Raw genomic sequence first — 57,671 nt, forward strand, 5'->3', positions numbered from 1 at the left:
CGGACGTCCCGATTCCGGCAGTCCGCCTGATCGTCGTAGGGCCGCGGGCCGTCGGCGGGTGCGGGTGCGTCGTGGCTGGTCGCGCAGTTCCCCGCGCCCCTGAGGGGCGCGGCCCGCACCCCGAGTCAGAGGAGGAGCCGTCATGCTCGATCACGTCATCAAAGGCGCGACCGTCGTCGACGGGACCGGCGCGCCCGCCTGCAACGCCGACGTCGGCATACGCGACGGCCGTATCGCCGTCATAGGAACCGTCACCGAGGGATCCCGTACCAGTGAGGACGGCACCGGGCTCGTCCTCGCTCCGGGGTTCGTCGATCCGCATACGCACTACGACGCCCAGCTGTTCTGGGACCCCTATGCCACCCCCTCTCTCAACCACGGGGTGACCACCGTGGCCGGTGGGAACTGCGGGTTCACGCTGGCGCCGTTGAATCCGGGTCGTCCCGGGGACGCCGATTACACGCGGCGGATGATGTCCAAGGTCGAGGGCATGTCGCTGGTGGCGCTCGAAGAAGGCGCGCCGTGGAGCTGGAACTCCTTCGGGGAGTATCTGGACGCCCTCGAAGGGCGGATCGCGGTCAACGCGGGCTTCATGGTGGGGCACTGTGCGCTGCGGCGGTACGTCATGGGAGCCGACGCGGTCGGCGGGCAGCCCAGTGAGGAGCAACTCGGCGAGATCGTGCGACTGTTGCACGACGCCATGGACGCCGGTGCCTGGGGGTTCTCCACCACCCAGTCGTCCACCCACTCCGACGGGGACGGGAAGCCGGTGGCCTCGCGGCACGCCGGGCCCGCCGAGCTGCTAGCGCTGGCGAAGGCCGTCGGGGAGCACGAGGGCACGCAGATCGAGGCGATCGTCGCCGGGTGTCTCGACCAGTTCAGCGACGCCGAGATCGAGCTGTTCGTGGAGATGAGCGCCGCCGCCGGACGGCCGCTGAACTGGAACGTGCTGACCATCGACTCGGCCGTGCCGGAGCGGGTGCCCCGGCAGCTGCTGGCCAGTGAGCGGGCACGCAAGGCCGGCGGCCGGGTCGTGGCGCTGACCATGCCGATCCTCACGCCGATGAACATGTCGCTCGGCACCTTCTGCGCGCTGAACCTGATCCCCGGGTGGGGGCCGGTCCTCGGGCTGCCCGTGCCCGAGCGGATCGCCCGGCTGCGCGAGCCGGAGGTGCGGGCGGAGCTGCTGCGGCACGCGTCGTCCAAGGAGGCCGGCGTCTTCCGGCGGCTGACCAACTTCGGGCGGTACGTCATCGGCGACACCTACAGCGACGCCAACCGCGGACTGAGCGGCCGGGTCGTGGAGGACATCGCCCGCGAACGCGGCCAGGAACCCTTCCAGTGCATGGTGGAGATCTGCGCCGCCGACGAGATGCGTACGGTCCTGTGGCCGATGCCCACCGACAACGACCCCGCGTCCTGGGCGCTGCGCGCCGAGGCATGGCAGCACGACGACGTCATGCTGGGCGGCTCCGACGCCGGGGCGCATCTGGACCGGATGTGCGGGGCGCCGTACACGACCCGGTTCCTCGGGGACTGTCTGCGCGGACGCAGGCTCACGAGCCTTGAGCAGGCCGTGAAGATGCTGACCGACGACCCCGCCCAGCTCTTCGGGCTGCGCGAACGCGGCCGGATCCAGGAGGGCTTCCATGCGGACCTGGTCCTCTTCGACCCGGAGCGGATCGACGCCGGCACGGCCACCCTGGTGCACGACCTGCCGGGCGACAGCCCGCGGCTGGACTCCAGGGCGATCGGGGTGCGGGCCGTGTGGGTCAATGGCGTCGAGGCGATCCGGGACGACGTGGTGAGCGGGGCCGTACCGGGGCGGGTGCTGCGCTCGGGGCGGGACACCAGGACGGTGGCCACCAGGTGAGCTTCGAAGGATCCGACCGGCAGCGGCTGTTCGTCGGGGGCTCGTGGGTGGAGCCGGACGGCGGTCACTATCCCGTGATCGATCCGGCGACGGAGGAGACCGTGGGCGGGGCTCCCGAGGCGTCCCGGGATCAGGTGCTCGCGGCCTGCGCCGCGGCCCGCGAGGCCTTCGGGCCGTGGTCGCGCACGGCGCCGGAGGAGCGGGCGGCCGTGCTGGCGCGGGCGGCGGACATCATCCACGGCCACCTCGGGCCGTACGCCGAACTCGCCCAGGCCGAGACCGGCGCGACCACGGGCACGGCCCGGGGGATGCAGGTCGGTGTCGGGGCTGCCCGGTTCCGGCGCTACGCGCGCGTGGAGCCCGCCGAGTGGGCCGTCGCGCCGCAGATCAACGACGCGGGGCCGATGGGGAAGGCCGGCGTGATGGGTGCGCTGGCCGTGCGGCAGCCCGTCGGGGTCGTCACCTGCGTCACCTCCTACAACAACCCGTGGGCCAACCCGGCCGGTAAGATCGCGCCCGCGCTCGCCATGGGCAACACCGTGGTCGTGAAACCGGCGCCGCAGGACCCGCTGTCCGTCTACCGGATGGCGGAGGCGCTGGAGGCGGCCGGGGTGCCGCCGGGGGTCGTGAACGTCGTCTCCGGCAGGTCGGTGGAGGTCGGCGAGGCGGCCGTGTCGTCCCCGGACGTCGACATGGTCAGCTTCACCGGCTCCACGGCCGTCGGCCGGCGCATCGCCGAGGCGTGCGGACGGGACATGAAACGGCAGCTGATGGAGCTCGGCGGGAAGGGCGCCGCCGTCGTATTCGACGACGCGGACATCGGCTCGGCGGTCGCCGGGATCGGGACGACGTTCTCCTTCTACAGCGGGCAGATCTGCACCGCGCCCACGCGGGTGCTGGCGCAGCGGGGCGTCTACGGCCGCCTCGTCGAGCAACTGGCCGCGTACGCCGGCCGGTTGAAGGTCGGCGATCCGCGCGAGGCGTCCACGGTCGTCGGGCCGGTGATCTCGGCCGAGCACCGCGACCGGGTGGAGTCGTACGTGGAGACGGGCCGCAAGGAAGGCGCCGTGGTCGTGGCCGGCGGTGAACGGCCGCCGTACGAGCGGGGCTTCTACGTGGCGCCGACGCTGCTCGCGGACTGCACGAACGACATGCGGGTCGCCCGGGAGGAGATCTTCGGGCCGGTCGTGTGCGTGATCCCCTTCGACGACGAGGAGGAGGGCATCGCCCTCGCCAACGACACGGAGTACGGACTGATCGACTACGTCTGGTCCGGCGACGTCGCCCGCGCCTTCCGGGTCGCGCGGCGGCTGCGGGCCGGCGGCGTCGGCGTCAACACCGTCGGCCGCAACATGGAGGCGCCCTTCGGCGGGTTCAAGCAGAGCGGAGTGGGACGCGACGTCGGCTCGTACGCCCTGCACGCCTACAGCGAGGTGCAGGCCATCGTGTGGCCGGGCTGAGCCCCGCCGATTGACCGGCCGGTGGCTGTCGCCGGGTCGGCAATGCGGGCAGGGTCTGCCGTATGGGACAACTGGTGCAGGTCAAGGGCGGCGAGGTCTGGGCGGACGACACCGGTGCGGACGGCGCCGGGCCGCCCGTGGTGCTGCTGCACTCGGGCGTCGGGGACTCCCGGATCTGGGATCCCGTCCTGCCCGGACTGGCCGCCGGGCATCACCGGGTGATCCGGTACGACGCCCGCGGCTTCGGGCGCTCCCCGGCACCCACGACCCCCTACGCCCAGGTGGACGACCTCCGTGGCGTCCTCGACCACTTCGACCTGCCCCGGGTGGTCCTGGCCGGCTCCAGCATGGGCGCCAGGACCGCCGTCGACCTGGCCCTGAGCGACCCCGGACGGGTGGCCGCCCTGGGCCTGTTCACGCCGGGCGTCGCCGGATACGAGGGCCTGGAGGTGCCCGAGGTCACCGAGGAGATCGGCCGGCTGGCCGGCGCCGGGGACCTCGACGGCCTGGTCGCGCTCGCGCTGCGGGTGTGGGGCGCGGCCGGCCCCGACCCCGACACGGAGGCCGAGGCCCGGCTGCGGGCGGCGATCCCGGCGTGGTTCACGACGTACGGCCATGAGATCGCGGGCGCCCCCGCCTTCGACCGGCTCGGTGAACTCGACCTGCCCTGCACGCTCCTCCTCGGCGAGCAGGACCAGCCCGAGGTGATCCGCTGCAACGAGGCGATGGCCGCCCGCATCCCCGGCTGCCGGCTGGTCCGGCACCCGGAGTGCGACCACTTCCCGACGCTGCGGGCGCCCTGGGACGTCGTCCGGCTGGTGATCGAGCTGTGCGAGCGGGTGCGGGCCGGCTGACCGGCGCCGCGCGTGTCAGCCGGTGAGGTCCACCCGGACCGTCAGCAGATTCGTCCCGAGGGCCCGCACGGCCGTGCTGTTGAAGCGGGGCAGGCGGCGCAGCCGGGCGACCGGGTCGTCGTCGGGGAGCAGATGGGCCGTTCCGGTGTGCCAGCGGCCCTTTATCCGCACCCGCACCTTCGGATCGGCCTTGATGTTGCGGATGTACTGGGACCGGTCACCGAACTCCGACACCAGCCAGAAGGAGTCACCGACCCGGCTGCCGCCCACCGGCGTCTGCCGGGGCAGGCCCGAGACACGGCCGGTGGTCTCCAGGACCGTCTGGAGGGGGAGTCGGCGCAGCACAGGGTTGCCGACATGGCGCTGGAACGCGGTGGCGGCGCGGAACCTGAGCTCGGTGAGGCGGGACATGCCTGTGGGTCTCCTGTCTTCTGCCGGGTACGGGGGCGCGGCGGTCGAACTGTTGCTTCAATGGTCGCCCACGCGGCGTGACGAGAGCGGGTGGCTTCCGATGCGGGTCGTGACCTGGAACCTGTGGTGGCGCTTCGGGCCCTGGGAGACACGGCAGAAGGCCATCCTGACCGAGCTGCGCGAGCTGCGCCCCGACGTCGTGGGCCTCCAGGAGGTGTGGGCGGCCGGCGGCGACAACCAGGCCGAGTGGCTGGCCGGCGAGCTCGGCATGCACTGGGTGTGGGCCCCCTCGCCCGCCCCCGAGCGCTGGCGCCGGCGCATCGGCGACCCCACGGTCGACATCGGCAACGCCGTGCTGAGCCGCTGGCCGGTGACCGACCGGCGCACGCTGCGGCTGCCCGCCCCCGCCGACGTCGACGACGGCCGCCTGGCCCTCTTCACCCGCCTCGCCGCCCCCTCGTACGACATCCGCTTCTTCACCACCCACCTCACGTCCGCCCCGGACGGCTCGGCCGTGCGCTGCGGCCAGGCCACCGCCCTCGCCGAGTTCATCGCCGAGAACGGGATCGACACCCCTTTTCCGACGATCGTCACCGGCGACTTCAACGCCTTGCCGGACTCCGACGAGATCCGGCTCTTCGGCGGCCACCGCGCCGCCCCGGCCGGGCCCGGGCAGGTCTTCGTCGACGCCTGGCGGTACGCCGGCCCGGCCGCCCCCGCTCTCACCTGGGACCGCGCCAACGCCCATGTCCCGGACGGCCCGGGGCCGGGCGGCCGGATCGACTACATACACGTCGGCCCGCCCGGTCCGGGCGGACTCGGCCGCGTACGCGCCGTGCGTCGCGCGGGAGACGGCCCGGTCGACGGCACCTGGCCGTCCGACCACGCGGCCGTGGTCGCCGACCTGGAGGACACCCCGACGGACCGAGGGCCGGGTCACCGCCCGGCACGGTGAGCCGGCCCGAGCGGTGACCCCCGCAGGCTACGAACGGCCCAGGAAGATCGGGTTGGTGAAGGCCGCGAGGGCTCCCGGCAGGGGGCCCACGGCCGCCTCGTGGCGCAGTTCGGCGCGGACATAGGCCGCGTACGAAGGGGTCGTACGCCACTCCACGACGCCCGAGCCGGTCACCGGCAGCGGATCGCTGGTGAACAGGACGCCCTGGTCCGTGACGAGGCGGACCGTGCAGCGGGGAGCGCCCGAGACCTCCAGACGGACCGTGACCGGGGTGTCCATGCCGACCTCCAACCGCTCGCCGATGCCCGCTTGTTCGGCGCGCCCGCCCGAGGCCGTGAAGGCGAGGGAGACGTTCTTGGACTCGGCGACGTAGGAGCGGCCCGCGCGGATGCCCTCCTGGATCGCCTCGCGGGTGAGGTCGTCGGCGAGGACCACCGTCTGCGGGGAGCCGACCGGGTCCGGGCTGCGGTGGGCGTCGCTGTTGCCCATCGCCGGGATCCAGCCGCGGCCCTTGTCGCGCACGGATGCCACCAGCGTGCCGTCCCAGTCCGCCAGCGCCACCTCGTCGTCCGGCGTCCACGGGCCGTTCCAGACCTCGACCGCGTCCGCCTCGTCGAAGCCGAACTTCCAGTTGCAGCCGACACAGGTGGCGTGCGGGTGGGCGGGCACGACCAGGCCGCCGGCGCGGCGGATCTGGCGGGCGAACCTGCCGAAGCGGTTGTCGCGCGCCCGGTAGCGCCAGTCGATGAACGTCCCCGGCTCGACGCCGAGCGCCAGCACATGGCCGTTGCGCGTCGTGACCTCCTCGCCCAGCATCACCAGCAGGTCGTCGCCGGCCTCGTCGGCCCAGTGCGGGTGCGCCGAGTGCGTGTTGTGGTCCGAGCTGTTGATGAAGTCCAGGCCCGCCTCGCGGGCCAGCGCGGCGATCTCCGCGGGGGTGCGGCGGCCGTCCGAGTACCAGGAGTGCAGATGGCAGTCGCCCCGGTACCAGGCGCGGCCCCGGCCCTTGGCCCGCTCCGGCGGGTAGGCCGGTTCCACGGCCTCGGCCTGCTCGCCGTACGTCAGGGTGATCGTGACCTCGTAGTCGAGGCCCTGCGGCGCCACCGTGTACGGGCCGAGCACGATGTGCCAGGTGCCCTCGCGCACCGGCCCCGGGATGTAGCCCGGCGTCGCGTCGTCGGCGCGGATGAAGAACTCCGTGCGGGCGCCGCCGGACCAGCCGCGGAAGCCCTTGCCGCCGAGCTCGGTGCCGCGGTGGTCGAAGATGCCGATGTCGAGGGCGTTGCCCGGGGTGCCGGCCGGCACGGACGGCTTGTCGTAGGTGTACGCGACCTTGATCTCCCGTATGCCGTCCGGGATCTCCAGGGGCAGATAGGCGAAATCGGGGCCGCCGGCGGGCAGCGTGCCGCGTACCGTCCGGGTCTCGGTGTTCTCGGCCGCTTCGGCGGGGCCGCGAGAGAAGCTCACGCTTCCCAACGTAAGCGCGGCCGCCGCACCCGTCACGAACAATGCGCGTCTTCCCAGGCCGCCGTGGTCGTCCTCGCACATGCTGCTGCTCCCCAGGTCGTCGTGAATGACAGGGCGTGGTGGTGCAGGGGTGGTACGTGCAACCCTCGTATTCAGCCGTGAACTGTCGGGCAAGGGAAGGGAATCGTCAGCCGATGGTCAGCTGACGAAGCTGCGGAGAGGCGATTTTAGGCCGACCGGTCGGTATGGACATTGCGACTTCGGCGCGGTACAGATGCACCCATGCGTATCTCCGCCACGATCTTCCTCACCGACGAGACCATCGCCCCCGTCCGGCTCGCCCGTGAGCTGGAGCAGCGGGGGTTCGCCGGGCTGTATCTGCCCGAGCACACCCACATCCCGGTCGACCGGACCACGCCGTACCCGGCGGGCGGCGAGCTGCCGCCCGAGTACGGCCGCACCCTCGACCCCTTCGTCGCGCTCGGCCAGGCCGCCGCGGTGACCGAACGGCTGGGCCTCGGCACCGGCATCACCCTGGTCGCCCAGCACGACCCGATCGACCTGGCCAAGCAGATCGCGACCCTGGACCACCTGTCGGGCGGGCGGTTCACCCTCGGCCTCGGCTTCGGCTGGAACGTGGAGGAGGCCGCCGACCACGGCGTCGAGTGGGCCACGCGCCGCGAACTCGTCCGTGACCGGATGGCCCTGATGCGGGCCCTGTGGGCCGACGAACCCGTCGCGTACGAGGGGGAGTTCGGGTCGGTGAGCGCCAGTTTCGCCTGCCCCAAACCCGTACAGAAGCCGCGCGCACCGAAGGTCAACGGCCCCCGCACGCTCATCGGCGGCGCGGCCGGGCCGAAGCTGTTCACGCACATCAGCGAGTACGCCGACGGATGGATGCCGATCGGCGGCCGCGGACTGTCCGAAACTCTCCCCCGGCTGCGCACCGTCTGGACCGACGCCGGCCGCGACCCCGACACGCTCCAGGTCGTGCCCTACGCCGTGTTCCCCAGCCCCGGCAAGCTCACCCACTACGCCGAGTTGGGCATCGAGGAGGTAGTCGTGCAGCTGCCGCCGGCAGGGGAGACGGAGGTTCTTCGGGTGCTGGACGAGTATGCCCAGTACCTCTAGGGGGGCGGGCGGGCAACGGCCCCAGGGGCGCGGGGAACTGCGCGACCAGCCACAACGCACCCGCACCCGGCAACGCACAGCACCATCCCGAACCCTCCCCGACCCCGCAAATCTCGAACGTATGCTCAAAGAATGACGACTCCCGCGACCCCTGGAACCGGCCCGACCGAGAACTCCCTGCGTCGCGCCCTCAAACGCGCCCGGGACGGCGTCGCGCTCGACGTCTCCGAGGCGGCCGTACTGCTCCAGGCCCGCGGCGAGGCCCTCGACGACCTCGCCGCGTCCGCCGCCCGGGTGCGTGACGCGGGCCTCGCGGCGGCCGGCCGCCCCGGCGTGATCACGTACTCCAAGAGCGTCTTCATCCCCCTCACCCGGCTGTGCCGGGACAAGTGCCACTACTGCACCTTCGTCACCGTCCCCGGCAAGCTCCGCCGCGCGGGCCACGGGATGTTCATGTCCCCCGACGAGGTCCTCGACATCGCCCGCAAGGGCGCGGCCCTCGGCTGCAAGGAAGCCCTCATCACCCTCGGCGACAAGCCGGAGGACCGCTGGCCCGAGGCCCGCGAGTGGCTGGACGCGCACGGCTACGACGACACCATCGCCTACGTCCGCGCCATCTCCATCCGCATCCTGGAGGAGACGGGCCTGCTCCCGCACCTCAACCCGGGCGTCATGACGTGGACCGACTTCCAGCGCCTCAAGCCCGTCGCCCCGTCGATGGGCATGATGCTGGAGACGACCGCCACCCGCCTGTGGTCCGAGCCCGGCGGCCCGCACCACGGCTCCCCGGACAAGGAACCCGCCGTCCGGCTGCGCGTCCTTCAGGACGCCGGCCGGTCCTCGGTCCCCTTCACCTCCGGGATCCTCATCGGCATCGGCGAGACGTACGAGGAGCGCGCCGAGTCCCTCTTCGCGCTGCGCCGGACCTCGCGGTCGTACCACGGCATCCAGGAACTGATCATCCAGAACTTCCGCGCCAAGCCGGACACCGCGATGCGCGGCATGCCGGACGCCGAGCTGGACGAACTGGTCGCGGCGGTCGCGGTGGCCCGGATCGTCATGGGCCCGGCCGGCAACATCCAGGCCCCGCCCAACCTCGTCGAGGGCGAGTACGCCCGCCTCATCGCGGCCGGCATCGACGACTGGGGCGGCGTCTCCCCGCTCACGATCGACCACGTCAACCCCGAACGCCCCTGGCCGCAGATCGAGGAGCTGACCCGGCAGTCGGCGGACGCCGGCTTCGAGCTGCGCGAACGGCTGTGCGTCTACCCCGAGTTCGTGCAGCGCGGCGAGCCCTGGATGGACCCCCGGCTGCTGCCGCACGTACGAGCGCTCGCCGACCCCGGGACCGGCCTCGCCCGCCCCGACGCCGTGGTCGAGGGCCATCCGTGGCAGGAGCCCGAGGAGGCGTTCGTCTCCTCCGGCCGCACCGACCTGCACACCACCATCGACACCGAGGGCCGCACGTCCGACCGCCGCGACGACTTCGACGAGGTGTACGGCGACTGGGGCGCCCTGCGCGAGGCCGCCGCACCCGGCATGGTCCCCGAGCGCATCGACACCGACGTCCGCCAGGCGCTGCGGGTCGCCGCCGACGACCCGACCCGGCTGACCGACGACGAGGCATTGGCGCTGCTGCACGCCGACGGCCCGGCGCTGGACGCGCTCACCCGGATCGCCGACGACGTCCGCAGGTCGGTCGTCGGCGACGACGTGACGTACATCGTCACGCGGAACATCAACTTCACCAACGTCTGCTACACCGGCTGCCGCTTCTGCGCCTTCGCACAGCGCAGGACGGACGCCGACGCCTACACCCTCTCCCTGGACCAGGTCGCCGACCGCGCCCAGCAGGCGTGGGAGGTGGGCGCGGTCGAGGTGTGCATGCAGGGCGGCATCCACCCGGACCTGCCCGGCACGGCGTACTTCGACATCGCCAGGGCGGTGAAGGAGCGGGTGCCCGGCATGCATGTGCACGCCTTCTCGCCGATGGAGGTCGTCAACGGCGCCACCCGCACCGGCATGTCCATCCGCGAGTGGCTCACCGCCGCCAAGGAGGCGGGCCTGGACTCCATCCCCGGCACCGCCGCCGAGATCCTCGACGACGAGGTCCGCTGGGTCCTCACCAAGGGCAAGCTGCCCACGGCGACCTGGATCGAGGTCGTCACGACGGCACACGAGCTCGGCATCCGCTCCAGCTCGACGATGATGTACGGCCATGTCGACCAGCCCCGGCACTGGCTCGGCCACCTGCGCACCCTGGCCGGCATCCAGCAGCGCACCGGCGGTTTCACGGAGTTCGTGACCCTGCCGTTCATCCACACCAACGCACCCGTGTACCTCGCCGGCATCGCCCGCCCCGGCCCCACGATCCGCGACAACCGGGCGGTCACCGCCATGGCCCGGCTGCTCCTGCACCCGCACATCCCCAACATCCAGACCAGCTGGGTCAAGCTCGGTACCGAGGGCGCGGCCGAGATGCTCCGCTCCGGCGCCAACGACCTCGGCGGCACGCTGATGGAGGAGACGATCTCGCGGATGGCGGGTTCGTCGTACGGCTCCTACAAGTCGGTCCGTGACCTGGTGGCCGTCGCCGAGGCGGCGGGCCGCCCCGCAAGGCCGCGTACGACCCTGTACGGCGAGGTGTCCGAGGAGCGCCGGCGGGCGGCCGCGGCCTCGGACGGCCACCTGCCCGAGCTGCTGCCGGTACTGGACTGACGAAGAGCCCACCGCGGGGGTCGGTACGATGATCCGACCCCCGCTGGAGGGGTGCCTTAGCTGAGGAGATGCGTGCCGTGCCTGCTCCCAAGGTATGGGTGACCGGTCTGACGGTGGGAGCGATAGCCGCCGTCACCGCCCTCGCCGTGCAGGCAGAGAAGGGGCCGCACCCCACGGCCGCGAAGGCCCGCCCGAGCGCGTCGGCGGCGGCGGGCGCGAGTCCCGCACCGACGAAGTCCCCCGCGCCGGCGGTCGTGCCGGACAGCTCCGGCACGGGCCGCCGGGTCGTCTACTCCCTGGGGAAGAAGCGGGTCTGGCTGGTCGACGCGAGCGACGCGTCCCGCCGTACCTTCGCCGTCTGGCCGGGCACGGTGAGCCCGGACCCCGGCAGCTACGCGGTGTCGTCCCGCAGCATGGCCACCACCGGCTCGGACGGCGTGCAGATCGAGAACATCATCTACTTCGCCGCGAAGTCCGGCATCTCCATCGCCTTCTCCAACGCCGTCGACGGCTCCTCGCCCCCGCCCGCCGGCGACAAGCAGACCGGCGGCATCCGGATGCGCGCGGCCGACGGCGCGGCGCTGTGGAAGTTCGGCGAGGCGGGTACGTCGGTGGTCGTGGTGAAGTAACCGTCCGCTGCATCCTTCGATGTACGGCAGGTTCCCCTTCGCTCATGACGATCCGGGGAGATACCGCCGAGACGATGAGGGCATGACGCACACGGACGCGCGAGTCCCGCAGACACCGCAGGCCACGCCCGCCGGACGCCGGCTTCCGCTCCTCGACGTACTGCGCGGCGTGGCCATCCTGGGCACCCTCATGACCAACGTGTGGATCTTCACCGGTCCTGGCGCGGAATGGGGAGCCCTGGAGTCCGGGATGGCCACGGGACCCGTCGAAAGCACCTTCGGCGTGCTCGCGAACGGCAAGTTCCTGTCCCTGCTGACGATCCTGTTCGGGGTCGGCCTGGCCATCCAGTACGACTCGGCGAAGCGGCGCGGACAGCCGTGGCCGGGCCGCTACCGGTGGCGGGCACTGTTCCTGTTCGCCGAGGGCACGGTGCACTTCGTGCTGGTCTTCGCCTGGGACGTACTGATGGGGTACGCCGTCACCGCACTGCTCGTCGCCTGGCTGCTGACCCGCTCGGAACGGGCGCAGCGGCGGGTGATGTGGTGGGCGGCGGGCATCCACCTGACGCTGATGGTCCTGCTGACGGCGGCGATCGCGGCGGCCGGCGACGGCACCGACGACGGCACGGTCTCCCGGGAGGTCGTGGACCTGTACGCCCACGGAAGCTACCTGGACCAGATCGCCTTCCGGCTGGAGAACGCGCTCGCGCTGCGCATGGAACCGGTCCTGACCTTCTTCCTCCTGCTCTTTTTGTTCCTGCTGGGCGTACGGCTGTTCCGGGCGGGCGCGTTCGGTGCGGACGAGACCGGACGCCGGCTGCGCTCCCGCCTCCTGGCCTGGGGGATCGGCCTCGGCCTGCCCCTCAACGCGGCGGCGGCGCTGGCCGGCCCGGACCTGTTCCTGCTCGCCAGGTACGGCACCGCCCCGCTGCTGGCCCTCGGCTACATCGGCCTGGTCGGTGCCGTGGTGGACCGGGTACGGAGGCCGGGCCCGCTGATGACGGGCCTGACCTCCGTGGGCCGGACGGCGCTGTCCGGTTACGTCCTGCAGAACGCGCTGTGCGTGCTCATCTCCTACGGCATCGGGCTGGGCCTCGCGGAACGGCTCGACGGCACGGGCCCCTGGTGGGTCGTGGCGCTGTGGGCCACGGTCTGCGCGGTCCTCATGGCGGGCTCCACGCTGTGGCTGCGGCGGTTCTCGACAGGGCCCCTGGAATCGGTCCAGAAATGGGCCCTGCGCCGCTGATCCCCGTCAGACGTCGGCCCGTTGCGCCGGCCCGAACGGCAGGTGGTTGACGATCAGCACGACACCGCTGAACAGGAACACCCGCGTCGCCGCGTCCAGCCCGTTCCAGTCTCCGGACTGCCACATGGAGAACCACTCGCCGCCGATCGCGATGAACCCGGCGCCGAACAGCAGCATCAGCATGAGCAGGCCGTACGTGGAGAAGCGGCGGGCACGGTGGTCGTCGCGGCGGAACCAGAGCCAGGTGCCGTATATGAGGACGAGGGCGGCGAGGGTCTCCCAGACGATGATCGCGACGTACGCCGCGTCCTGAAGTCCCTTGCTGGTGACGGCTCTCCACATCAGGTCGTCGTCCTTGAACGTGGTGTCCATCGCCAGGACGTGCCGCACGAACTGCTGGTTCGTCCCGAAGTCGGTGATGTTCCCGAAGGCCACGAGAGCGATGTAGAGGGCGACCGCCGCGGTGAGCAGGGTGGCGGCGAGGTGGAGGGCGGGGCGTGGGGGTGTGGATGACATGGTGGTCATCTTCCCGGCTGGCCGCTTCACCGGGTAGGCATTGAGTCAGCTGAGGCGGCTGTCCTGGCACCCGGACCTCTGCGAGACTTCCCGATGAACCGGCTTACGGGGGTGGGCGGATGGGATCGGCACGGCCGTCGATGCAGGAGCTGATCGAGCGGCGCAAACGCGGGGGCTTCATCGGCCGACGGGCCGAGATCGATCGCTTCCGGACCAACTTCGACGTCCCGTTGGACGACGAACGGCACAGTTTCGTCTTCCACATCCACGGTATGGCGGGTGTCGGGAAGTCCTCGCTGCTGCAGGAGTTGAGGCAGGTCGCGACCCAGCGTCAGGCGATCACCGCCACGTTGGACGAGACCGTGAACAGCGTGCCGGAGGCCATGGCCGCGATCAGTGCCCAGTTCGCCGCCCAGGGCTTTGAGCTGAAGGCCCTGGACAAAATGCTGTCCACCTACCGCCAGCGGCGCCACGAGGCGGAACTCGCCTCAGCCGCGGCAGAACCCGGTGCGGGCGCCGCATCTCCGTCGGCGGGCAGCATGGCCGTGGCTCAGGCGGGGCTGATCGGTCTCGGCATGGTGCCCGGGGTGGGGGCGTTCGCGGGAGCCGTCGACCCGGCCCAGGTGGCCCACCAGGCGGATCGGTTGAGAGCGGCGATCAGCCCTCGTCTCCGTGATCACGACGATGTGCAGCTCGTGCTGGAGCCGGTCAAGGTGTTGTCGCCCGTGTTCGTGGCGGAGCTCAACCGGCTCGCGGGTGCCAAGCCCTGGATCGTGCTGTTCTTCGACACCTACGAACGGACGGCACCGTTCCTGGATCCCTGGCTCGCGGACGTGATCGTGAATGGCCGTTACGGCAGTCCCCCGGGGAACGCGGTCTTCGCCCTCGCAGGACAGCACGGTCCGGATCCGTCCTGTTGGAGGGACTTCACGGGCTACATGACGGAGGACGCCCTCGACCCCTTCACCGAATCCGAAGTACGCCAACTGCTCGCGTCCAAAGGCGTGGTGGAGGAACAGGTCGTACGGGACGTACTGGAGCTGTCCGACTGCCTGCCGGTGCTGGTCAAGACGCTCGCGGAGCATGCGCACAACGACCCGGGCACGGTGTCCGATCCGGCTGCCACCGCCGTTGAACGGTTCCTGTGGTGGGAGCAGGACCCGGAGCTGCGAAAGGCGGCTCTCGCCTGCGCGTTCCCGCGCCGCCTGGACGAGGACGTCTTCCGTGCGGCGGTGGACGCGGAAGCGGTGGCGTCGTACGCGTGGTTGCGCCGCCTTCCCTTCGCGAGCGACCGGGCAGGGCGGGTGCTCTACCACGATGTGGTCCGCAAGATGATGCTCAGGCTCCAGCGGACAAGGTCGCCCCATCGGTGGTCGGCACGCCACGAGCACCTCGCGCAGACCTACGGCCAGTGGCGGGCGGAGATCGCGGACGGCCGGGGCCCGGACGAGCTGTGGGCCGACGAGGTCTGGCGTGAACTGCGGGCGGAGGAGGTCTACCACGACCTGTGCGCCCGCCCCCGGGCAGCCGTGCCGGACGTGCTCGGAGACATCGTCGATGCCTGCCGCACCGACGCGGCGGCGGTGCGGGTCTGCGCGCAGGCCCTGTGCGACGCCGGGGAGCAGACCGAAACCGAGGAGACGGCCGCCTGGGGGCGAGAGCTGCTCTCGGCACTCACGCAGGAGGCCAACGGGGTTCTGGCGGCGCTCGGAGTCCTGCTGGAAGGCGGGGGGCTCAGCATGCCGAAACGGGCCGAGGCGCACTGCATACGAGCCCAACTGCTGCGCCGGTCCCGTGAGTACGAGCGTGCACTGGCCGAGTGCCATCGTGCCGTCGCCCTCGATGCGGATTCTGCGACGGCACACTATGAACGCGGCGTCACACTGTCGATACTCGGCGATCAGACAGCCGCTCTCGCCGAGCTCGACCGTGCCGATCAGCTGCGCCCCGACGACCGGGCGATCCTGTTCGAACGCGGGGATGTCCTGCAAGAGCTGGAACGCCACGAGGATGCCTTGGCGGTCTTCGACCACATGCTGCTCCTCGACCAGGTGGACGCCGTGGCCTGGGCCTGCCGCGCGTACAGCAAGCACGTCCTGGGCGACGACGACGAAGCGCTCGCCGGCTTCGGCCGGTCGCTGGAGATCAACGACAAGTACCTGTGGGCGCTGGTGCACCGGGCCGAGGTGTACCGGAGCCTGGCCAGGCTCGACGAGTCGTTCGCCGATCTGGACCGGGCGGTGGAGATCTCCGCCGACAGCGCCTGGATCGCCTCGGAGCGTGGTGACGCCTACCGGTTGGTCGGGCGGTACGAGGATGCCGTCGAGGAACTAGGGCGGGCCTGCGCCCTCGAGCCCGAGCATGCTTCCGCGCACGCGGGGCGTGGCTACGCGCTCGCCGCTCTGCACCGTGTCGAAGAGGCTCGTACGGCCTTCGATCGTGCTGTCGAGATCGAGCCCGACTATGTGTGGGCGCTGGTGCAGCGCGCCCAGTTGAGGCAAGGCACAGGAGATGAGCGGGGCCGTTGGGCCGACCTGGACCGGGCGGTCGAGGCCGACGGGGGCGTCTGGGCGCTCGTGGTACGTGGCATCGCGCACTGGGAGGAGGATCAGAACGCGGAGTCCCTCGCCGACTACGACCTGGCTCTGGAACGCGATGCCGACAACGGCCGTCTCCGGGCTCTGCGCGGCTCTGTGCTGATGGATCTGGGGAGGGACACCGAGGCCTACGCCGAGTTCGACAGGGCCGTGGAACTCGGCCACGACCATGCGGATGTCCTGACCAGGAGAAGCAGGGCCCATCGGAAGCGCTGGAGGTTCCGCGAGGCGCTCCAGGACGTCGAGGAAGCCCTTGCCGTCGAGCCGGGCCGAGCGAGCCTGCACAACGACCGGGCAGAGGTTCACATAGCGGTGGGAGATCTCTCCTCGGCGCGCACGAGCCTCGACCGGTGCGTCGCGGCGGAGGCGGGCAACGCCTACGCCCACAGCAGGATCGTGGACGTGCTGACACTGTCCGGCCGTTACGACGAGGCGTTGCGGGTTCTGGACGCCCATCGGGTGATGCTGCGACAGTACGACGCCGTTGAGGCCGCGAGACAGCTGTGGTTCGCCGAGGCACTGGCCGGCAGGTGGCAGCGCGCGCGTCGCGAGGCGGAGTGGCTGTACGTGACCGACATCCGGTACGGGGCACACACGATGGCCATGGCCGTAGGGCTGCAGGACGGCGCGCGTGACGCGGAGCCCTTGTGGGATGAAGCCCGGCGCAGAGGCCCTCGGGCAGGCACGGCCGCGTACCGGAATCTGGAGTTGGCTCTGGTCAGCTGGGGACGCGGCAGGTGGACCGTGGGCGATCAGCTGTACGCCGAGGGCATTGCGCTGTACCCCGACTGGGAGGATCTGACGAACCTCCTGGACGGGCTGGTGCTTCTGGCGCGCTTCCCCGGTGTCGAGTACGCCCTGCTGGGCCCCCGCCTGTCCCGGGTGGCCGGCGAGCGCGACTTGTTCCGGGCTCGCCATGGGTGAAACTGACTGGTCGGGTCGATTTCGGTCACATTCCGCATACCGATCCGCCCTCTGAACCGACCGTCCCCGGTCGATTACAGTGGCGAACTGTCGTACGGACGGAACGCTGTCACGGGGAGGTCTGGATGAGTGCGACCGCCGGCGCTGTCTGGGGCCGGACCGAGCAGCAGGACTTCCGCAGCCGGGTCCGCGGCACGCTGCTCGGCGTGGCCGTCGGGGACGCCCTTGGCGCGCCCGTCGACGGGCTCGGGCTGGAGGAGATCCAGGAGCAGTACGGCGCCGAGGGCGTCGTCGACCTGGTGTTCGGGTACGGGCGGCGCGGTGCCGTGAGCCATCTCACGCAGCTCACCCTGTTCTCCGTCGACGGGCTGATAAGAGCGCAGGTCAGACGGGACACCGGCGCCTGGCATCCGCCGACCGACGTGCACCGGGCGTATCTGCGCTGGGCCGCCACGCAGCGGGACTGGGGTCCCGACGAGCGCCGCAAGGACGACGGCTGGCTGGCCCGCGAGGAGTGGCTCTACGCCCGCCGCGACCCCACCCGCGCCCTGCTGATCGGCCTCGGCGACGAGACCATGGGCACGCTGGAGGCACCCAAGAACTCCACCGAGCTCGGCCCCGAGGCCGTCGCCCGTTCCGCGCCGTTCGGACTGCTCGTCGGCTGGGAGCCGCAGCTCGTCGTCCAGCTCGCCGTGGAGTGCGCGACCCAGACCCACGGCCACCCGATCGCCTATCTGTCGGCGGGCGCGTACGCCGTGATCGTGCACGGCCTGGCCTGCGGGGAGAGCCTCGACGGTGCCGTGCAGCGGGCCCTCGCGCTGCTCGCCCTGCGGCCCGGTCACGAGCCCGTGTCGGACGCCCTGCAGCACGCGCTCGGCGCCGTACGGCAGGGCATGCCCACCCCCGCGCGGGTGGAGGAGCTCGCCGCCGACGGCTCGGCGGACGGGCTGCTCGCGGCGGCCGTGTACTGCGCCCTGGTCGGCGAGGACGTCCGCCACGGACTCCGCCTCGCCGTGAACCACGACGGCCCCTCCGCCGCCGCGGCCGCCCTCACCGGCGGCCTGCTGGGCGCCCTGCACGGCGAGACCGCCCTGCCCCCGGCCTGGCTGGCCGAGCTGGAGGGCCGCCCCACGATGCTCGAACTCGCCGACGACTTCGCCATGGAGATGACCCAGGGCCCGGCCCTGCACGGCCCGTCCGGCTCGTCCCCGGGCTGGCTGGCCAGGTACCCGCGGGCCTGAGCCGTACGGCACGCACGCATGTGCGCGGCGTCACAGAGACGCCCGGCGACGGCCGGACAGGGGAGGGGTGTGGACCTTTCCCCGCGCGCCCGGATACGGGCCGGCGACCCGGAGGCCTTCGCCGAACTCTTCGTCGCCCACGCCCAGGCCCTGTACGGCCACGCCTCCCGTCTGACGGCGGATCGCGCCGCCGCCGAGGACGTGGTGTCCCTGACGTTCCTGGAGGCGTGGCGCCTGCGGGAGCGGCTGAGACCCGACGACCAGGACGGTGACGGCCTGCGTCCCTGGCTCTACGGCATCGCCACCAACGTCCTGCGCAACACCCGTCGCGCCGCCCGCCGTCACGGCGCCGCCCTCGCCCGGCTCCCCGACCGCCGGGCGGACGTGGGGACCGTGCCCGACTTCGCCGACGAGGTGGTCGGCCGCATGGCGGACGCCGAACGGCTCGCCGCCGCCCGCGCCGCGCTCGAACGGCTGCGCAGGCCCGAGCGAGAGGTGTTCGCCCTGTGCGTCTGGTCCGGCCTGAGCTACGCGGCCGCCGCCGAGGCCCTCGGCGTCACCCCCGCCTCCGTACGGTCCCGCCTTGCCCGCGCCCGCCAGAAGCTGCGCCGACTGGCCGAGGAGGAACTCGCGAAAGGCGCGGAACACAGGAATGCCGAAATACCGGGACGAACCTGTCGCGGCGGACAGGTACCGGACAGCCGCGCCACCGCGGCCCGGTCGACTCAGGAGAACCCCCACCGATGAATCCCGCACAGCGCGACGAGCGCGTAGAGCGCGACGAACTGGCCAGGCTGCTGCCGAGCCCGGGTGAGCCGGTCCTGTCGAGCGACCGCCGGACTCTCCTGCAGGAGCATCTGATGCGCGAACTCACCGCTGATCACAGCGACAGGACCGCCGAGGCCGCCAGGACGCGCACCCGGCGCCGCTTCGCCGCCATAGCCGTCCCCCTCGCCACCGCCGCCGCAGTCACGGCCACCGTCCTCCTCGGCGCCTCCGGCAACCCCGCCACCGACCAGCAGGCCGTCGACCTGCTGAACCGCATCGCCGAGGTCGCCGCCGCGCAGCCCGCCGCGTCCGTCCGCGACGACCAGTACGTCTACGTCGCCACCCAGGACACCGAGAACGGGGACGAGTACGGCGACATCTCCCTGCGCAGGGAAGACTGGCAGCCCGTCGACGGCAGGCGGTCCGGACTCGCCCGCATCAAGGTCCTCCCCGGCTCGGAGAACCCGTACATCCACAGCGGCGACATGAAGCTGAGCCGCGATGCGAACGTCACGTACTACCGGGAACTCGAAGCCCTGCCCACCGACCCGGAGCAGCTGTACCGCGTGATCTGGGACGGCACCGAGGGAGAAGGCCCCACCCAGGAGGCCGCCGCGCTGGAGGAGATCTGCTCGATGCTGCCGTCGGCGACCCTGCTGCCCGACCTGAACGCCGCGCTCTACCGTGCCGCCGCGAAGATTCCCGGAGTCTCGGTGGTCGAGAACGCCGAGGACCTCGCCGGGCGCAAGGGCGTCGGCCTCACCTTCAAGGACGGTGACGACCAGGACACCTGGGTCTTCGACAAGAAGTCCCTCCGGTTCCTCGGCACGGACGAGGAAGCTCTGCTGGGTGTCGGGATCGCCGACAGGATCGGTGAGGTGCCCGAGAACTGACGGGGCGTGTCCCGGGGCCGCCACCGACCGGCGACCCCGGGCTCCGCTCAGTCCTTCGCCCGCGTCCCCACGGCGTCCTCCACCTCACCCGCCGGCGCCGGCACCGCGGCCGCCGCCGTTCCGTCGTCGTCCGTGTTGATGCGTTCGACGACGGCGAGCCGCTCCGGGGTGTCCTCCGGCTTGAGGAAGCCGATGAGGATGTAGAGGATCAGCGAGACCGCCAGCGGGATGGAGACCTGGTACTGGAGCGGCACGCCGCCCTCGATCTGCCAGCTGATCGGGTAGTTGACCAGCCAGAAGGCGAGCAGACCCATCGACCAGCTGGTGAGCGCGGCGGTGGGGCCGGAGCGGCGGAACGGTCGCAGCAGGCCCAGCATCATCGGGATGGCGATCGGGCCCATGAGACCGGCGACCCACTTGATCACGACGGTGATGATGTCCTTGAAGGTGGGGGAGTTGACCTGGGTCGCCACCGCCATCGAGAGGGCGAGGAAGACGACCGTGGTCACCCGGGCCGCGATCAGCCCGGACCGCTCGCCCCACGCCCGCGCCTGCTTCGACAGCACCGGCGCCACGTCCCGGGTGAACACGGCCGCGATCGCGTTGGCGTCGGAGGAGCACATGGCCATCGTGTGCGAGAAGAAGCCGACGATCACGAGGCCCAACAGACCGTGCGGCAGCAGCTGTTCGGTCATCAGGCCGTACGAGTCCGAGCCGTCCGGCTTCTGCGACTCGACCAGCAGCGGTGACATCCACATCGGGAAGAACAGCACCACCGGCCAGACCAGCCACAGCACCGCCGACAGCCGCGCGGAGCGCTCGGCCTCCCGCGGGGTGGCCGTGGCCATGTACCGCTGGGCCTGGTTGAGCATGCCGCCGTTGTACTCGAAGAGCTTGATGAACAGGAACGCGAGCAGGAAGACGGTTCCGTACGGTCCGACCAGCGGCTCGCCGTGACCCTGGAGCTCCGGCCGGTCCCAGGCGTCGAGGAAGCCGATGCCCTTGTCGTTCAGCTCCATGATGACCGCGACGAACATCGCGACGCCGGCCAGCAACTGGATGACGAACTGGCCGAGTTCGGTCAGCGCGTCCGCCCAGAGGCCGCCGATGGTGCAGTAGACGGCCGTGATGCAGCCGGTGATGAGGATGCCCTGGTTCAGGGACACGCCCGTGAACACCGACAGCAGGGTGGCGATGGCGGCCCACTTGGCGCCGACGTCCACGATCTTCAGCAGCATGCCGGACCAGGCCAGCGCCTGCTGGGTCTTCAGGTCGTAGCGGTTCTTCAGATACTCCAGCGGGGAGGCCACATGGAGCCGTGAACGCAGCCGGTTGATGCGCGGCGCGAACAGCTTCGAACCGATCGCGATGCCGAGCGCGATGGGGAAGGACCAGGTGACGAAGGACGTGACGCCGTAGGTGTAGGCGATGCCCGCGTACCCGGTGAACATCACCGCGCTGTAGCCCGACATGTGGTGCGAGATGCCGGACAGCCACCAGGGCATTTTTCCGCCGGCGGTGAAGAAGTCGCTGACGTTGTCCACTCGCTTGTGCGACCAGACGCCGATCGCGACCATCACGCCGAAGTAGCCGATGAGCACGGCCCAGTCGAGACTGTTCATGGGACCCCTTCCCCGGGTTCCGTCCTGTGAACGGCTCGCCCATGGTGGGTGCGGTGGCGAGGGCACGACAAGCGCACGTAAGGTCAACAGACAGTAAAATCGTTCGGCTTGGTGACCTACGTTCATGAACATGAACAGCTATGAACGGTCGAAACCGTACCTCAGCGCATCAACTCCCCCGCATTCACCAGCAGCGACTGCCCGGTGATCGCCCGCGCCAGATCCGACGCGAGGAAGACCGCCGCGTTGGCGACGTCGCCGTCCGTGGCCAGGTCCGGCAGCGCCATCCGCTCGGTCAGCCGCTTCAGTACGTCCTCCTCCGGCACCTGATCGGTGTGCGCGGTGAACTGGACGTACGCCTGCACCGGCGGCCCCCACATCCAGCCCGGCAGCACGGTGTTGACCCGGATGCGGTGCGGGCCCAGCTCCCGGGCGAGGGAGTACATGGCGCTGGTGAGCGCGCCCTTGGAGGCGGCGTAGGCGGCCTGGCGCACCTGGGACGGAGCGGCCACCGAGGACTGGGTGCCGATGAACACCACCGAGCCGCCGCACTCCTTCAGCGCCGGCAGGCAGGCCCGGGTCATCCGCAGCGAGCCCAGCAGATTGACGTCGATCACCGACAGCCAGGTGGCGAAGTCGGCGTCCTGGAGACCGCCGAAGTAGGAGTCCCAGGCGGCGACATGGACCACGCCGTCGATCCCGCCGAACCGCTCCCGGGCCAGCGCGGCCAGCGCCTCGCACTGGCCCTCGTCGGTGATGTCGGTCGCCCGGTACGCCGTGTGCGCCCCGTCGGGATCGATCTCGGCGGCGCTCTTCGCCAGGTTCGCCTCCGTGCGCGCCCCGAGCACGGCGTTCCCGCCGTCCCGTACGACGGCCGCCGCGACCTGGTGGCCCAGTCCGGCTCCCACTCCCGAGACGACGACGGTCTTGCCGGTGAGCAGTGACATCGAGACCTCCCTGACTCTGGCGCATTATCTGACGGGGCGTCAGAGTATGGGCGTCCGAGGGAGGACGGAAGCCACCGGAAGGAAGGGAACGGCATGAGCGAGGACACCCGCAGCGAGGTGTACGCCGAACTGGCCGCCGTCGGCCCGTACGGAGTCCGCCCCGGCCACGCCCTGATCACCATGGTCGAACCGCACCCGGGCCACGAGTACGCCTACAACCGCTGGTACGAGGACGATCACTACTACGCCGGCGCGATGGCCATGCCCTGGATGTACGCGGGCCGCCGCTGGGTGGCCACGAGGGACCTCCAGCTGCTGCGCTACCCGGAGAAGTCGGCGATAGCCCAGCCCGTCACCGCCGGCTGCTACATCTCCACGTACTGGATCACCGCCGGCCGCTACGCCGACCACATGCGCTGGACCGTCGGCATCAACAAGCGCCTGGGCCGCGACGCCCGTGTCTACCAGGACCGCACCCACGTCTTCACGGCGTTCCAGGACCACGAGGCGACGGTGTACCGCGACGGCGCGGCCGGCCCCCGCGACTTCCACGCCCTGGACCACCCCTACGCGGGCCTGGTCGTGCAGGTCGTCGACGCCGCCTCGCCCGAGCAGCGCGCCGAGCTGCTGGAGTGGCTGCGCACCCGGCACCTCCCCAAGCGCCTCGCGGGCTCCCCGGCCGCACTGGTGACGATCTTCCGGCCCACGCCACTGCCCCTCGACCGCATGTCGTACGTCAAGCAGGTCGAGGGCGTCGACACCCGGCTGACCCTGCTGTGGTTCCTGGAGGCGGACCCGAGGCAGTGCTGGGAGCCCACCTTCACGGGCCTGGACACGGCGGTGGAGGAGGCGGGCCTCGGGCGGGTGGAGCTGGTGGCGCCGTTCGTCCCTACGGTGCCGGGCACGGACCGGTACGTGGACCGGCTGCGCTGACCGGACGCCTCCCGGCCGGCCCGGTCAGCGCAGCTCCTCCGGGCAGGGCGTGCCGCGCGGCACCGTGTAGGGCGCGGCCAGCCGGTAGGTGCCCGCCTTCGGGGCGACCAGGGTCGTCCACCGGTCGCCGAGGGCGTCCTCCGCCGTCTCCGTCAGACAGCCGTTGACGTTGTCGTACGTCTTCGGCTCGCCGTCGGGGCGGTCCTGGGACTCCTCGGTCTCCTTCGGCGGGTCGAGCTTCTTGCCGTCGGCGTCGACGATGCTCAGCCACGGCGAGTAGGGGATGCGGATCAGGACGCGGCCGGGCCTGCTCACCCGCATCGTCATCTCGCCCTGCTCGGCCCGCTCGACCACGGCGTTCGGCTCGGCGAGCGGCGCCGGGGCGGTCACCTGGAACAGCTGCCAGTTGGCGTCGCCCCACACCTGCTTCAGATACGGCATCCCGCGCTGCACCAGCTCCCGCTCGCGCTCCGCGCCCGAGGCGTCCGGCTCGTCCTTGGGCAGCACCACGAAGTGCACGGCCCAGCGCTGGAGCCACTCGCGGTAGTTCGCGGAGTTGAGGGTGTCGTCGTAGAAGAGCGGGTTGCGCTCCATGTCGGCCTGGCGGTTCCAGCCGCGGGCCAGGTTGACGTACGGCGCGAGCGCGGAGGCCTCCCGGTGGGAGCGGGCCGGGACCACCTCGACGCGGCCCTTCTCGGCGCCGACCTCCTGGAGCTCGTTGACCAGCGGCGCCAGCTCGCGCGCCCAGGACGCGGCCGGGGCGGCGTGGATGATGTCGTCGACCGTCTTGTAGCCGATCCAGCCGACGAAGGTGAGCAGGGCCAGTACGCCCGTGTACCACTTGCGCGAGCGGGGCACCGTGTACGGCAGCGCGGCCACCAGCGCCGTCCCGGCGAACAGCATCGCCAGACGCGTGATGTTGGAGCCGATCTGCGAGCTGACGACCCAGACGAGCACGACCGAGAGGCCGTAGACCGCCGACACCAGCCGGACCGTCTTCCAGTCCTCGGGCACGATCACGAAGGTCACCACGGCGCACAGCAACGGCAGCAGCACCGACCCGATCACCATCGGCTGGGTGCCGGAGAAGGGGAACAGCCAGGCCGACACCGCGACCACCGCCGTCGGCGCGATGCCCAGCGCCCAGGCGCCCGGCCGCCGCTTCTGCAGGAACAGCGCCACCGCCACGAAGCCCACGAACAGCCCCGCGACCGGCGAGGCCATGGTGGCGAGCGCCGCCAGCGGGGCCGCGCACAGCGCCTTCGCCCAGCGTTTGTAGCGCCAGCGGTACGGCCAGCAGAACACGACGGCGACCGCGCCCAGCGCGAACATCGTGCCAAGACCGAAGGTCACCCGCCCGGAGATCGCGTTGGCGATCAGCCCGAAGACCCCGGCGAACGCGGCCCACAGCGGATTGCGCACCGACCGGCTGCGCAGCAGCACCAGCGTCAGCAGGCCCGCCGTGATGGTCCCCGCGATCATCATCGTCGTACGGACGCCGAGGACCGACATCAGATACGGCGACACCACGCTGTAGGACACCGGGTGCATACCGCCGTACCAGGCCAGGTTGTAGGCCGAGTCCGGGTGCCGGCCGACGAACTCGGCCCAGGCGTCCTGGGCGGCCAGATCGCCACCGCTGTTCGCGAACGTGAAGAACCAGATGATGTGGAGGAGCCCGGCCAGCGCCGTCATCGACAGCACCGGGCGACGCAGCAGACGCTCACGCAGGGCGGCGACGGCGGCGGTCAGCCGCGACGGGGGTCTCTCCTCCGTACGGCTGTGGCCCTCTCCCGTGCGTGGCGCGGGTACGCGTATTCGCGGACCGGCTCCCCGTCCCGGATCGGCGTCGTCGGCGCGTGTCGGCTCCGCAGTGGCCACGTCTGAGGCACTCCCCGTGCTGTCCCGTCTTCTGTTCCGGCCGCGTCCCGTTTCCCGCGTGTTGTCGGCCCGGACCTCGAAGGTTCTCCGGGCGCGTCTTGCGAGCGACGACCTGCCCGTTTCGTGACGCTAGCACGCAGCCCGCCGACGAGCGCCGTCGGCGGGCTGCGCGAGGGTCCCTTCGGATGCCCGAAGGTCAGGCGATACGGGTCAGCTTGTCCGTGAAGCCCGGCTCGGTCAGCTCCGTCCGGAGAGCGACCGGGATCTTGACGGCGCCGCTGCTGCCGTCGCCCACGGTGAGCGTGCCCACCTGGGTGCCGGCCTTCGCGGTGTGCGGCACCTCGTCGGGCGCGAAGGTCAGCTTCACCTGCAGGCCCGACCAGCCGACCGCCTTGACGTCCTTGGTGGCGACGACCGCGGTGCGACCGCCGAGACCGTCGTCGACGTACCCGACGACGTCGCCCTTCTTCAGGATCGTGGCCGACTCCAGCGCGCCCTGCGCGGCACGGATGAGCTTGTCGCCGCCGTCCAGCGCGGCGCTCAGGATGGTGTTCTCCGGACCGCCGGCGGGCTGGCGGACGACGGCGCCGACGATGGTGCGGGTCTCGCCGCCGACCTCCTTCTTCGCGGCGAACACGAGGTTGCCGAGGGCGGAGGTGGTGGTGCCGGTCTTGATGCCGACGACGTCGTTCTTGCCGACCAGCTGGTTCCAGTTGGAGTGGTTCGTCCCCTTGTAGTCGTCGTACGACATCATCGCGGCGACCTCACGGAAGGCGGGGAACTTCATCGCCGCCTTCGCCAGCTTCACCTGGTCCACCGCCGTGCTGACGGTGGTGTCGTTCAGGCCCGAGGGGTCGGTGTACGTCGTGTTCGTCATGCCGAGGTCCTCGGCGGCGGCGTTCATCTTCGCCACGAACGACTTCTCCGAACCGGCGTCCCAACGAGCCAGCAGCCGGGCCACGTTGTTCGCGGATGCGATCAGGATGCTCTCCAGCGCCTCGCGCTGGGTGATCTCGTCGCCGGCGGTGACGTTGACGGTCGACTCCTGGCCCGCGTTCGACTGGTCCTCGGCGAGCTGGTCGATCTTGATGTTCGGGCCCTTGTCGCCGCTCTTGAGGGGGCGGTCGCGCAGGACGAGGTACGCGGTCATGACCTTGGCGACACTGGCGATCGGCACGGGCTTCTGGTCGCCGGAGGAGCCGAAGGTGCCGATGCCGTCGACGTCCAGCGCGGCCTGGCCGTCGGCGGGCCACGGGATGTCGATCTTGCTGCCGTCGAAGGTGAAGGTGTCCTTCGCGGTCAGCTCCAGGGTGGGCGCCGGGAGCGGGCGCACCGACTGGACGACCGCGAACACGATCGCGAGCAGGATGACCAGCGGCGTCCAGATCTTCACCCGCCGGATGGCCGTCCGCACCGCGGTGTCCGGCGGCGGCGGGGTGTTCGTCAGCTCGGCCAGCAGATCGAGCGGCGGCCTCGGCGGCAGCGGCTGCTGGGTGGTCCGCTCGGGACCGACCTGGGGGACGGCGGTGGTGACGTCCGGGGCGGCGGGCGGCTTCGGCGCGTCCGGGGTGACCGGCGGCTTCGGGGCCTCCGGCCGGATGTCCGGCTTGAGCGCGACGAACTTGCTGGTCCGCTCGGCGGGCGCCTCGGGCTTCGGCGCCCCGGGCTCGGGGGCGTCGGGCTTGGGGGCGTCGGGCCTGGGCGCCTTCAGCATGGTGGTCGGCTGATCGACGGAGGGCTTGGAGGGCCGTACGGCGAAGACGGCGGTCGGCTGATCGACGGCCTTGGCGGTGCCGCCGTCGCCCTCGCGCCGGTCGGAGCCAGCGGGCGCGTCACCCTTCGCGTCCTGGTCCTTGCCCGCGTCGGCCTTGGAGCCGGCCTCGGCGTCCTTGCCGGGAACGGCGTCCTCGGGGGCCTCGGCGGCGGTGCTCGCGGCGGCGGTCTTGCGGGGGTCCGCGGGGGCGGCGTCCTCGGGGGAGCCCCCGGAGGCGGCAGGAGCGTCCTTGTCGGCCCCCTCGGGCGCCTCGGCGGCCTCAGGAGCCTCGGACGCCTCAGCGGCCTCGGCGGGGCCGTCCTCGGCGGTCGTGGCGGCGTCGTCGGCGTCGGAAGCCGCTGCGGCGTCCGTCTCGACATCGCTGTCGGCACCCTCGGCGGTGTCGCCCGCGTCCGCCGTCGCGTCCTTGGCGTCGCCGTCCGAGGTGGCCACCCAGGCCGCGACCGCAGCCTTCAGCCGGTCGTCGCCCGACCCGGACCCGGCGTCACCGCCGGCCTCCGCCGGTACGGCGTCCTCGGGCTCCGCCGCGTCGGCGCGCTCGGCCTCGGCATCCGCGCCCTCGTCGCCGGAGGCATCCGCCTTCGCGTCCTCGGCGTCCTCGCCCTCGGCATCCGCCTGCTCGTCGTCCGCGTCGGCGTCCCCGGTGTCCGGGGTCCCCGTCTTCGCGCTCTCGGGGTCCGCGGCGTCGCCGCCCTTCGCCGTCGCGTCGTCAGCCGTCGGGTCCTCGGAGTCCTCGGCGCCATCGGACTTCTCCGCGCCCTCGGACTCCAGCTCGGCCCGTACCGCCTCCAGTTCGCGGCGGGACAGCACCCGCGTCGCCGTGTCCACGCCGCCGCGGGATGCCGGCTTCCGCGCGGACGCGGACTCCCGGGCAACCGCGAGGCGCGGGTCGCGCTTCTCCGCGCCGCCCTCGGGTTCGGGCCTGGATTCGGGAACCGGAATCGCGCTCCCCGACGTCGGTTCTGCCGACGACTCGCGCTGCTTCGACCTGTCGGGGGACTCGCCCGCCACCGATGCCTCCTCCATGTGCCGCCGCACGCCCTCCGTGCGTCTGCCGTACCGTGAGCCGTCGCCCGGACACTGTGACCGTAGCGACCCCCGTGCCGCTGCCCGAACCATGTACCAGTGTCCTGTGCGCGGCCCCCCACTGACGCGGTAGACGAGAACGACATACCTACCGGTTCCCTTACAAACAGGTCACGCACCCTCGACAGACCAATGTGAGAGGGGTCACCCTGTCTTTCATCCACGCGGGGAGGCATGGATGGGCAGGAGCCGCAGAACAATTCCGGAGGAGCTTCTGCTGCTGGCGCTGGACCCGACCACGGGTACCACCGCACAGCCGCAGTCGCTCGACCTCGGTCTGGCCGGAGCACAGCTAGTGGAGCTGGCGCTGGCCGGACGGATAGCCCCAGACGGGGATCGTATCGCCGTGGTGGCACCACGGCCGACAGGAGATCCAACACTGGACTGTGCGTTGGAGTTGCTGCGAAGGCGTGGCGCTCCCGTGCGTGCCGTCCACTGGATCGGCGGGCCCCGGCTGGGGCTGCGCCAGACCTATCTCTCGCATCTGGAGAGGTGCGGCATGGTCGCCGCCGTACCAGGACAGATGTGCGGAGTGCTGCCGACGACTCGCTATCAAGCGACGGACAACGACATCAGCCGGGAGATCAGGGCCCGGCTGGATTCCGCGATCCGCACCGGCGTACCGCCGGACCCGCGGACCGCGGCGCTCGCCGCCCTGGCGCACGCGGTCGGCCTCGGCAAGCACCTGTACCCGGGCAACGAGGGGCGATCCTCTCGATCCCGGCTCAGGGACCTGATCAGGCACGACCCCATGGGCGGTCTCGTCGCGCACGCGGTGATGGACGTCCAGAACGGCGCGGCGGCACAGCCGCGTCGCAACCCGGCTGCCCCGGCCGGCCGGCAGGCCGCACCCGGAGGCAGGGCCGCGGCGGAACCCGCTCGTGGCGTTCCGGTGCAGCCGCGCCGCGGATCCATGGCGCGTGTCGTGGCCCACTGAGCCGCAGTCCCACGACCCGCATCACCGGATCCGGCGCACGCACCGCCTGATCCAGCACGTGCACCACCCGTTCCACCCGCACCACAGGCACGACCCGTACACCACGCACGCGAAGTGCAGCGCCGCACCGCAGTCCCCAGGACCGGTTCGGGAGCCGCCGGCCCGCGCGGGGCGACGGGACCGTACGTCCGCACATCCGCACCTCCGGATGGCGGACCACGGTCCCGCCGCCCCGCGCGGCCGCATGTGCGGGGATCCTGGCGAACTGGCGTGTATCCAGCGCATATCCACCGTTTCCCAGCGGTAGTAAGCACCTTGGTGGCAGTCTGCTCAACAGCAGATACACAAAGTGGTAATTACAGGCAGGCAGCCGGAGGTGCACGTCCCGTGGCGTCCAATGTCAATCCCACCGTCAGGCGACGCCGGCTGGGCCAGGAGCTGCGCCGGCTCCGCGAGCTCAAGGGCATGACGGCCGAGGAAGTCGCCGAGCGGCTGCTGGTGTCGCAGTCGAAGATCAGCCGGCTGGAGAACGGGCGGCGCAGTATCAGCCAGCGCGACGTCCGCGACCTGTGCGGGGTCTACGAGGTGGAGGACCACCGGATCGTGGACTCGCTGATGCAGATGGCCAAGGATTCGCGCCAGCAAGGGTGGTGGCACTCCTTCGGCGACATTCCCTACAGCGTCTACATCGGCCTGGAGACGGACGCCGCGAGCCTGCGCGTGTACGACCCGCAGGTCGTCCCGGGGCTGTTGCAGACCAAGCAGTACGCCGAGGCACTGATCGCCGGGGCGCTGCCGGAGACGGCGCAGGCGGAGATCGAGAAGCGGGTCCAGGTGCGCATGCGCCGACAGGAACGAATCTCCACCGAGGAGAACCCGCTGCGGCTGTGGACCGTCCTGGACGAGGCCGCCCTGCGCCGCGTGGTCGGCAACCGCTCGCTGATGCGGGACCAGTTGGAGCAGCTCGTCGAGCAGAGCCAGCTGCCGCACGTCACCGTGCAGGTCATCCCCTTCGACATGGGAGCGCACCCGGGCCTCAACGGGCAGTACGCCATCCTGGAGTTCCCGGACGCGGCCGACTCCAGCGTCGTCTACATCGAGGGCGTCACCAGCGACCTGTACCTGGAGAAGGCGAACGACGTCCAGAAGTACAGCGTGATGTACGAGCACCTGCGGGCGCAGGCCCTGAACGTGGACCAGTCACGGCAGTTCATCGCGGACATCGCCAAGGAGTACGCGCGCTGAAACGCCCGTCCCGACCGGAGAAGAGCCGTACGGTACACCGTCTCCCGGCCGGGATGGAAGACTCCAATGGAATATGCCACCCACCCGAGTGAATAGTCGCTTCGTCAGCGGATGTTGGCGAGTAGCGTCGATCACGCCACCGAGCAACAAGGTTGGCGTGAATCGTCCTGCGGGATCCGGTCCGGACGCGCAGGACGGTGACAGCAACTCAACATCTGGTAATTCGGAGCGAACATGGCAATTCGTCAGGGTGCCACGGACACGTGGACCAAGTCCTCGTACTCGACAGGTAACGGCGCGTGCGTCGAGGTCAAGTCGCCGGTCGTAGCGGCCATGGCCGTGCGGGACTCCAAGGTGCCCGAGGGCCCCGTCCTGGCGTTCCCCGCGACCGCGTGGAACACCTTCGTGGCGTCGGTCAAGGCGTAAGGGGCGGGGCTGTCTGAACCCGCACCTTCCACCGACCGACGACCGACAACTGCACAAGCATCACAAGAGCCCTCTCGACCAGCTCGCCGTCCTTGCCGAGAGGGCTCGGCTGTGCCCCGGTGGGCCGGCCTTCGCCGGCCCCGGGATCACTTCACCGGGAACGCCACGTCGCACACCGGATCCTGTGCCCCCGCCGCGTCCCAGTCCGCGAAGTAGACCTCACGGCACGGGCCCGCCTGTTCCAGGCCCGCACCCTCGATCCACTCCTCCACCGCCTCGAACGCGGCGAGGATCTGCGGATGCGCCACCTGGGCCTTGGTGATCCGGGTGTAGGCCAGCCGCTGGGCGGGCCGCACGCTCACCTTCGTCTCCCGGCCACGGCCGTGCTGCTCGGCCCACGCCCGCGCCGCCGCTTCGTCGGCGACCGGCACGCACGACTCGGCCGGGCCGTCGCTCTCCGTCGACACCTCGGCGTGGTAGACCACGAACGGCGGGGCCGTGACACCGCCGCACTCGCGGGCCGCCGCCTCCAGCCGGCCCAGCGACGCCCCGATCCAGGCCGGAAGCTCGCCCGCCAGCACATGCCGGGCCTCGCTGATCACCACCTGCTCGGGCACGTCCACCGTCTCGATCACGAACTTGCCGTACATCTCGGAGCTCCTCCCCGACAGCCGTCCACGGAGGTACTCGGCGAGGGTCCGCTGTCCTGCCACCCGGGCCTCCACGTCCGCCCAGTACGCGGCGAGCCGGTCGGCGGCCGAAGCCCCGTCCGGGGCCTCCACGACCTCCGCGATCCGGGCGAGCGGCATGTCCAGCTGGCGCAGCAGCGCCACCAGACGGGCCCGCTCGACCTGCTCGGCGCGGTAGTAGCGGTAGCCGCTGGTCTCGTCGACCTGTGCGGGCGGCAGCAGCCCCAGGCGGTCGTAGAGCCGCAGGGCCTTGGCCGAGAGCCGGGCCCGCGCGGCGAACGCGCCGATGGTGAGCAGTTCGTCGTCCACGGCCTCATCCTCCGTCACCGGGCGGCTGATCCGCCCGGTGACAAGGAGGCTCGACCCTGCCCCAGGGGCAAGGTCAACGGCCGCTCAGGCCAGCTGGCCCTCGACCGCCGCCACCAGCTCGGCGGCCTCCGGCTCGGTCCGCGGCGAGAAGCGGGCGACGACGGTGCCGTCGCGGCCGATCAGGAACTTCTCGAAGTTCCAGCGGATGTCGCCGGTGTGGCCCTCGGCGTCGGCGAAGCCCACGAGGCGCTCGTACAGCGCGTGCCGGCCCTCCCCGTTCACCTCGACCTTCTCGGTCATCGGGAAGGTCACGCCGTACGTCGCCGAGCAGAACTCCGCGATCTCGTCGGCGGTGCCGGGCTCCTGGCCCATGAACTGGTTGCAGGGCACCCCGAGCACGGTGAAGCCGCGCTCCGCGTAGCGCTCCTGGAGCTTCTCCAGGCCGTTGTACTGGGGGGGCAGGCCGCACTTGGACGCCACGTTCACGATGAGGACCGCCTGGCCGGCGTACTGGGCGAGGTCGGCGGTGCCGCCGGTGAGGGCGTCGATGTCCACGTCGAGGGGCGAGTTTTCGTTGGTGTCTGCAGTCGTCATGAGGCGGATGCTAACTCCGGACGGTGAGGCCGTAGGAAACTGCGGGTTCGGCGGGGCTGGTCGCGCAGTTCCCCGCGCCCCTAAAGGGGCGCGTCCACCAGCACGTCTCCTGCCGCTGTTCTGGAATACAGCATGGAACGCCCGGCTCGGCGGCGCTCTACGAGCCCGGCGTCCCGCAGCACCCGCAGATGACGCCCCACGGAGCCCAGGCCCTGCCCGGTCACGGCGACGAGCTGGGTCGTACTGAGGGGGGAACCCAGGAGCACGAGCACCTCCGCGCGTGCCGAGCCGAGCAGCGCCCCGAGGCCGGCCGGCGCGCGCCGGGCGCCGGGGTCCGTCAGGGCGCCCGTGCAGGCGTAGACCAGGGCGTAGCGGTCGGGTTCCTCCCAGGAGACCCAGCCGGTCCTCGGGGTGACCGGCATGAAGACGAGCTCGGCGCCGGAGATCTCGCGGGGCGGGTACTCGCCGAGGTTCACCTGGAGGCGGTTGTCGCCGAGCCAGCGGGTCTGGCCCGGTCGCAGGGAGTCGAGCACCGCCGCCCAGCCGCCCTGGCTCACCCGTGCGGTCCGGGCGGCGACGTCCGCCTCCAGGATCCGGCGGCGGCGGTCCCAGTACGGCCGTACCGCACGGGTCCAGACGTGTTCGAGGAGCGCGGCGGCACGGTCGGGAAGGTCGTCGCGGTCCAGTACGGCGGGCAGGGGGCCGGCGAGGGAGACGGTGAGGTGGGCGCGTGCCGCGGCGGGGTCGGCCGAGCGGACCCGGGCGACGACCTCCTCGAAGGTCTCCCCGTCCTTGGGGGTGGGGGCGATGAAGTCGGCGATCCAGGCCCGGCCGAGCGCGGCGCGCACCAGCTGTGCGGTCGTGGGGTCGGCGGCGAGGCGGGCGCGGTAGGCGGGCAGATGATCGCGGAGCCAGGCCCGCTCGCCGGGGTGCGCGGGGGTGCCCGCGTGCAGCAGCTTCAGGCTCGCGAAGGTCTCGGCGAAGGGGGAGAGGACGAAACGGCTGCGGACGAGGGTGTCCGCGTTGAGCTGCCACCACCCCATGAGCCCCCCTCGCGGTGTCGTCGCCGCTGCGCGGGACAGGTGTGTCCTCGCGGCCCTGCGGCACGGGTGCTTCTGCGGCCCGCGGCACCGGCGCTTTCGCGGCCCCGTGCCCCCGATCCTTCGCGGCCCCGCGCACCCGTGCTTTCGCGTCCGCGCGAAACAATACGGCCCCCGCGCGCACCCCCGCAGACTCCGCGCATGCGCAGCTACCGCGAGCTCTTCCGCACTCCCGAGTTCACCCCGTTCTTCCTCGCCTCGGCGGCCCAGGGGGCTGCCCTGACGATCGGCGGGCTGGCGCTGGCCACGCTGGTCTACCGGGCCACGGACTCGCCGCTGCTGTCGGCGGTGAGCATGTTCGGGCCGCAGCTCGCGCAGATGCTCGGGGCGACCTTCCTCCTGTCGGGCGCCGACCGGCTGCCCCCGCGGGCCGCGCTGAGCAGCATCAGCCTCGCCTTCGCCGGCTGCACCGCCGTGCTCGCGCTGCCGGGGCTGCCGGTCGGGGCGGTCTTCGGCGTCGTCTTCCTCCAGGGGCTGATCGCCTCGCTGGGCGGGGGAGTGACCGGGGGTCTGCTGAACGAGATCCTGCCCAAGGACGGCTTCGTGCTGGGCCGCTCGGTGTTCAACATGGTGTTCGGGCTGGTGCAGGTCGTCGGCTTCGCGACGGGCGGCGCGCTGCTGGCGGTGCTCTCCCCGCGTACCTGTCTGCTGCTGTCGGCGGCGCTGTACGCCACCGCGTCCGTCGTCCTGCGGCTCGGCCTGTCGGCCCGTCCGCCGCGCTCCTCGGGCCGCCCGTCCGTCTCGGCGACCTGGCGCACCAACGCCCTCCTGTGGTCCTCACGGCCCCGCCGCCTCACCTACCTGGGCATGTGGCTCCCCAACGGCCTGATCGTCGGCTGTGAATCCCTCTACGTCTCCTACGACCCCGGTGCCGCCGGCGTCCTGTTCTCCTCCGCCGCGCTGGGCATGTTCGTCGGCGATCTGAGCGTCGGCCGCTTCGTGCCGCCCGCCCTGCGCCCGCGCCTGCCCGTCCCGCTGCTGCTGTTGCTGGCCGCGCCGTACCTCCTCTTCGCGCTGCGGCCGGGCCTGCCGTGGGCCGCGCTGATCGTGTGCGTCGCCTCCGTCGGCTTCGGCGCGACCCTGGCCCAGCAGGAGCGGCTGATGGCCCTCACGCCCGACGAACTCGCGGGCCACGCCCTCGGGTTGCGCGGCGCGGGGATGCTCACCATGCAGGGCGTCGGCGCGGCCCTCGCTGGCACGGTGGCCCAACTGACCTCGCCCGGAGCGGCGATGACGGCCATGGCGGCCACTTCGCTGGCCGTGACGCTGACCCTGGCGGCGGCCGGTCGCCGCCAGGTGCGGGACGCCGGGCCGGTGGCCGCCGCCCGGGAGTGACGGCCGCTTTGGGGCGACCGCGGCGCCGGTGAGCGGCGCCCCGGTCAGCGCAGCGTCAGCTGGGCGTCAGCGGGGGCCGCGAATGTTGTGGGTATGACGTCCATCGTCGCGGTCTCCAGCAGTCTGCCCGACACCATTCCGATCGCCCGGTTCCAGCACGAACTCGGGCTGACCGACGTGCAGTTGAGGCGCTACCAGCGCTTCTACGGCCTGTCCGAGGTCTGCCGCGCCCCGGAGGCCGGCGAGACCGAGCTGCTGCTGCGCGCCACCGCCAAGCTCGCCGAGCTGCGCGGTCAGGAACAGCGAGTGAAGTACGTCCTCCAGGCGCGGACCATGCCCTCGCCGCTGCCCTACCCGCTGACGTCCCTCGCCCCGCTCCAGGCCGAGCTGGGCCTGGAGCACGCGAGCGGGTTCGTGGTCTCGCACCACGCCTGCGCCTCGGGCCTGCTCGCCCTCGACATGGCGGGCACACTGCTCGCCGCCGACCCCGACCCGGACGCCCTCGCCCTGGTCCTCACCGGCGAGAAGACCGGCACCGGCAAGACGCAGTCCATCCCGGACGTCACGGTGATGGGCGAGGGCACCGCCGCGTTCCTCGTCAGCGCCGACCGCACCGGCCGCGACCGGATGCTCGGCTACGCCGCCCGCACCCACACCCGGTTCGGCGCCGACTTCATCATGGGCGAGGCCGCCGCCAAGGACTTCCAGGACCTGTACGGGCCGGGCCTGACCGAGGTGATCGGCGCCGCCCTGGACGAGGCGGGCTGCGCCCTCGACGAGCTGGCGCTGGTGCTGCCGCACAACGTCAACCGGCTGTCGTGGATCGGCGTCTGCAAGGCGCTCGGGCTGCCCCTGGAGAAGGTCTTCCTGGACCTGGTCGGGCACACCGGGCACTGCTTCTGCGCCGACCCCTTCATCAACCTCCAGCGGGCCACGGAGCTGGGCCGGCTGCGCCCCGGCGACCGCTACCTGATGACCAGCGTGGGGCTCGGGGCGACCTTCGCGGCGATGGTCCTCGAGCACTGACCACCACATGAGAATGACGAGGTCGACACAGATGCAACCACCGTCCTCCGGCTTCACCAGGCGCCTGAAGCGCGCGGTCACACCGGCCGCCGACACCCCCCTGGTGTTCCTGGGCAACTTCGAGGTCGAGAACCAGTGGGCGCTCGGCGAACCCGCGCTGCCCCGGGTCGGCGCGCACGCCGGCAGCGCCGTCGTCAACCGCATGGACGAGTTCGCGCTGCTGCTCGGCGGCAAGGACGACCACGTCGTCCTCAAGACGCCCCTCGACGACGGCTACCGCGCCTACCTGGAGGGCCTGGGCCTCGCCCTGCCCACCGTGCACGTGGTGGCCGGGCAGGACCCGCGCCGCACGGTCAGCGAGGACGCCCTCGCCGACCCGGAGCTGCTGCGCACCCTGTCCGCGCTGGCCGCCGACGGCGCCCGGCTGACCGCGCACGGCATCTCCACCGTGGAGGAGGAGCTGGCCGAGCGCACGGGCCTGGCCCTCGCCGCGCCGGACGCCGCCACCTGCAAGCGGGTCAACAGCAAGGTCTACAGCCGCCGCCTCGCCGACGAGCTCGGCATCCGGCAGGCACGCGGCTGGGCCTGCGAGACCCTGGAGGAGCTGGCGGCGGCCGTCGCCGCGGCGGGCGAGCTGCTCGCCGCCGGACGCAAGGTCGTCGTCAAGGACGCCTTCGGGGTGTCCGGCAAGGGCATCGTCGTCCTCGACAGCGACAAGCGGCTCGCACGGCTGCACCGGATGGCCGTCACCCAGGCCGAGCGCGCGGCGGGCGAGGGCGGCACGGTGCGCACCGCGCTGGTCATCGAGGAGTGGGTCGCCAAGCGGGCCGACCTCAACTACCAGTTCACGGTGGGCCGGGACGGCTCCGTGCACTTCGACTTCGTCAAGGAGCTGCTCACCGAGAACGGCGTCCACAAGGGCCACCGCATGCCCGCCCGGCTCACCGAGCGCCAGGTCGCCGAGATCGCCGCCACCGCCGATCTGCTGGGCGAACGCCTCGCCGCCGACGGCTACTTCGGGGTGGTCGGCGTCGACGCCATGATCGACCCGGACGACGGTCTCTACCCGGTCGTGGAGATCAACGCCCGCAACAACATGTCGACGTACCAGAGCGTCGTCCACGAGGGCCTCGCCGGACCCGAAGAGGTCGCCGTCGCCCGCCACTTCACCGTACGGCTCACGCGGCCGCTGCCCTTCGCCGAGCTGCGCGAGGTCCTCGACGGGCTGCTGCTGACCGAGCGCGGCCCGCGCCCGCGGGGCCTGTTCGTCAACAACTACGCCACGGTGAACGCCGCAGCCGCCGACGCCGGCGCGGACGGCTTCGAGGGCCGGCTCTACGGCGTCCTCGTGGCCGCGTCCGACGCCGAGGTCGCCGCCCTCGACACCGACATCACCCGCCGCCTCGCGGCCCACACGGATCGGAGCTGAACGTGAGCCTCGCCTACGAGGTGCAGGGCCTCGGCATCACCGAACTCGCCGAGCAGTACGGCACGCCCCTCTACCTGTACGACGGTGCGGAGATCACCACCCGCTTCCAGGGCCTGCGCGGGCGTCTGCACCCGTCGCTGGAGGTCTTCTACTCGCTGAAGGCCAACCCGAACATCTCCGTCTGCGCGCTGCTGCACCGTTGCGGCGCCCGCGCCGAGGTGTCCTCGCTGACCGAGCTGGTCACGGCCCGCCGCGCCGGCGTCGACCCGCGGGACATCATCTTCCTCGGCCCCGGCAAGTCCCGTACCGAGCTGGCCGCCTGCCTCGACGAGGACATCCACGCGATCGTGTGCGAGTCCCTCGACGAGCTCGCCCTCATCGACGAGGTGGCGCGGGAGAAGTTCGTCACCGCGCGGGTCGCGCTGCGCGTCAACCCGTCCTTCTCCGTGAAGGGTTCGGGTCTGACGATGGGCGGCAAGCCCCGCCAGTTCGGCATCGACGAGGAGCAGCTGCTCGCCGAGGGCCCGGAGCTCGCCTCCCGCTACCCGGCCGTACGCCTGATGGGCGTCCAGGTCTACCTGGGCACGCGCATCCTCGGCGAGGACACCGTCGTGGAGAACACCCGGCGCATCCTGGACCTCGCCGAGCGTGTCTCGGGGCACCTCGGCTTCCCGCTGGAGACCGTCGACGTCGGCGGCGGTCTCGGCATCGCCTACTTCGACAACGAGAAGGACCTCGACCTCGACGAGCTCGCCGCCGGGCTCAACCCGGTCGTGGACGCCTTCGCCGTACGGCACCCCGACACCCGCATGATCATGGAGCTGGGCCGGTTCCTGGTGGCCGCTTCCGGCACCTATGTGACCCGGGTGCGCTACACGAAGCAGTCGATGGGCGAGAACTTCGCGGTCACCGACGGCGGCACCAACCACCACATGGCCGCGGTCGGCATCGGCTCCTACGTCAAGCGGAACTTCCCCATCGCCGCCCTGGAGCGCCTCGACGCGCCGGCCACCGAGTCCTGGCACATCACCGGCCCGCTGTGCACGCCGAACGACGTCGTCGGCAAGAAGGTGCCCATGCCGCCGCTGGAGGCCGGCGAACTCATCGGCGTGCAGCGCTCCGGCGCCTACGGGCCGACCGCCTCGCCCGTGCACTTCCTCAGCCACGGCTACCCGGCGGAGGTCCTCGTCCTGGACGGACGGGCGCACCTGATCCGCGAGCGCGACGACGTCGAGGTGATGCTCGGCCGGCAGCGGCTGTACGACGCGCCGGGCGCCGACGACCACCGAACCCAGAACTGACCGAACCAGCAAGGAGAACCGGCATGACCGAGAACACCGCAGTCGTGGACACCGCCGAGCGCGCGCGCTTCGTGGACGCCGTCCGCAAGGGCCTGAGCGAGGTCCTGAACAAGGACGTCTCCGGCGCCGACGAGGGCGTGCGCCTCTTCGACGAGCTGGGGCTCGACTCCAGCAGCGCGCTGGAGCTGCTCATCACCATCGAGGAGATCCTCGACGTGCAGTTCGACGCCGAGGACCTGGAGATGACGCACTTCGAGACGGTGGGCTCGCTCGCCGACTTCGTCGCGGCGGAAGCGGGCGCCTGAGCATGTTCCGCACGGCAGCGCCCGTACGGCACCCGGGGGCGGCGGGCGACGGGCCCGAGGGCTCCGGTCCGTCGGCCGTGCCCCGGCTGGTGCGGGCGGCCCAATATGCGCCGACCGCCCCGGCGTCCGGCTATGTGCCGGTGCCCGAGCTGGAGCAGTTCTACGCGGAGCTGGGCGCCCCCCACGGGCTGCCCTTCGCACGCGAGCGGTACGCCGCCTCGCCCCGGCGCACCTCCGTGGAGCTGGCGTTCGGCGCGCTGGACGCACTGGGCGAACTGCCCGAGGACCGGGCGCCGGAGCTGGTCGTTGTCGCCTACGCCACGCCCGACTTCATCCACGCCGAGCTGGTCGCTTCGTGCGTGAAGGGGCGGCTGCCGGGCTCGCCCCTCGCCTTCGCGCTGTCCGACCAGGGGCCGCTGACCGGGTTCAGCGCCCTGCGGGTCGGCGTGGAGTACGCCCGGCGCTGCGGCTTCACCCGGCTGCTGCTGCTGGTCGTGGACCAGAGCACGCAGCCGTTCGCGGTGCCGGACGAGGCGGCCGCGCACACCGACTCGGCGGTGGCCCTGCTGCTGGACTGGGAGGGCGGCGCGGCCCCGGTCCGGGGCATGGCGCAGGGGCCGCTGTCGGCGCCCGGCCTGTTCGCGGGGTGGGACCCGGCGGCCGCGGTCGTGGCGGGCACGGGGCTCGCCGGCGCCGACTGCGAACTGCCCTCGCACGGGGGCCCGTCGGTGACCGCCGGGCCCGGACTGCCGTGCACGGGCGTCTGGACGGCGCTGCTGGACGCGGTGGCCCGGGGGATCACCGGGCCGGTGGTCGTGGCCGACCACGACCCGGTACGCGGGCTGCTGGCGCACTGCGCGCTCGACTGCGCCGCGGAACTTCTGACACGGGGGAATGGGGAGACCGATGACGGTTCCGGCCGAGGTGCGTGAGCACTGCCTTCAGGCGCGCGGCAACGCGCGCACGGACGGGCTGGTGCCCGCGCTGACGCTGCTGACGCGGGCCCTGTCGCCCAAGGTGCCACCGCGCGGGCCGCGCGGGCACGCCGTACTGCCGAAGGAACTGCTCGACGAGTTCGCGGCGATGGAGGCCGAGGACGCCGGCCGCGACGAACGCCACGACGACGTGCCGGTGCCCGGTCTCGCCGTGCTGCGGCCCGGCGGGGAGCAGGGCGCGGCCGAGGCGCCGGACGGGCCCGACGCGCACACCTGGGGCACGGGCCTCGCCTGGCTGCGGCTCGGCATGTCCGAGCGGCTGCGGGAGGCGTGCATCGCCTATCTCGCGGCCCGGCAGGTCGAGGGCACCTCGCTGCTGATGCAGCAGATGGTCAAGGGCACCCTCGCCGACGTACTGATCGACCATCTGGAGATCGAGGGCGTCCTGGAGGAGCTCACCGAGGGCCCCGACGGCGACCGAGTCCTGGAGCGGCTCCAGCAGCAGATCACCCGCGCCGACCGCACCCTGCTGCGCCTCCTGGGCGCCCACGGCTTCACCGCGGACGGCCCCGGACCCACGGCCCACGCCTCGGAGCTGCTCGCCGACGTGTACCGCGGGGAGGACACGTGATCAGCCTCCCCGCCCCGCTCGTCACCACCCAGGAGCACGTACGGCGCTGGGCCGGTGACCTGCGGGCGCACGCCCTCGAACTCGACGCGGACCCCGAGGCGATCCGCCGCCACCTCGATCTGCCCGCCGTGCGCTTCCTGGCCGGACACGAGGTGCCGCCCGACTGGCAGCGGGCGAACGACGCGGCGGGCGCGGGCCCCGCACACGGGCTGCCCACGCTCGAACGGGTGCTGGTCAGCGAGGAGTTGGCCCGGGGAGACGCGGGGATGATGCTCGCCTCGCCGGGCGCCTCCATGTGCGGGGCGCTGCTCGGCGTCCTCGGCAGCCAGGAACAGCGCAACTGGGTGTACGGCAGGCTCGCCGAGCGTCCGCGCTGGACCTGCTTCGCCCTCACCGAACCCGAACGCGGCTCCGCCATCGGCGAGATGACCGCCACCCTCACCCCGGACGGTGACGGCGGCTATCTCCTCGACGGCGAGAAGCGGTACGTCGGCAACGCCGCCCGCGCCGACGTCGGCGCCGTCTTCGCCCGCGTCGCCGGGACCGAACGGCTCGGGGTGCTGGCCGTCCTGGTGGACACCGCCGACCCCGGCTTCCGGGCCGAACCGCTGCCCACCGTGGGGCTGCGCGGGGCACAGCTCACCCACATCACGCTGGAGCGGGTGCGGGTGCCCGCCGAGCGGGTGCTCGGGGCGCATCTGCCGCCGACCCGGCGCGGCATGTGGAGCATCGTCGCCGTCTTCAACCAGCTGCGCCCCAGCGTCGCCGCCATCGCCCTGGGCATCGCCCGCGCCGCCCACGACTACGTCGCCGAACACCGGCGGCTGCTGCGCGGACGCGAGCGCGAGACGTACGAGGAACTCGGCCACCGCATCGACGCGGCCCGGCTGCTGACGTACCGGGCCGCCCTCGCCGTGGACCGGCGCCCCGCCGCCGGGCACCTCGCGTCGGCCGCCAAGGCCCGCGCCTGCGAGCTCGCCGAGGACGTGACCCTCGCCGCGCTCGGCCTCCTCGGCCCCGGCGCCCGGCTGGACCATCCGCTGCTGGAGAAGCTGGCCAGGGACGCCCGGGGCGTGGAGTTCATGGAAGGCACACGCAACATCCAGAAACTCAATCTCTTCCAGGGGCTGCACACCGGAAAGGTGGGCCGGCCGTGAGCGCGGAGGCCGAGGTGTGGCACATTCCGCTTTCCGCCGAACCGGAACCGGAGGGCGGCCCTTCCACTCTTGAGGACCTCCTGGACGACAACGAGAGATCCCGGGCCCGGATGGGGAAACTCCCCGGAATGCGGCGCCGTTTCGTACGGGCGCACGCCGCTGCCCGGATCATCCTCGGCGGCCGCCTCGGACAGCCACCGGACACCGTGCGCTTCACCCGCGGACGCTGGGGCAAGCCCGCGGTCGAGGGCGCGCGCGGGCTGCACTTCAGCCTGTCCCACTCGGGGGAGCTGGCGCTGCTCGCGCTGGCACCCAGACCCGTCGGCGTGGATGTGGAACTGGCCCGCGCCGACCTCGACTTCACGCGGCTGGCCAGGCGTTTCTTCCCGGAAGCGGAACGCGGTTCGGTGGCGCGCGGCGGCCGGGACACCTTCGTGCGGCTGTGGACCCGCAAGGAGGCGTGCGTGAAGGCGGCGGGCGGCCGGCTCACCCAGGGCATGGGCCTGCCGGTGGCGCACACCGCGCCCCAGGCCGTCGTACGGGATCCGGCGGGGGAACTCGAAGGTCCCTGGCGGGTCGCGGACCTGGCGCTGCCCGACGGATATGCGGGCGCCGTCGCCCTGTTCGGCGGCGATCCCTTTTCCGTGTCATCGCGGATGTGGTATGACATGCCGCCGGAAGAATCCGACGCCATGTCGGCCACCCGGGGTGTCAAGTAGAAGAAACTCCCCCTCGAATCGGAGTACTTGTACCCGTGATCGCGCGCCGGGCCGTCAGTAGATTTTGTTCAGGCAAGAGCGCGCGGTAATCACCACCGGCCGGAATTTCGAACCCAGGCGCGTGTCCGTGATCCCGGGCAATTCATTCGAGAAGGGGAAAGCAAAGTGGGAGGCAGGAACCTGATCACCAGGGCCGCTCGCTGGAGCGCCGTCCACCCCTGGTGGGCGATGACGCTCTGGGTGGTGTTCGTCCTCGGCGCCCTCGTGGTCGGCGGAATGACCGGCACACGGTCGGCGACCGTCTCGGACCTGGCCATCGGCCAGTCCGGCCGCGCGGCCGAGATAGCCAAGGACGGCGGCCTGGAGAACCGGGCCGTGGAGAACATCCTGGTGACGCCCTACGAGGGCACGCTCGACCAGGACAGGGCGCGGGCGGCGGCCGACGAGGCCGCGGATGCGCTGCGGGGCGCCAAGGGCGTCACCGCGATCGGCAAGCCGGTACCGGCGCCCGACGGTTCGGCCCTGCTGGTGCCCGTCACGCTCGGCGGGGACCCGGAGACCGCGAGCGAACGCGTGCAGCCGCTGCTCGACAAGGTCGAGAAGGTCGGCGAGAAGCACACCGAGGTCCGCGTCGAACTCGTGGGCGCCGGCTCCATCAAGGCCGGGCTCGACGACATGCTCTCCGAGGACCTGGGCCGGGCCACCGGGCTCAGCCTCCCGGTGACGCTGATCGTGATGGTGTTCGTCTTCGGCGCGATCGTCGCCGCGAGCGTCCCCGTCATCCTCGGCATCTCCTCCGTGCTCGCCGGCCTCGGACTGTGGGGCGTGGCCTCCCAATTCGTCGCCGACCCGGGCCCGGTGACCCACATCATCGTGCTGATGGGCATGGCCATCGGCGTCGACTACTCGCTCTTCTACCTCAAGCGGCAGCGCGAGGAGCGCGCGCTCGGCGCCGACAACATCGACGCCATCGAGATCGCCTCCGCCACCTCCGGCCACTCCGTGATGGTCTCCGGACTGGTCGTCATGGTCTCCATGGGCGCCCTCTACCTCGCCGGGCACATCGCCTTCGAGTCGATGGCCACCGGAGCGGTCCTCGTCGTCGCCATCGCGATGCTCGCCTCGCTGACCGTGCTGCCCGCGATGCTCTCCAAGTTCGGCCGCTACCTGGACCGTCCGCGGGTGCCGCTGGTGTGGCGGCTCACCCAGCGCGCCGGCACCAAGCCGCGCCTGTGGTCGGCGATGCTCAAGCCGTCGCTGCGGCACCCGGTCATCTCCCTGGTGCTGTCGGTGGGCGCGTTGCTCGCGCTCGCCGTGCCGGCCATGGACCTGAAGCTGAAGGCCACCGGCGTCGACGACCTGCCGCACTCCATCCCCGCGATGCAGGCCAACGAGCGGCTGACCGAGTCCTTCCCGAGCCAGGCAGACACGCACACCGTCGCCGTACGGGTCCCCGCGGACCAGGCCGGCCGGCTGCCCGACGCGGTGACCTCCCTCATCCAACGCACCCAGCACTCCGGCCTGTTCGTGCACACTCCGGCGCCCGAGGTGCGCACCTCCAAGGACGGCACGGTGGCCACCATCGCGGTCGGCACCCGCTTCGACAGCAACTCCGAGAAGGCCCGCGAGTCCCTGACGGCGCTGCGCGAGGACATCGCGCCGGGGACCGTCGGCCGGGTGCGGGGAGCGGAGTTCGCCGTCGGCGGCAGCGACGTGGCCTACGACGTGGACTACCGGGCCAACGTGGTCGACAAGATGCCCTGGGTGCTCGGGGTGGCGCTGCTGCTGACCTTCCTGGTGATGGCGATCGCGTTCCGCTCGATCATGCTCGCGATGATCACCGTGGTGCTCAACGTCCTTTCCGCGGTGGCCTCGTTCGGGCTGCTGGCGCTGATCTTCCAGCGGACCTGGGCGGAGGGCTTCCTGGACTTCGAGTCCACCGGCCGGGTGGTGGCCTGGTTGCCGCTGATGCTCTTCGTGATCCTGCTCGGCCTCTCGATGGACTACCACGTCTTCGTGGTCAGCCGGATCCGCGAGGCGGCGCGCGGCGGGCTGCCGATCCGGGAGGCCGTGGAGCAGGGCATCACCCGCACGGCCGGCGTCGTGACGAGCGCCGCGGTGGTGATGGTCAGCGTGTTCGCGCTGCTGGCCTCGCTGAGCTTCATCGAGATGAAGCAGATGGGCGTCGGCATGGCCTGCGCGGTGCTGCTGGACGCCACGCTCATCCGGATCGTGGTCCTGCCGTCGGTGGTCACGCTGCTCGGCTGGAAGACCTGGTGGCCCTCGCGGCTCGCGCATCAGAACGAGGCGCGGCCGCCGCGGATTCCGGCATTGGTCGCGCGGCGGGCACCGATTCTCTGAGATTCTCCGAGCACGGCCTTGTGACGAAGGGGCGGCCCGATGGGCCGCCCCTTCGGTCATGTCTGTCACCTTTCGTGCCGGACCCGCGCTAAACGTCCTGTGAATTGTGTGAGCTCCCCTTGGGAGTCCTGTGTCGAAAGTTGTGAGAGTTGTACACTCAGACGCGCGTTCGGCGGAGAGCGACCATCTGATCCTTCACCGACCCATTGGGTGAATCATCAACATACCGACGGGCGCGACGACGGGGGAAAACGGGGTGATCAGGGGGATATGTCCATGCACGGTGACGACGGCATGCCGTCGGCGCGTTGGGAGACCGAGCTCGCTCGCGTAGGAGCGCTTTCCGATCGCGAGTTGCAGGTCTTCGCGCTCCTGGGTGCCGGACTTTCCAATCGCGGTATCGCGACCCGGCTTCAGGTCACGGAGCGCACGGTGAAGGCGCACGTCGCGAGTATTCTGACCAAGCTGGAAGTGGAATCCCGCCTTCAGGTCGGCTTGGTCGCCCAGGCTCATCAGCTCATGTACGAAGGTACAGTTTCGAACAGCTCGGACGTGATTGATAATTGATCAGTTCGAGTAACTCCCAGGTAATTCCCTTGTCGGGCCCGACGGAATGAGTCGCTTTCGTTCCGCGTGCTGCGCCCGAGGCCGTGAGGTGGGAGCTCGCGGCCGAATTCTTGGATAGGGATGGGAATTTTTGTGTACATCTCCATATTGGGCCCGCTGCTGATAGGGGACGGTCAGCGGACTGTCGGTCTGCGGGCGAAGAAGATACGGGTCATGCTGACCATGCTCGCGTTGAACCCCGGCCAGGTGGTCGCCTTCGACGAGCTGATCGATGAACTGTGGGGCGAAGTCCCTCTCAAGAACACGCGCAACGCTCTTCAGGCCAACGTCAAGCGCATGCGCAAGGCGCTTGCCGAGTTCGGATTCGAGGATCCTGACCAGACCCTCATCCGTACCGTGGACAACGGCTACATGCTCGACGTCCCCGAGGAGGCCCTCGACGCCCACCGCTTCCTGCGGATGGCCGAAAAGGGCGCCGGCCTGGTGGGGCAACGGCCGTACGAGGCGCGGGACCTGCTTCGGCAGTCCCTCTCCATGTGGCGGGGACCGGCCCTGCTCGACGTGAGTGACGGGCCGCGCTGCCGGGCCGTGGCGCTCCGTCTCGACGAACAGCGCAAGACAGCCAGGGAAGACCTGATCGAGGCACAGTTGCAGGCCGGCGAGGCGGGGGTCGTCGTTGCCGAGCTGAAGCAGTTGCTCGCTCAGTATCCCGAACGGGAGCGGTTCAGCGAGCAGTTGATGATCGCGCTGTACCGCTGCGGACGGCAGTCCGAGGCGATCGACATCTTCCATCGCACCCGTAAGTGGCTGGACGAGGAACTGGGACTGAAGCCGTCACGGCGGCTGCACAGCACGTATCAGGCCATCCTGATGCAGGACCCGTCTCTGTGACTCCGTAGGTCGAACGACAAGGGCGCCGGTGGCTCGTGCTGAGCCACCGGCGCCCTTGTCGTGTCCGTACCGCCTCAGGTCCGGCGCAGGGCCCGGTCCGTGAGCGCGCCGATGTGGCGTGCCGCATCGCCGCTCAGCATCTCCTCGTGCCCGCACGGCACGTCGTGGACCACGACCGCGCCGTCCACGTACGGCCGCCAGCGCGCCGCCGGGTCGCCGGCCGGGGCGTCGGGCTCGGCCGCGGCCACGAAGAGCGTCAGCTCACCCGTGTAGCGGCCCGGTGTGAAGCGGCGTGCGATGTCGGTGTGGTGCCGCATGACGGTCATCAGGTGACGCAGGTCCGCCTCCGGGATGTCGGCGCCACGGGCGTGGTGTTCGAGGAACGCCGTGCGGATCTGCTCGTCGGTGGGGTTCGGGTCGTCGGGCTCGACGGGAGCCACGTCCAGCGCCGCCAGGAAGTCGACCTGTTCGCCGGTCTCCTGGAGCCGGACGGCCATCTCGTGTGCGACCAGCCCGCCGAACGACCAGCCGAGCAGGTGGTACGGGCCCTGCGGCTGAACCTGGCGGACCCGCTCGACGTAGGTCGCGGCGAGAGCGGGGACGTCCTGGGGGCGGGCCCAGCTGCCGGGTGCCGCGGCTATGCCGTCCGACTGGAGGGCGTGGACGGGGCGTCTTGGGTCCAGGTGGGGGGTGAGGCCGGCGAAGGGGAAGCCGAAGCCGACGCCGCCGTGGACGCAGAACAGTGGGGGGAGGTCGCCGGTGGGGCGGAGGGGGAGGAGGGGGGTGAGTGCGGGTGCTTGTGCCTGTGCGGGTGCGTTCGGGGGCACGCGGCCTTCGGCCGCGTCGGGGTTCCCACCCGCACCGCCCGTGCGGGTATCGCTGTCGGGTGCGGGTGGCCCCTGTGGGGCGTGCGCGCCGTCGGCGGCCGCGGGAGCGCTCGGGGCCGCGTGAATGGTTTCGGCCGCGGAGTTGCTCTCGGCCGCTGTGGCCAGTGCCTTCACCGTGCGGTGGGTGAAGACGTCCGACAGGGACAGGGTGAGGCCTGCCTTTTCCGCTCGGCTGACTATCTGGACCGAGCGCAGGCTGTCGCCGCCCAGGGTGAAGAAGTCGGCGTCGGCGTCGACCCGGGGCAGGCCCAGGACCTCGCAGAAGACGTCCGCCAGGGCCTTCTCGCCGGGGGTGCGCGGGGGGCGGCCGGCGCTGTCGGGGGCCGGGGTGCCCGGGGCCGGCAGGGCTCGGGTGTCGAGTTTGCCGTTCGGGGTCAGCGGGAGCTCGGGGAGGGTGACGAGGGACGCCGGGACCATGTGGGCCGGCAGGGAGCCGGCGACGTGGGCGCGCAGGACGGGCACGTCGACGGCGGCGACGCCGGGCACCGGGACGACGTAGCCCGTCAGTTGCGGGTCGCCCGTCGGCGTCGCGGTCACCACGACCGCGGCCTGCGCGATCACCGGGTGCCGGGTCAGCGTCGCCTCGATCTCGCCCGGCTCGATCCGGAAGCCCCGCAGCTTGACCTGGTGGTCGGCGCGGCCGACGTAGTCCAGCGTGCCGTCGGAGCACCGGCGCACCAGGTCGCCCGTGCGGTACATCCGCGTACCGGGCCCGCCGTAGGGGTCCGCGACGAAGCGCTCGGCGGTGGTGCCGGGACGGCCGAGATAGCCGTGGGCCAGACCGCCGCCCGCGAGGTACAGCTCACCGGTGACACCGACCGGCGCCGGCGCGAGGGCCGCGTCCAGGACGTACCCGCGGAAATTGGCCAGCAGACGGCCGATCGGCGGCTTCCCGCCCGGCGTGAGCGGATCGCTCCAGGTCGCGCAGACCGAGGTCTCCGTCGGGCCGTACGCGTTGCGCAGCGTGACGTGCGGGGCGATCCGCTCGACCACGGCCGGCGGACACGCCTCGCCGCCGACCAGCAGACACAGGTCGCCCGGGAGCGCGGCCGGATCGGGGAAGCCGGCCACGACGGTGGGCGGCAGGATCGCGTGATTGACGCCGTACTCGGTGATCAGCTCGGCCAGCAGCGGCGCGGACAGCCTGCTGTCGGCGGTCGCGCACACGAGCGTGCCGCCCGAGTACAGCGAGGCGGACAGCTCCCACACCGTCGCGTCGAAGCTGAACGACGCGAACTGGAGCACCCGGGTCCCCGGCCCCGCGCCCATCTCAGCCCGCAGGTTGGCGACCAGATTGGCCGCCCCCGCGTGCGGCACGGCCACGCCCTTGGGACGGCCGGTGGAGCCGGAGGTGTAGATGACGTACGCCGTGTCCCGCGCGGTCAGCGGCCGGGTGCGGTCGGCGTCCGCGACGTCGGTGGCGGGCAGCGCGCCCAGCTCGGCCAGCGTCGCCGGGGCGTCCAGGACCAGCGGGGACACCCCGGGGAGCCGGCCGGCGGCCTCCTCGACGGACAGGACCTCGGCCGGCGCGGCGTCCTGGAGCATGTAGGCGATGCGCTCCGCCGGGTAGTCGGGGTCGACGGGCAGATAGGCCGCGCCGGTCTTCAGTACGGCCAGCAGCGCCACGACCGTACGGGCCGACCGGGGCAGCGCCAGCGCGACCAGGTCACCGGGGCCGATGCCGCGGCCGAGCAGCAGCCGGGCCAGGCGGTTGGCCTCGGCGTTGAGCTCCCCGTAGTCCAGCGGGTCCGCGCCGGGGACCAGGAGCGCCGGACGGGCGGAAGCCTCGGCCACGTGCCCCTCGAAGAGGGCCGGCAAGGTCACCGGCCGCTGCGGCAGCACCCGGCCCTGATGCTCGGTCAGCAGGGCGTGGCGGTCCTCGGCGGAGAGCAGGTCGAGGGCGCCGAGCGGCGCGTCGGGGGTGCGGGCCGCGGAGGCGAGGAGGGTGGCGAGGGCGTGCGCGACACGGTCTGCGGTGGCCTCGGTGAACAGGTCCGCGCTGTACTCCAGCAGGATGTCCAGACCGCCCGGAGCACCGTCCGCCGCCGCGCGCTCGGTCACCTCGAAGGACAGGTCGAACTTCGCCGTGGTGGAAGGGACGGACTCCACCGAGGCCGTGACGCCCGCCATCCCCGGCAGCGGACCGGCCGCGTTCTGGAACGACAGCACGACCTGCACCAGGGGCTGCCGGGCCAGCGAGCGCGCCGGCTTCAGCTCGTCCACGAGATGCTCGAACGGCAGCTCCGCGTGCGCGTACGCCGTCAGGTCCGACTCCCGCACACGGGCCAGCAGTTCGGCGAAGGTGGGGTCGCCCGCGGTGTCCGTGCGCAGCACCAGCGTGTTGACGAAGCAGCCCACCAGATCGCGCACCGCGTCGTCCGTACGGCCCGCCACCGGGCTGCCCAGCGGGATGTCGGTGCCCGCGCCGAGCCGGGTCAGCAGCGCCGCGAGCCCCGCCTGCACGGCCATGAACAGGCTCGCGCCGGAGCGCCGCGCCAGCTCGGCCAGACGCGCGTGCGTCTCGGCGGGCACCGTGTGCGCCACGCTTCCGCCGCGCCCGCCGGCCCGCGCGGGCCGCGGGAAGTCGGCGGGCAGCTCCAGCTCCTCCGGCAGTCCGGCCAACGCCTCGCGCCAGTGCGCGAGTTCCCTCGCGATCAGACTGTCCGGGTCGTCCTTGGCGCCCAGCAGCTCCCGCTGCCAGCGCGCGTAGTCCGCGTACCGCACCGGCAGCGGCTCCCAGTGCGGCGCGCCGCCCGCCAGCCGCGCCCGGTACGCGGTCACGACGTCCCGCGCGAGCGGCTCCAGCGACCAGCCGTCGGCGGCGATGTGGTGCACGGTGAGCGCGAGCACGTGACGGTCCGCGCCGAGCGTGAACAGCCGTGCGCGCAGCGGAACTCGGGCGGACAGATCGAAGGGGTGCGCGGCCTCCGCGGCGAGCGCGCCGGGGAGGGCCTCCTCGCCGGGCAGCCGTACGACCTCCATACGGGCGCCCGCCTCCGCCGCCTCCTCGCGGGACAGCACCAGCTGCGACGGCAGCCCGTCGGCCTCCGTGAACACCGTGCGCAGACTCTCGTGCCGTGCCACCACGTCGGCGAGCGCCGCGGTGAGGGCGGGCGCGTCGAGTGCGCCGGTGAGGCGGACGGCCAGGGGGATGTTGTACGTCCCGGCCGGGGTGCCCATACGGCTGAGGAACCACAGGCGTTCCTGGGCGTAGGAGAGGGGGGCCGAGGTGGTGGGGTGGTCGGGGGCGGGGCGCAGCGGTGGGCGGTCGGTGGGGGGCGGGGTGGGGGTGGTGGCTGTCGGTGGGGGGAGGGCGCGGGCCAGGGACTCCGCGGTGCGGGTGTCGAAGAGGGTGCGGACCGGGACGTCCACGCCGAGGTCCGCGCGCAGCCGGTTGGCGACCCGGATCGCGGACAGGGAGTGGCCGCCGAGGGCGAAGAAGTCGTCGTCGGCGCCGACCCGTTCGAGGCCAAGCGCCTGAGCGAAGGCGGTGCACAGCAGTTCCTCGTACGGCGTCGCGGGCGGGCGGCCCGTGCCCGTGCGGTCGTCCGGCGGGGCGGGCAGTGCCTTGCGGTCGACCTTGCCGTTCGGGGTCAACGGGAGGGTGTCCAAGGGGACGTACACGGCAGGGACCATGTGCTTGGGCAGCACCGCGGACGCGCGCTCCCGCAGCCGGTCGCGGTCGGTCCCTGCCGGTACGACATAGGCGACCAGGCGGGGTTCGCCGCCGTGGTCGGTGCGGGCCGTGACGACCGCCCGCTCGATGCCGGGCTGTGCGCCCAGGACGGATTCGATCTCGCCGAGTTCGATGCGGTGGCCGCGGATCTTGATCTGGTGGTCGCTGCGGCCGGCGTATTCGAGGGCGGTGGTTGCGTTTGTGTTTGTGGTGGCCGTTGTCCAGCGGACTATGTCGCCCGTGCGGTACATGCGGGTGCCGGGTGGGCCGTACGGGTCGGCCACGAACCGGTCCGCTGTCAGGGCCGGGCGGTTGAGGTAGCCGCGGGCGAGGCCCGAGCCGGCGATGTAGAGCTCGCCGTATGAGCCGTCGGGGGCGGGGCGGAGGGCTGCGTCGAGGACGTAAACGGCCGTGTTGGCGATGGGGTGGCCTATGGGGGGCGGGCCTTGGGTGTGCGGGGTGAGTCGTGCGGCCGTGGACCAGATGGTCGTTTCCGTGGGGCCGTAGACGTTGGTGACCGAGGCGCAGTGGGTGGTGAGGGCGTGGGCCAGGGGGTCGGGCAGGGCCTCGCCGCCGACCAGGGCGCGGAGGTTCTTCAGTGCGGGGGCGTGGTCGGTGGTGAGGGTCTGCCACAGGCTGGGGGTGGCCTGCATGAGGGTTGCGCCGGTGGTGGTGATGGCTGTGGCCAGGGCGGCGGGGTCGCGGACCGTTTCGCGGTCGGCGAGGAGGAGTTCGGCGCCGGTGGCCAGGGGGACGAAGAGTTCCAGGTTGGCTATGTCGAAGCCGAACGTTGTCACGGCGAGGAAGCGGTCCGTGGGGGTGACCTCGAAGCGGGTGGCCATGTCGTGAATGAGGTTCACGAGGGCGGCGTGGGGGACGACCACGCCCTTGGGGCGGCCGGTGGAGCCTGAGGTGTAGATGACGTATGCGGGTGACTCTTCCGGTGCGGGTGCGGGTGCGTTGGGGGGCACGCGGCCTTCGGCCGCGTCGGTGTTCCCACCCGCACCGCCCGTGCGGGTTTCGTGGCCGGGTGCGGGTGGCCCCTGCTGGGGCTGAGCGCCGTCGGCGGCTGGCGCGGTCGTGGCGGGGGCGGGCGCGTCGAGGATCCACAGCCTGCCTGTGCCGGTGGTCTCCGTGTCGTCCGGCGTCAGGAGGGGGGCCACCCTCTTGTGGGTCAGGGTTACCACCGGGGCCGCGTCCTTGAGCATGTAGTGGAGGCGGTCCGGGGGGTAGTCGGGGTCCAGGGGGAGGTAGGCCGCGCCTGTTTTGAGTACGGCCAGGGCTGCCACCACCAGGTCGCAGGAGCGGTCCAGGGCCAGGGCCACCACTCGTTCCGGTGCCGCGCCCGCCGCGCGCAGGGCGGAGGCCAGGGCGTCGGCTCTGGTGTGCAGCTCGCGGTGGGTGAGGCGGTCCTCGCCGCAGCGTACGGCCGGTGCGTCCGGGGTGCGTTCGGCCCACTGCTCCAGGAGCGGGGCCAGCAGGCCGCCCGGCAGGTCGGTGGCCGTGCTGTTGCGGGTGGTGAGGAGGCGGGTCCGCTCGGGTTCGTCGAGGAGGACGTCCAGGCGGCCGGTGGCGGTGTCCGGGTCGGTCACGGCCGCTTCGAGGAGGCGGGCGAAGCGCAGGCCCAGGGTGTGGGCGGTCGCGTGCGGGACGCGGGACGGCAGGTGGTTGATCGCGAGGCCGAACGGCGTGCCGGGGAACACCGTGAGGGTCAGGGGGTAGTGCGTGGCGGAACGGATGTCGATCGCCGTCACCCTGGGGCCCGACTCCGGTGGTGCCAGGGGGACTTCGCCCATCGGGTAGTTCTGGAACATCAGCGCCGTGTCGAAGAGTTCTCCGCGCACCGGCGTCAGCTGCTGGACCTCGGCGAGCGTGAGGTGCTCGTGCGGCAGCAGCTCGGTCTGGCCGGCCTGCACGGCGGCGAACAGCTCGGCCGGCGTGCGTCGGGGGTCCACGTCGACCCGTACGGGAAGCGTGTTGGCGAACAGGCCCACCATCGCCTCGACGCCGGGCAGTTCGGCCGGGCGCCCGGAGGAGACCGCACCGAACAGCACCGTGTCCTGCCCGGTCAGCCGCGACAGCAACAGTGCCCAGCAGCCCTGGACCACCGAGTTGACGGTCAGACCGCGAGCACGCGCGAGACGGGTGAGGGCGGCGGTGACGTCCGGGGCGAGCTCGACGGGGACCTGCGCGGGCAGCGCGTCGGCGTTCGAGACGCCGGATCCGTCACCCTTGGCCGCCTCAGACGCCGACCGTGCCGCCTCAGACGCCGGCTGTGCGGTATGCGACGCCAGCTGTGGCGGCTTCGACGCCCCCTGCGTCGCTTCCGACGCCGACCGTGCCCCCTGCGGCGCTTGCTGTGCCGCCTCCGGCACCAGCCGCGTCGGCTCCGACACCCCGGCGAGTGCGCGTCCCCAGGCTGCCCGTGCCGCCTCCTTGTCCTGCGCGCCTAGCCAGGCGAGGTGGGCGCGGTAGTGCGTGACGGTGGAGTTCGGGGCGGCGTCGAGGCCGGTCGGCCGGCCCGACCCGGCTGCCCCGCCGGACTCGGCCGCAGTGGCCACACCGGCCGCTTCGCCGGAGCCGACCGCTCCGCCCGCCCCGGTCGCGTTCCCGAGGCCGGCCGATGTGCCGACCCCCGTCGCCCCGCCCAACCCGGCCGCGAACTCCGCCAGTTCACGCGTGAGCGTTGCCATCGACCAGCCGTCCACCAGGATGTGGTGGACCGTCCACAGCAGGCGGCCGCGGCCTTCCGGGCCCCTGAGGAGGGTGAAGCGGTGCAGGGGTGGGCGGGTCAGGTCGAAGCGGTGGAGGCGGTCCTCGTGGGCCAGGCGGTCCAGGGTCGCCGCGTCCGCGTCGGGCAGCAGCCGCTCCCGCCACGGCAGTTCCACGGACTTCGGAACGACCTGCACCGCCTCGCCGGTGCGGCGGGTACGGAAGCAGGCCTTGAGGTTCGGGTGACGTTCCAGGAGCATGGCCGCCGCAGCACGCAGCGCCCCGGCATCGGCGTCGGTCAGGTCCTCGAAGTCGACCACCAGCTGAAGGGTGTAGAGGTCCGTTCCCTCACGGTCGTATTCCGCGAGGAACAACAGCCCCTGTTGCAGGGGCGTGAGCGGAAGGACTTCACTGATGGCGGATGGCCGATTCAAGCCGTGCTCCTCACGGAAGAGCTGGGTGGGCGGAAGTCGGGATCATTTCCGACCGCTCGACGATTTCCGATCGCACTGACGCTCAACTGACCGGTAACTGACGGCCCGCTGACGCATTCACCGGCCGCCCGCCACCGCACGGGCCGCCCGGTGAAGCAGACCACCGAGCATCCGCGACGCCCCTTCCTGCCCTGTCAGCAGCCCGTCAGCACCTCGTCAGCGCCCGCCTACAGGCTTGGCGGCGAGGCTCATTCGTCGCCGAAGGCCAGGAGTGCCAGTGCCGGTTATATCCGCGTCGCATGAATTCGATGTCAGCGACCTCTTCGTGAATCTGCAACCGCTCTTCGGGCGCCGTCTCTTTCTCAAGGTCGAGGGATTCAACTTCGCCGGCTCCATCAAGCTGAAGGCGGCCCGCGAGATGGTCGCGCAGGCCGAGGCCGCGGGCAGGCTCGGACCCGGCTCGACCCTCGTGGAGTCCTCGTCCGGCAACATGGGCGTCGCCCTGGCCCTGCTCGCCGCGAGCCGCGGCTTCAGGTTCCTGTGCGTGACCGACTCCCGCTGCAACGCGGTGACCCGGCGCACCATGGAGTCCCTCGGCGCCGAGGTGCACGTCATCACCGAGCCCCACGAGACCGAGGGCTTCCTCGGTGCCCGCATCCGGCACGTCAAGGCGCTGCTGGCCGCCGACGACAAGAAGGTCTGGCTCAACCAGTACCTCAGCCCCGGCAACTGGATGGCCCACTACCGCACCACCGCGCCCGCCATCGCCCGCCAGTTCCCCGACCTGAACGTGCTGTTCGTCGGGGCGGGCACCACGGGCACCCTGATGGGCTGCGCCCGCTACTTCCGCGAGCGCCGGCCCTCGGTGCGGGTGGTCGCCGTCGACAGCGTCGGCTCGGTCACCTTCGGCCGCCCCGCGGCCACCCGGCACATCCCCGGCCTCGGCACCAGCGTGCGGCCGGCGCTGCTCGACGAGTCCCTGGTCGACGCCGTCGTCCATGTCCCGGAGGCCGCGACCGTGCGCACCTGCCGGGAGCTGATGCGGCACGGATTCTCCTTCGGCGGCTCCACCGGAACCGCCGTGACCGGAGCGCTGAGCTGGCTCTCCGAGCAATACGGCGACACCGCGTCGGGCATTCGCGAGCAGGTGACCGCGGTGACGATTTCCCCGGACCTGGGCGAGCGCTATATGGAGACCGTTTACCACGACGAATGGGTCACGCATTCCCTCGGCGCGGAATCCCTCACGGAGAACGCCGAAGGGACCTGGGCGGGCACGGAATCGACGGCCGGCCTCGAGACGGTTTCGGGCTGAACGGCACTAGCGGACGAATTGGTTGAGGCGCTGAGAATGACGGAGAGCAAAGCGATGACGACAAACCGAGGCGCCGTCCTCCCGCTCACCGCGGCGCAGGCCGAGATCTGGTTCGACGAGCAGTTCGCCACCGGTCCGCTCGGCTACAACATGGCCGACTACATCGACCTGCGCGGACCGCTCGACCCGGACCTGCTCGGCCGGGCGCTCGGCCGGCTGGGTCACGAGGCCGAGGGCCTGCGCGTGCAGTTCGTGGAGGAGGACGGCGCCCCCGGCCAGATCATCCGGCCGCTCGCGCAACTCCCGTTGAAGCGACTCGACTTCGCCGGCGAGCCCGAGCCGCTCGCCGCCGCCGAGGCGTGGATGCGCGCCGACCACGCCGACCCCCTGAAGGTCACCGACTTCCCGCTGTTCCGCGGCGCCCTGATCCACCTCGGCCCCGAGCACCACCTGCTCTACCTGTGCATGCATCACATCCTGGCCGACGGATTCAGCCGCGCCCTGCTCTACCCGAAGCTCGCCGCGCTCTACACCCGGCTCGCGGCCGGCGAGGACGAGCACGCCCTCGACGCCGACGCCATGCCGCCCTTCCACCGTCTGCTGGACGCCGAGCGCGACTATCTCGACTCGGCGCACGTCGAACGCGACCGCAAGCACTGGACGACCCGTCTCACCGCCGGCGCCCACGGCCCGGCACCCGAACTCGTCTCCCTCTCGGCCCGGCAGCCCGCCCCCGGCCGCAGCGCACTGCGCCACACCGCCCGGCTGTCCGCCGAGGCGACCGACGCGGTGCGCGCCCTCGCCCGGGACGGCAAGGTCACCATGCCCGTCGTCATGGTCGCCGCGGCCGCCGCCTACACGCAGCGCGCCACCGGCGTCGACCGCCCGCTGCTCACCCTGCCGGTGACCGGCCGGGTCGGCGCCGCCAGCCGCGAGATCCCCGGCATGCTCGCCAACTACCTGCCGCTCGCCGTACCGGTACGCCCCGACACCACCCGCACCCAGCTGCTGCGCCAGGCGTGGATCGAGGTGTCGGGCGCGCTGAAGCACCAGCGCTACCGCGGTGACCGCGTCCGTCGCGACATCGGCCTGCGCACCGACGACCGGCGCCCCTTCGGGCCGTTCATCAACGTCCTCAACCAGGACCCGGCGCTCGCCTTCGCCGACGCCTGCGACGGCACGATCGTCAACCTGTCCACCGGCATCGTCAACGACCTCATCATCACCGTCCTGAACACCGCCGACGGCACGATGGAGATCCACCTCGACGGCAACCCGGAGCTGTACACGTCGGCCGAGCTCGCCACCCATCTCGCCCGCTTCGAGGCCTTCCTCACCGACCTCGCGGCCCTGCCCGCCGACCACCCCGTCGGCCGGATCGGTCTCGGCGCGCCCGGCGAGCCCCGCGGTCTGCTCGGCACCTGGGACCGCGACGCCGAACAGGCTCACTACGAGGGGCTCGTGGAACGCGTACGGGCCGTCGCCGCGACCTCGCCCGACGTCGTCGCCGTGTCCGACGGCACCGAGAGCGTCACCTACCGCGAGCTGCTGACCCGCGCCGCCGGCGTGGCCGCCCGTCTGCGCGCCTCGGGCATGGAGCCCGGCGCGGTGGTCGCCATGCTCGCCGACCCCGGAGTTCCGTTCGTCGCCGGTGTCCTGGGCGTCCTGGGCGCGGGCGGCGCGTATCTCCCGCTGGACCCGGCCGCCCCCGCCGCCCGCAACGCGGGCCTGCTCCAGGACAGCGGCGCCCGCCACCTCCTTACCGGCACCGGCCACGACACCCCGGCCCCGGACGTCACCGCCCTCCCGCTCACCGACCCCGCCGACGCCACCTGCACGACCGAACTCCCCGCCGTCGGCGGTGGCCTCGATCTGGCGTATGTGATGTTCACGTCGGGTTCGACGGGTCGCCCGAAGGGCGCGATGGTGCAGCGCTCGGGGATGGTGAATCACCTGTGGGCGAAGGTGGGTGATCTGGATCTTGCCGCTGGTGAGTTGGTGGTGCAGAACGCTCCGCTGACGTTTGACGTTTCGGTGTGGCAGATGCTGGCTCCGCTGCTGGTGGGTGGTCGGGTGCGGGTGTCGGGTACGGAGATGGCGGCGGATCCGTCCGGGCTGTTCGCGATGGTCCGCGAGGAGCGGGTGGCGGTGCTGGAGGTGGTGCCCTCGCTGCTGCGGGCCGCCCTGGACGCCTGGGACCTGGACGAACGCGCCCCGGAACTGCCGGATCTGCGGTGGCTGATGGTGACCGGTGAGGCGCTGCCGGCCGATCTGTGCGAGCGCTGGCATGCCCGCTACCCGCGTATCCCGCTCATGAACGCTTACGGTCCGACGGAGTGCTCGGACGACGTCACGCACGCGGTCATCCGTGCTGAGGACGACCTCGGTGGCCGGGTGCCGATCGGTGGCGCGGTGCGCAACACCCGCCTGTACGTCCTGAGCGACGAGCTCCAGCCGGTTCCGGTCGGCGTCCCGGGCGAGTTGTACGTCGGTGGCGCCGGCGTCGGACGCGGCTATCTGCACGACCCGTCCCGCACCGCCGGCACGTTCATGGCCGACCCCTTCGGGCCGTCGGGTTCCCGTATGTACCGGACCGGCGACCGGGTGATCCAACGCCCTGACGGGCAGCTGGAGTTCATCGAACGCCGTGACCACCAGGTCAAGATCCGCGGTCGCCGGGTCGAGACCGGTGAGATCGAGGCCGTGATCCGCTCCCTGGAGAGCGTGGTGGACGCCGCGGTTGCCGTGTTGCCCGACGCGTCCG

At 71.8% G+C, this 57,671-nt stretch carries 42 protein-coding genes (2 of these 42 only partly in view); 31 read left to right on the top strand and 11 right to left on the bottom strand.

The features are described from left to right. The 4 genes from CP983_RS24345 to CP983_RS24360 form a co-directional block, all read left to right on the top strand. Positions 1 to 30: the end of an LLM class flavin-dependent oxidoreductase gene (locus CP983_RS24345; protein ID WP_125529631.1), read on the top strand. 1,089 nt of this gene lie to the left of the window's left edge; only the last 30 of its 1,119 coding nucleotides appear in the window; its start codon lies beyond the left edge, outside the window; its stop codon occupies positions 28 to 30. A gap of 112 nt (positions 31 to 142) precedes the next feature. After that, positions 143 to 1,873, top strand: coding sequence for an N-acyl-D-amino-acid deacylase family protein (locus tag CP983_RS24350; protein WP_150501771.1), 1,731 nt, complete (start codon positions 143 to 145; stop codon positions 1,871 to 1,873). Next, positions 1,870 to 3,333 carry an aldehyde dehydrogenase family protein gene (locus CP983_RS24355; RefSeq protein ID WP_150501773.1) on the top strand — a complete coding sequence of 488 codons (1,464 nt, stop codon included), beginning with the start codon at positions 1,870 to 1,872 and terminating at the stop codon, positions 3,331 to 3,333. The genes CP983_RS24350 and CP983_RS24355 overlap by 4 nt, the downstream gene beginning before the upstream one ends. 62 nt (positions 3,334 to 3,395) lie before the next feature. Beyond that, complete coding sequence (locus CP983_RS24360) at positions 3,396 to 4,187, top strand: alpha/beta fold hydrolase (RefSeq protein ID WP_150501775.1); 792 nt, start codon at positions 3,396 to 3,398, stop codon at positions 4,185 to 4,187. 15 nt (positions 4,188 to 4,202) lie between these two features. On the opposite strand, the gene CP983_RS24365 is transcribed toward CP983_RS24360, so the two are convergent. Then, complete coding sequence (locus CP983_RS24365; RefSeq protein WP_107905945.1) at positions 4,203 to 4,598, bottom strand: nitroreductase/quinone reductase family protein; 396 nt, start codon at positions 4,596 to 4,598, stop codon at positions 4,203 to 4,205. 100 nt (positions 4,599 to 4,698) lie between these two features. Between CP983_RS24365 and CP983_RS24370 the strand changes: the two genes are divergently transcribed. Beyond that, on the top strand, positions 4,699 to 5,553 hold the full coding sequence (locus tag CP983_RS24370; RefSeq protein WP_150501777.1) for an endonuclease/exonuclease/phosphatase family protein: 855 nt from the start codon (positions 4,699 to 4,701) through the stop codon (positions 5,551 to 5,553). Between the two features lie 27 nt (positions 5,554 to 5,580). Here the strand turns inward: CP983_RS24370 and CP983_RS24375 are convergent, their stop codons facing one another. Further along, complete coding sequence (locus CP983_RS24375; protein WP_150501779.1) at positions 5,581 to 7,101, bottom strand: CehA/McbA family metallohydrolase; 1,521 nt, start codon at positions 7,099 to 7,101, stop codon at positions 5,581 to 5,583. Positions 7,102 to 7,302: 201 nt separating this feature from the next. On the opposite strand from CP983_RS24375, the gene CP983_RS24380 reads away from it, so the two are divergent. From CP983_RS24380 to CP983_RS24395, 4 genes are all read left to right on the top strand, one after another. Beyond that, entirely contained in the window at positions 7,303 to 8,151 is an 849-nt protein-coding gene (locus CP983_RS24380) for an LLM class F420-dependent oxidoreductase (RefSeq protein ID WP_150501781.1), read from the top strand. 132 nt (positions 8,152 to 8,283) lie between these two features. Continuing rightward, positions 8,284 to 10,869 (top strand): bifunctional FO biosynthesis protein CofGH, encoded by a 2,586-nt coding sequence (locus tag CP983_RS24385; RefSeq protein ID WP_150501783.1) that lies wholly within the window; start codon positions 8,284 to 8,286, stop codon positions 10,867 to 10,869. Between the two features lie 68 nt (positions 10,870 to 10,937). Further along, positions 10,938 to 11,498, top strand: a complete 561-nt coding sequence (locus tag CP983_RS24390) for a hypothetical protein (RefSeq protein WP_107905942.1) — start codon at positions 10,938 to 10,940, stop codon at positions 11,496 to 11,498. 82 nt (positions 11,499 to 11,580) lie between these two features. Continuing rightward, positions 11,581 to 12,744 carry a DUF418 domain-containing protein gene (locus tag CP983_RS24395; protein WP_150501784.1) on the top strand — a complete coding sequence of 388 codons (1,164 nt, stop codon included), beginning with the start codon at positions 11,581 to 11,583 and terminating at the stop codon, positions 12,742 to 12,744. A gap of 6 nt (positions 12,745 to 12,750) precedes the next feature. Here the strand turns inward: CP983_RS24395 and CP983_RS24400 are convergent, their stop codons facing one another. Next, the gene (locus tag CP983_RS24400; RefSeq protein WP_107906267.1) at positions 12,751 to 13,260 is read right to left on the bottom strand and encodes a DUF2165 domain-containing protein; all 510 of its coding nucleotides are present in this window, start codon (positions 13,258 to 13,260) and stop codon (positions 12,751 to 12,753) included. Between the two features lie 119 nt (positions 13,261 to 13,379). Here CP983_RS24400 and CP983_RS24405 point away from each other — a divergent pair, with 119 nt between their 5' ends. The 4 genes from CP983_RS24405 to CP983_RS44480 all read left to right on the top strand — a co-directional run bounded on the left by CP983_RS24405 (position 13,380) and on the right by CP983_RS44480 (position 19,683). Beyond that, a complete protein-coding gene (locus CP983_RS24405) occupies positions 13,380 to 16,781 on the top strand; it encodes a tetratricopeptide repeat protein (protein WP_167537755.1) in 3,402 nt (1,133 codons plus the stop codon). A gap of 125 nt (positions 16,782 to 16,906) precedes the next feature. Then, a complete protein-coding gene (locus CP983_RS24410) occupies positions 16,907 to 18,022 on the top strand; it encodes an ADP-ribosylglycohydrolase family protein (RefSeq protein ID WP_107905940.1) in 1,116 nt (371 codons plus the stop codon). A gap of 69 nt (positions 18,023 to 18,091) precedes the next feature. Then, entirely contained in the window at positions 18,092 to 18,769 is a 678-nt protein-coding gene (locus CP983_RS24415; protein ID WP_229914784.1) for an RNA polymerase sigma factor, read from the top strand. Next, a complete protein-coding gene (locus CP983_RS44480) occupies positions 18,766 to 19,683 on the top strand; it encodes a CU044_5270 family protein (RefSeq protein ID WP_189748777.1) in 918 nt (305 codons plus the stop codon). Before CP983_RS24415 ends, CP983_RS44480 begins: the two co-directional genes overlap by 4 nt. Before the next feature lie 47 nt (positions 19,684 to 19,730). Here CP983_RS44480 and CP983_RS24425 read toward each other — a convergent pair whose 3' ends face one another. Further along, the gene (locus CP983_RS24425; protein ID WP_107905937.1) at positions 19,731 to 21,305 is read right to left on the bottom strand and encodes a sodium:solute symporter family protein; all 1,575 of its coding nucleotides are present in this window, start codon (positions 21,303 to 21,305) and stop codon (positions 19,731 to 19,733) included. A 161-nt stretch (positions 21,306 to 21,466) separates the two neighbouring features. Next, positions 21,467 to 22,252 (bottom strand): SDR family oxidoreductase, encoded by a 786-nt coding sequence (locus CP983_RS24430; RefSeq protein WP_125525525.1) that lies wholly within the window; start codon positions 22,250 to 22,252, stop codon positions 21,467 to 21,469. A gap of 93 nt (positions 22,253 to 22,345) precedes the next feature. On the opposite strand from CP983_RS24430, the gene CP983_RS24435 reads away from it, so the two are divergent. Next, entirely contained in the window at positions 22,346 to 23,185 is an 840-nt protein-coding gene (locus tag CP983_RS24435) for a hypothetical protein (RefSeq protein ID WP_150501788.1), read from the top strand. A gap of 24 nt (positions 23,186 to 23,209) precedes the next feature. Here CP983_RS24435 and CP983_RS24440 read toward each other — a convergent pair whose 3' ends face one another. Both CP983_RS24440 and CP983_RS24445 read right to left on the bottom strand, forming a co-directional pair. Beyond that, positions 23,210 to 25,066, bottom strand: coding sequence for an MFS transporter (locus tag CP983_RS24440; protein ID WP_150501789.1), 1,857 nt, complete (start codon positions 25,064 to 25,066; stop codon positions 23,210 to 23,212). Positions 25,067 to 25,262: 196 nt separating this feature from the next. Next, on the bottom strand, positions 25,263 to 27,851 hold the full coding sequence (locus tag CP983_RS24445) for a D-alanyl-D-alanine carboxypeptidase (RefSeq protein ID WP_229914783.1): 2,589 nt from the start codon (positions 27,849 to 27,851) through the stop codon (positions 25,263 to 25,265). Positions 27,852 to 28,104: 253 nt separating this feature from the next. On the opposite strand from CP983_RS24445, the gene CP983_RS24450 reads away from it, so the two are divergent. The 3 genes from CP983_RS24450 to CP983_RS24460 all read left to right on the top strand — a co-directional run bounded on the left by CP983_RS24450 (position 28,105) and on the right by CP983_RS24460 (position 30,534). Next, the gene (locus CP983_RS24450; RefSeq protein WP_093866454.1) at positions 28,105 to 28,863 is read left to right on the top strand and encodes a GOLPH3/VPS74 family protein; all 759 of its coding nucleotides are present in this window, start codon (positions 28,105 to 28,107) and stop codon (positions 28,861 to 28,863) included. 387 nt (positions 28,864 to 29,250) lie between these two features. Then, complete coding sequence (locus CP983_RS24455) at positions 29,251 to 30,108, top strand: helix-turn-helix domain-containing protein (RefSeq protein ID WP_030967808.1); 858 nt, start codon at positions 29,251 to 29,253, stop codon at positions 30,106 to 30,108. Between the two features lie 234 nt (positions 30,109 to 30,342). Continuing rightward, positions 30,343 to 30,534 carry a DUF397 domain-containing protein gene (locus tag CP983_RS24460; protein WP_030967809.1) on the top strand — a complete coding sequence of 64 codons (192 nt, stop codon included), beginning with the start codon at positions 30,343 to 30,345 and terminating at the stop codon, positions 30,532 to 30,534. A 146-nt stretch (positions 30,535 to 30,680) separates the two neighbouring features. On the opposite strand, the gene CP983_RS24465 is transcribed toward CP983_RS24460, so the two are convergent. The 3 genes from CP983_RS24465 to CP983_RS24475 all read right to left on the bottom strand — a co-directional run bounded on the left by CP983_RS24465 (position 30,681) and on the right by CP983_RS24475 (position 33,169). Then, positions 30,681 to 31,550, bottom strand: coding sequence for a MerR family transcriptional regulator (locus CP983_RS24465; RefSeq protein ID WP_107905933.1), 870 nt, complete (start codon positions 31,548 to 31,550; stop codon positions 30,681 to 30,683). Between the two features lie 66 nt (positions 31,551 to 31,616). Then, a complete protein-coding gene (locus tag CP983_RS24470) occupies positions 31,617 to 32,126 on the bottom strand; it encodes a glutathione peroxidase (protein ID WP_150501793.1) in 510 nt (169 codons plus the stop codon). 80 nt (positions 32,127 to 32,206) lie between these two features. Then, on the bottom strand, positions 32,207 to 33,169 hold the full coding sequence (locus CP983_RS24475; RefSeq protein WP_150501795.1) for an ArsR/SmtB family transcription factor: 963 nt from the start codon (positions 33,167 to 33,169) through the stop codon (positions 32,207 to 32,209). 198 nt (positions 33,170 to 33,367) lie between these two features. Between CP983_RS24475 and CP983_RS24480 the strand changes: the two genes are divergently transcribed. From CP983_RS24480 to CP983_RS24540, 12 genes are all read left to right on the top strand, one after another. Further along, complete coding sequence (locus CP983_RS24480; protein WP_107905930.1) at positions 33,368 to 34,561, top strand: MFS transporter; 1,194 nt, start codon at positions 33,368 to 33,370, stop codon at positions 34,559 to 34,561. Between the two features lie 93 nt (positions 34,562 to 34,654). Next, positions 34,655 to 35,587: a 3-oxoacyl-[acyl-carrier-protein] synthase III C-terminal domain-containing protein gene (locus CP983_RS24485; protein WP_107905929.1), complete on the top strand. Its 933-nt coding sequence runs from the start codon at positions 34,655 to 34,657 to the stop codon at positions 35,585 to 35,587. 31 nt (positions 35,588 to 35,618) lie between these two features. After that, positions 35,619 to 37,016 carry a preATP grasp domain-containing protein gene (locus CP983_RS24490; protein ID WP_150501797.1) on the top strand — a complete coding sequence of 466 codons (1,398 nt, stop codon included), beginning with the start codon at positions 35,619 to 35,621 and terminating at the stop codon, positions 37,014 to 37,016. Positions 37,017 to 37,018: 2 nt separating this feature from the next. Further along, a complete protein-coding gene (locus tag CP983_RS24495; RefSeq protein WP_150501799.1) occupies positions 37,019 to 38,317 on the top strand; it encodes a type III PLP-dependent enzyme in 1,299 nt (432 codons plus the stop codon). A gap of 23 nt (positions 38,318 to 38,340) precedes the next feature. Next, complete coding sequence (locus tag CP983_RS24500) at positions 38,341 to 38,622, top strand: acyl carrier protein (protein ID WP_107905926.1); 282 nt, start codon at positions 38,341 to 38,343, stop codon at positions 38,620 to 38,622. A 2-nt stretch (positions 38,623 to 38,624) separates the two neighbouring features. After that, the gene (locus tag CP983_RS24505; protein ID WP_189748773.1) at positions 38,625 to 39,554 is read left to right on the top strand and encodes a hypothetical protein; all 930 of its coding nucleotides are present in this window, start codon (positions 38,625 to 38,627) and stop codon (positions 39,552 to 39,554) included. Beyond that, positions 39,529 to 40,188 (top strand): hypothetical protein, encoded by a 660-nt coding sequence (locus tag CP983_RS24510; RefSeq protein ID WP_150501800.1) that lies wholly within the window; start codon positions 39,529 to 39,531, stop codon positions 40,186 to 40,188. Before CP983_RS24505 ends, CP983_RS24510 begins: the two co-directional genes overlap by 26 nt. Beyond that, on the top strand, positions 40,185 to 41,345 hold the full coding sequence (locus CP983_RS24515; RefSeq protein WP_150501802.1) for an acyl-CoA dehydrogenase family protein: 1,161 nt from the start codon (positions 40,185 to 40,187) through the stop codon (positions 41,343 to 41,345). Before CP983_RS24510 ends, CP983_RS24515 begins: the two co-directional genes overlap by 4 nt. Continuing rightward, positions 41,342 to 42,064 carry a 4'-phosphopantetheinyl transferase family protein gene (locus CP983_RS24520; protein WP_150501804.1) on the top strand — a complete coding sequence of 241 codons (723 nt, stop codon included), beginning with the start codon at positions 41,342 to 41,344 and terminating at the stop codon, positions 42,062 to 42,064. Before CP983_RS24515 ends, CP983_RS24520 begins: the two co-directional genes overlap by 4 nt. Positions 42,065 to 42,229: 165 nt before the next feature. After that, positions 42,230 to 44,425, top strand: coding sequence for an MMPL family transporter (locus tag CP983_RS24525; protein ID WP_150501806.1), 2,196 nt, complete (start codon positions 42,230 to 42,232; stop codon positions 44,423 to 44,425). Positions 44,426 to 44,701: 276 nt separating this feature from the next. Beyond that, complete coding sequence (locus CP983_RS44065) at positions 44,702 to 44,992, top strand: response regulator transcription factor (RefSeq protein ID WP_163016935.1); 291 nt, start codon at positions 44,702 to 44,704, stop codon at positions 44,990 to 44,992. A gap of 213 nt (positions 44,993 to 45,205) precedes the next feature. Beyond that, positions 45,206 to 45,883, top strand: a complete 678-nt coding sequence (locus CP983_RS24540; RefSeq protein WP_107905920.1) for an AfsR/SARP family transcriptional regulator — start codon at positions 45,206 to 45,208, stop codon at positions 45,881 to 45,883. Positions 45,884 to 45,957: 74 nt separating this feature from the next. Here the strand turns inward: CP983_RS24540 and CP983_RS24545 are convergent, their stop codons facing one another. Then, positions 45,958 to 53,592, bottom strand: coding sequence for a non-ribosomal peptide synthetase (locus CP983_RS24545; RefSeq protein WP_167537756.1), 7,635 nt, complete (start codon positions 53,590 to 53,592; stop codon positions 45,958 to 45,960). A 277-nt stretch (positions 53,593 to 53,869) separates the two neighbouring features. Here CP983_RS24545 and sbnA point away from each other — a divergent pair, with 277 nt between their 5' ends. Both sbnA and CP983_RS44785 read left to right on the top strand, forming a co-directional pair. Then, entirely contained in the window at positions 53,870 to 54,907 is a 1,038-nt protein-coding gene (gene sbnA / locus CP983_RS24560; protein WP_150501808.1) for a 2,3-diaminopropionate biosynthesis protein SbnA, read from the top strand. 54 nt (positions 54,908 to 54,961) lie between these two features. Next, positions 54,962 to 57,671, top strand: partial view of a non-ribosomal peptide synthetase gene (locus CP983_RS44785; protein ID WP_229914782.1) — the beginning only. 5,333 nt of this gene lie beyond the right edge of the window; only the first 2,710 of its 8,043 coding nucleotides appear in the window; its start codon is at positions 54,962 to 54,964; its stop codon lies beyond the right edge, outside the window.

Origin of the sequence: Streptomyces chartreusis (assembly GCF_008704715.1) — a bacterium.
Taxonomy (GTDB): domain Bacteria; phylum Actinomycetota; class Actinomycetes; order Streptomycetales; family Streptomycetaceae; genus Streptomyces; species Streptomyces chartreusis.

Excerpts from the sequence above, each read along its gene's own strand:
- CP983_RS24405 (WP_167537755.1), top strand. The coding sequence starts at position 13,380 with ATGGGATCGGCACGGCCGTCGATGCAGGAGCTGATCGAGCGGCGCAAA.
- CP983_RS24365 (WP_107905945.1), bottom strand. The coding sequence starts at position 4,598 with ATGTCCCGCCTCACCGAGCTCAGGTTCCGCGCCGCCACCGCGTTCCAG.
- CP983_RS44480 (WP_189748777.1), top strand. The coding sequence starts at position 18,766 with ATGAATCCCGCACAGCGCGACGAGCGCGTAGAGCGCGACGAACTGGCC.
- CP983_RS24390 (WP_107905942.1), top strand. The coding sequence starts at position 10,938 with ATGCGTGCCGTGCCTGCTCCCAAGGTATGGGTGACCGGTCTGACGGTG.
- CP983_RS24370 (WP_150501777.1), top strand. The coding sequence starts at position 4,699 with ATGCGGGTCGTGACCTGGAACCTGTGGTGGCGCTTCGGGCCCTGGGAG.
- CP983_RS24490 (WP_150501797.1), top strand. The coding sequence starts at position 35,619 with ATGCAACCACCGTCCTCCGGCTTCACCAGGCGCCTGAAGCGCGCGGTC.
- CP983_RS24380 (WP_150501781.1), top strand. The coding sequence starts at position 7,303 with ATGCGTATCTCCGCCACGATCTTCCTCACCGACGAGACCATCGCCCCC.
- CP983_RS24360 (WP_150501775.1), top strand. The coding sequence starts at position 3,396 with ATGGGACAACTGGTGCAGGTCAAGGGCGGCGAGGTCTGGGCGGACGAC.
- CP983_RS24540 (WP_107905920.1), top strand. The coding sequence starts at position 45,206 with ATGCTGACCATGCTCGCGTTGAACCCCGGCCAGGTGGTCGCCTTCGAC.
- CP983_RS24485 (WP_107905929.1), top strand. The coding sequence starts at position 34,655 with ATGACGTCCATCGTCGCGGTCTCCAGCAGTCTGCCCGACACCATTCCG.
- CP983_RS24500 (WP_107905926.1), top strand. The coding sequence starts at position 38,341 with ATGACCGAGAACACCGCAGTCGTGGACACCGCCGAGCGCGCGCGCTTC.
- CP983_RS24470 (WP_150501793.1), bottom strand. The coding sequence starts at position 32,126 with ATGACGACTGCAGACACCAACGAAAACTCGCCCCTCGACGTGGACATC.
- CP983_RS24430 (WP_125525525.1), bottom strand. The coding sequence starts at position 22,252 with ATGTCACTGCTCACCGGCAAGACCGTCGTCGTCTCGGGAGTGGGAGCC.
- CP983_RS24450 (WP_093866454.1), top strand. The coding sequence starts at position 28,105 with ATGGGCAGGAGCCGCAGAACAATTCCGGAGGAGCTTCTGCTGCTGGCG.
- CP983_RS24400 (WP_107906267.1), bottom strand. The coding sequence starts at position 13,260 with ATGTCATCCACACCCCCACGCCCCGCCCTCCACCTCGCCGCCACCCTG.
- CP983_RS24435 (WP_150501788.1), top strand. The coding sequence starts at position 22,346 with ATGAGCGAGGACACCCGCAGCGAGGTGTACGCCGAACTGGCCGCCGTC.
- CP983_RS24350 (WP_150501771.1), top strand. The coding sequence starts at position 143 with ATGCTCGATCACGTCATCAAAGGCGCGACCGTCGTCGACGGGACCGGC.
- CP983_RS44065 (WP_163016935.1), top strand. The coding sequence starts at position 44,702 with ATGCACGGTGACGACGGCATGCCGTCGGCGCGTTGGGAGACCGAGCTC.
- CP983_RS24510 (WP_150501800.1), top strand. The coding sequence starts at position 39,529 with ATGACGGTTCCGGCCGAGGTGCGTGAGCACTGCCTTCAGGCGCGCGGC.
- CP983_RS24395 (WP_150501784.1), top strand. The coding sequence starts at position 11,581 with ATGACGCACACGGACGCGCGAGTCCCGCAGACACCGCAGGCCACGCCC.
- CP983_RS24385 (WP_150501783.1), top strand. The coding sequence starts at position 8,284 with ATGACGACTCCCGCGACCCCTGGAACCGGCCCGACCGAGAACTCCCTG.
- CP983_RS24475 (WP_150501795.1), bottom strand. The coding sequence starts at position 33,169 with ATGGGGTGGTGGCAGCTCAACGCGGACACCCTCGTCCGCAGCCGTTTC.
- CP983_RS24480 (WP_107905930.1), top strand. The coding sequence starts at position 33,368 with ATGCGCAGCTACCGCGAGCTCTTCCGCACTCCCGAGTTCACCCCGTTC.
- CP983_RS24425 (WP_107905937.1), bottom strand. The coding sequence starts at position 21,305 with ATGAACAGTCTCGACTGGGCCGTGCTCATCGGCTACTTCGGCGTGATG.
- CP983_RS24460 (WP_030967809.1), top strand. The coding sequence starts at position 30,343 with ATGGCAATTCGTCAGGGTGCCACGGACACGTGGACCAAGTCCTCGTAC.
- CP983_RS24410 (WP_107905940.1), top strand. The coding sequence starts at position 16,907 with ATGAGTGCGACCGCCGGCGCTGTCTGGGGCCGGACCGAGCAGCAGGAC.
- CP983_RS24505 (WP_189748773.1), top strand. The coding sequence starts at position 38,625 with ATGTTCCGCACGGCAGCGCCCGTACGGCACCCGGGGGCGGCGGGCGAC.
- CP983_RS24375 (WP_150501779.1), bottom strand. The coding sequence starts at position 7,101 with ATGTGCGAGGACGACCACGGCGGCCTGGGAAGACGCGCATTGTTCGTG.